This is a genomic window from Microbacterium martis (genome assembly GCF_047246685.1).
Classification (GTDB): Bacteria; Actinomycetota; Actinomycetes; order Actinomycetales; family Microbacteriaceae; genus Microbacterium.
In genome coordinates this window covers 278,970-335,295 of the sequence record NZ_JBFOKT010000001.1, presented here as the reverse complement: position 1 = coordinate 335,295, position 56,326 = coordinate 278,970, and the positions used below count along the sequence as shown (strand labels likewise).

Annotated in this window: 55 protein-coding genes and 2 tRNA genes (2 of these 57 only partly in view); 17 read left to right on the top strand and 40 right to left on the bottom strand. The window is 69.3% G+C overall.

Features of this window, described 5'->3' with window-relative positions:
• Positions 1-309 carry the 3' end of a hypothetical protein gene (locus AB3M90_RS01635; RefSeq protein WP_412949548.1) on the top strand. It extends 1,071 nt beyond the left edge of the window, so 309 of the gene's 1,380 nt are visible here — the last part of the coding sequence; its start codon lies off the left edge, out of view; its stop codon occupies positions 307-309.
• On the opposite strand, the gene AB3M90_RS01630 is transcribed toward AB3M90_RS01635, so the two are convergent.
• Positions 279-1,532 carry a lipopolysaccharide biosynthesis protein gene (locus tag AB3M90_RS01630; RefSeq protein ID WP_412949546.1) on the bottom strand — a complete coding sequence of 418 codons (1,254 nt, stop codon included), beginning with the start codon at positions 1,530-1,532 and terminating at the stop codon, positions 279-281. The two genes, AB3M90_RS01635 and AB3M90_RS01630, sit on opposite strands and share 31 nt — an antisense overlap.
• 118 nt (positions 1,533-1,650) lie before the next feature.
• On the opposite strand from AB3M90_RS01630, the gene AB3M90_RS01625 reads away from it, so the two are divergent.
• The 4 genes from AB3M90_RS01625 to AB3M90_RS01610 are packed head-to-tail and all read left to right on the top strand — an operon-like array spanning position 1,651 to position 5,313.
• The gene (locus tag AB3M90_RS01625; protein WP_412949545.1) at positions 1,651-2,775 is read left to right on the top strand and encodes an N-acetyl sugar amidotransferase; all 1,125 of its coding nucleotides are present in this window, start codon (positions 1,651-1,653) and stop codon (positions 2,773-2,775) included.
• The gene (locus AB3M90_RS01620) at positions 2,772-3,953 is read left to right on the top strand and encodes a glycosyltransferase (RefSeq protein WP_412949544.1); all 1,182 of its coding nucleotides are present in this window, start codon (positions 2,772-2,774) and stop codon (positions 3,951-3,953) included. The genes AB3M90_RS01625 and AB3M90_RS01620 overlap by 4 nt, the downstream gene beginning before the upstream one ends.
• Complete coding sequence (gene hisH, locus AB3M90_RS01615) at positions 3,950-4,555, top strand: imidazole glycerol phosphate synthase subunit HisH (RefSeq protein ID WP_412949543.1); 606 nt, start codon at positions 3,950-3,952, stop codon at positions 4,553-4,555. Before AB3M90_RS01620 ends, hisH begins: the two co-directional genes overlap by 4 nt.
• Entirely contained in the window at positions 4,552-5,313 is a 762-nt protein-coding gene (locus tag AB3M90_RS01610) for a HisA/HisF-related TIM barrel protein (RefSeq protein ID WP_412949542.1), read from the top strand. Before hisH ends, AB3M90_RS01610 begins: the two co-directional genes overlap by 4 nt.
• On the opposite strand, the gene AB3M90_RS01605 is transcribed toward AB3M90_RS01610, so the two are convergent.
• The 6 genes from AB3M90_RS01605 to AB3M90_RS01580 form a co-directional block, all read right to left on the bottom strand.
• Positions 5,299-6,540: a glycosyltransferase family 4 protein gene (locus tag AB3M90_RS01605; protein ID WP_412949541.1), complete on the bottom strand. Its 1,242-nt coding sequence runs from the start codon at positions 6,538-6,540 to the stop codon at positions 5,299-5,301. The genes AB3M90_RS01610 and AB3M90_RS01605 overlap by 15 nt on opposite strands.
• Positions 6,537-7,178, bottom strand: coding sequence for a NeuD/PglB/VioB family sugar acetyltransferase (locus tag AB3M90_RS01600; protein ID WP_412949540.1), 642 nt, complete (start codon positions 7,176-7,178; stop codon positions 6,537-6,539). The genes AB3M90_RS01605 and AB3M90_RS01600 overlap by 4 nt, the downstream gene beginning before the upstream one ends.
• Positions 7,171-7,794 (bottom strand): sugar transferase, encoded by a 624-nt coding sequence (locus AB3M90_RS01595; protein ID WP_412949539.1) that lies wholly within the window; start codon positions 7,792-7,794, stop codon positions 7,171-7,173. Before AB3M90_RS01595 ends, AB3M90_RS01600 begins: the two co-directional genes overlap by 8 nt.
• Positions 7,791-8,930, bottom strand: a complete 1,140-nt coding sequence (locus tag AB3M90_RS01590) for a DegT/DnrJ/EryC1/StrS family aminotransferase (RefSeq protein ID WP_412949538.1) — start codon at positions 8,928-8,930, stop codon at positions 7,791-7,793. Before AB3M90_RS01590 ends, AB3M90_RS01595 begins: the two co-directional genes overlap by 4 nt.
• Complete coding sequence (locus AB3M90_RS01585) at positions 8,927-10,768, bottom strand: polysaccharide biosynthesis protein (RefSeq protein ID WP_412949537.1); 1,842 nt, start codon at positions 10,766-10,768, stop codon at positions 8,927-8,929. Before AB3M90_RS01585 ends, AB3M90_RS01590 begins: the two co-directional genes overlap by 4 nt.
• A 129-nt stretch (positions 10,769-10,897) precedes the next feature.
• Positions 10,898-11,383 (bottom strand): GtrA family protein, encoded by a 486-nt coding sequence (locus AB3M90_RS01580; RefSeq protein ID WP_412949535.1) that lies wholly within the window; start codon positions 11,381-11,383, stop codon positions 10,898-10,900.
• A 63-nt stretch (positions 11,384-11,446) separates the two neighbouring features.
• Here AB3M90_RS01580 and AB3M90_RS01575 point away from each other — a divergent pair, with 63 nt between their 5' ends.
• The gene (locus AB3M90_RS01575) at positions 11,447-12,232 is read left to right on the top strand and encodes a glycosyltransferase family 2 protein (protein ID WP_412949534.1); all 786 of its coding nucleotides are present in this window, start codon (positions 11,447-11,449) and stop codon (positions 12,230-12,232) included.
• Positions 12,229-13,683, top strand: a complete 1,455-nt coding sequence (locus AB3M90_RS01570; protein ID WP_412949532.1) for a hypothetical protein — start codon at positions 12,229-12,231, stop codon at positions 13,681-13,683. The genes AB3M90_RS01575 and AB3M90_RS01570 overlap by 4 nt, the downstream gene beginning before the upstream one ends.
• 39 nt (positions 13,684-13,722) lie before the next feature.
• On the opposite strand, the gene glmM is transcribed toward AB3M90_RS01570, so the two are convergent.
• The 7 genes from glmM to AB3M90_RS01535 all read right to left on the bottom strand — a co-directional run bounded on the left by glmM (position 13,723) and on the right by AB3M90_RS01535 (position 20,319).
• Positions 13,723-15,081, bottom strand: coding sequence for a phosphoglucosamine mutase (gene glmM / locus AB3M90_RS01565; protein WP_412949531.1), 1,359 nt, complete (start codon positions 15,079-15,081; stop codon positions 13,723-13,725).
• 14 nt (positions 15,082-15,095) lie between these two features.
• Positions 15,096-15,581: a 30S ribosomal protein S9 gene (rpsI, locus tag AB3M90_RS01560; RefSeq protein ID WP_136031687.1), complete on the bottom strand. Its 486-nt coding sequence runs from the start codon at positions 15,579-15,581 to the stop codon at positions 15,096-15,098.
• 27 nt (positions 15,582-15,608) lie between these two features.
• Complete coding sequence (gene rplM / locus AB3M90_RS01555) at positions 15,609-16,055, bottom strand: 50S ribosomal protein L13 (protein ID WP_412949530.1); 447 nt, start codon at positions 16,053-16,055, stop codon at positions 15,609-15,611.
• A gap of 197 nt (positions 16,056-16,252) precedes the next feature.
• Positions 16,253-16,921 (bottom strand): dihydrofolate reductase family protein, encoded by a 669-nt coding sequence (locus AB3M90_RS01550; protein WP_412949528.1) that lies wholly within the window; start codon positions 16,919-16,921, stop codon positions 16,253-16,255.
• Between the two features lie 116 nt (positions 16,922-17,037).
• Positions 17,038-17,706, bottom strand: coding sequence for an endonuclease/exonuclease/phosphatase family protein (locus AB3M90_RS01545; protein WP_412949527.1), 669 nt, complete (start codon positions 17,704-17,706; stop codon positions 17,038-17,040).
• 56 nt (positions 17,707-17,762) lie between these two features.
• Entirely contained in the window at positions 17,763-18,608 is an 846-nt protein-coding gene (gene truA, locus AB3M90_RS01540; protein ID WP_412949526.1) for a tRNA pseudouridine(38-40) synthase TruA, read from the bottom strand.
• 169 nt (positions 18,609-18,777) lie between these two features.
• Positions 18,778-20,319, bottom strand: coding sequence for an APC family permease (locus AB3M90_RS01535; RefSeq protein WP_412949525.1), 1,542 nt, complete (start codon positions 20,317-20,319; stop codon positions 18,778-18,780).
• Between the two features lie 236 nt (positions 20,320-20,555).
• On the opposite strand from AB3M90_RS01535, the gene AB3M90_RS01530 reads away from it, so the two are divergent.
• A complete protein-coding gene (locus tag AB3M90_RS01530; protein ID WP_412949524.1) occupies positions 20,556-21,407 on the top strand; it encodes an amidohydrolase family protein in 852 nt (283 codons plus the stop codon).
• Positions 21,404-21,790, top strand: coding sequence for a RidA family protein (locus AB3M90_RS01525; RefSeq protein WP_412949523.1), 387 nt, complete (start codon positions 21,404-21,406; stop codon positions 21,788-21,790). Before AB3M90_RS01530 ends, AB3M90_RS01525 begins: the two co-directional genes overlap by 4 nt.
• A 43-nt stretch (positions 21,791-21,833) precedes the next feature.
• Here the strand turns inward: AB3M90_RS01525 and AB3M90_RS01520 are convergent, their stop codons facing one another.
• The 6 genes from AB3M90_RS01520 to AB3M90_RS01495 form a co-directional block, all read right to left on the bottom strand.
• Entirely contained in the window at positions 21,834-23,645 is a 1,812-nt protein-coding gene (locus AB3M90_RS01520; RefSeq protein ID WP_412949522.1) for a hypothetical protein, read from the bottom strand.
• A gap of 62 nt (positions 23,646-23,707) precedes the next feature.
• Complete coding sequence (locus AB3M90_RS01515; protein WP_412949521.1) at positions 23,708-24,706, bottom strand: alpha/beta hydrolase fold domain-containing protein; 999 nt, start codon at positions 24,704-24,706, stop codon at positions 23,708-23,710.
• Positions 24,703-25,500, bottom strand: a complete 798-nt coding sequence (locus AB3M90_RS01510) for a creatininase family protein (RefSeq protein WP_412949520.1) — start codon at positions 25,498-25,500, stop codon at positions 24,703-24,705. Before AB3M90_RS01510 ends, AB3M90_RS01515 begins: the two co-directional genes overlap by 4 nt.
• Positions 25,497-26,225 (bottom strand): NAD-dependent epimerase/dehydratase family protein, encoded by a 729-nt coding sequence (locus tag AB3M90_RS01505; protein ID WP_412949519.1) that lies wholly within the window; start codon positions 26,223-26,225, stop codon positions 25,497-25,499. The genes AB3M90_RS01510 and AB3M90_RS01505 overlap by 4 nt, the downstream gene beginning before the upstream one ends.
• A gap of 40 nt (positions 26,226-26,265) precedes the next feature.
• Positions 26,266-27,528 (bottom strand): mandelate racemase/muconate lactonizing enzyme family protein, encoded by a 1,263-nt coding sequence (locus AB3M90_RS01500; protein WP_412949518.1) that lies wholly within the window; start codon positions 27,526-27,528, stop codon positions 26,266-26,268.
• Between the two features lie 93 nt (positions 27,529-27,621).
• Positions 27,622-28,647, bottom strand: a complete 1,026-nt coding sequence (locus AB3M90_RS01495) for a LacI family DNA-binding transcriptional regulator (RefSeq protein ID WP_412949517.1) — start codon at positions 28,645-28,647, stop codon at positions 27,622-27,624.
• Between the two features lie 187 nt (positions 28,648-28,834).
• On the opposite strand from AB3M90_RS01495, the gene AB3M90_RS01490 reads away from it, so the two are divergent.
• A complete protein-coding gene (locus AB3M90_RS01490) occupies positions 28,835-32,575 on the top strand; it encodes a heparinase II/III domain-containing protein (RefSeq protein ID WP_412949515.1) in 3,741 nt (1,246 codons plus the stop codon).
• 72 nt (positions 32,576-32,647) lie between these two features.
• Here AB3M90_RS01490 and AB3M90_RS01485 read toward each other — a convergent pair whose 3' ends face one another.
• From AB3M90_RS01485 to AB3M90_RS01435, 11 genes are all read right to left on the bottom strand, one after another.
• Positions 32,648-33,910 carry a DegT/DnrJ/EryC1/StrS family aminotransferase gene (locus AB3M90_RS01485; RefSeq protein ID WP_412949514.1) on the bottom strand — a complete coding sequence of 421 codons (1,263 nt, stop codon included), beginning with the start codon at positions 33,908-33,910 and terminating at the stop codon, positions 32,648-32,650.
• Positions 33,897-34,691: an ATP-binding cassette domain-containing protein gene (locus AB3M90_RS01480; RefSeq protein ID WP_412949513.1), complete on the bottom strand. Its 795-nt coding sequence runs from the start codon at positions 34,689-34,691 to the stop codon at positions 33,897-33,899. Before AB3M90_RS01480 ends, AB3M90_RS01485 begins: the two co-directional genes overlap by 14 nt.
• The gene (locus AB3M90_RS01475; RefSeq protein ID WP_412949512.1) at positions 34,684-35,601 is read right to left on the bottom strand and encodes an ABC transporter ATP-binding protein; all 918 of its coding nucleotides are present in this window, start codon (positions 35,599-35,601) and stop codon (positions 34,684-34,686) included. The genes AB3M90_RS01480 and AB3M90_RS01475 overlap by 8 nt, the downstream gene beginning before the upstream one ends.
• Complete coding sequence (locus AB3M90_RS01470) at positions 35,598-36,491, bottom strand: ABC transporter permease (RefSeq protein WP_412949511.1); 894 nt, start codon at positions 36,489-36,491, stop codon at positions 35,598-35,600. The genes AB3M90_RS01475 and AB3M90_RS01470 overlap by 4 nt, the downstream gene beginning before the upstream one ends.
• Positions 36,488-37,462, bottom strand: coding sequence for an ABC transporter permease (locus AB3M90_RS01465; protein ID WP_412949510.1), 975 nt, complete (start codon positions 37,460-37,462; stop codon positions 36,488-36,490). Before AB3M90_RS01465 ends, AB3M90_RS01470 begins: the two co-directional genes overlap by 4 nt.
• A gap of 21 nt (positions 37,463-37,483) precedes the next feature.
• Positions 37,484-39,214: a peptide ABC transporter substrate-binding protein gene (locus tag AB3M90_RS01460; RefSeq protein ID WP_412949509.1), complete on the bottom strand. Its 1,731-nt coding sequence runs from the start codon at positions 39,212-39,214 to the stop codon at positions 37,484-37,486.
• Positions 39,215-39,367: 153 nt separating this feature from the next.
• Positions 39,368-40,336, bottom strand: a complete 969-nt coding sequence (locus tag AB3M90_RS01455) for a Gfo/Idh/MocA family protein (RefSeq protein WP_412949508.1) — start codon at positions 40,334-40,336, stop codon at positions 39,368-39,370.
• A complete protein-coding gene (locus AB3M90_RS01450; protein ID WP_412949507.1) occupies positions 40,333-41,331 on the bottom strand; it encodes an alpha-ketoacid dehydrogenase subunit beta in 999 nt (332 codons plus the stop codon). Before AB3M90_RS01450 ends, AB3M90_RS01455 begins: the two co-directional genes overlap by 4 nt.
• Positions 41,318-42,256, bottom strand: a complete 939-nt coding sequence (locus tag AB3M90_RS01445) for a thiamine pyrophosphate-dependent dehydrogenase E1 component subunit alpha (protein ID WP_412949506.1) — start codon at positions 42,254-42,256, stop codon at positions 41,318-41,320. Before AB3M90_RS01445 ends, AB3M90_RS01450 begins: the two co-directional genes overlap by 14 nt.
• Positions 42,253-43,452, bottom strand: coding sequence for a M20 metallopeptidase family protein (locus AB3M90_RS01440; protein ID WP_412949505.1), 1,200 nt, complete (start codon positions 43,450-43,452; stop codon positions 42,253-42,255). The genes AB3M90_RS01445 and AB3M90_RS01440 overlap by 4 nt, the downstream gene beginning before the upstream one ends.
• Complete coding sequence (locus tag AB3M90_RS01435) at positions 43,449-44,330, bottom strand: sugar phosphate isomerase/epimerase family protein (protein ID WP_412949504.1); 882 nt, start codon at positions 44,328-44,330, stop codon at positions 43,449-43,451. The genes AB3M90_RS01440 and AB3M90_RS01435 overlap by 4 nt, the downstream gene beginning before the upstream one ends.
• 106 nt (positions 44,331-44,436) lie before the next feature.
• Between AB3M90_RS01435 and AB3M90_RS01430 the strand changes: the two genes are divergently transcribed.
• Positions 44,437-45,192, top strand: coding sequence for an SDR family NAD(P)-dependent oxidoreductase (locus AB3M90_RS01430; RefSeq protein ID WP_412949503.1), 756 nt, complete (start codon positions 44,437-44,439; stop codon positions 45,190-45,192).
• Between the two features lie 17 nt (positions 45,193-45,209).
• On the opposite strand, the gene AB3M90_RS01425 is transcribed toward AB3M90_RS01430, so the two are convergent.
• On the bottom strand, positions 45,210-45,542 hold the full coding sequence (locus tag AB3M90_RS01425; RefSeq protein ID WP_412949502.1) for an L-rhamnose mutarotase: 333 nt from the start codon (positions 45,540-45,542) through the stop codon (positions 45,210-45,212).
• 86 nt (positions 45,543-45,628) lie between these two features.
• Between AB3M90_RS01425 and AB3M90_RS01420 the strand changes: the two genes are divergently transcribed.
• The 5 genes from AB3M90_RS01420 (at position 45,629) to AB3M90_RS01400 (ending at position 50,223) form a co-directional block, all read left to right on the top strand.
• Positions 45,629-46,717, top strand: coding sequence for a hypothetical protein (locus AB3M90_RS01420; RefSeq protein ID WP_412949501.1), 1,089 nt, complete (start codon positions 45,629-45,631; stop codon positions 46,715-46,717).
• Positions 46,714-47,484, top strand: a complete 771-nt coding sequence (locus tag AB3M90_RS01415; protein ID WP_412949500.1) for a sugar phosphate isomerase/epimerase family protein — start codon at positions 46,714-46,716, stop codon at positions 47,482-47,484. The genes AB3M90_RS01420 and AB3M90_RS01415 overlap by 4 nt, the downstream gene beginning before the upstream one ends.
• A 45-nt stretch (positions 47,485-47,529) precedes the next feature.
• The gene (locus AB3M90_RS01410; RefSeq protein ID WP_412949499.1) at positions 47,530-48,156 is read left to right on the top strand and encodes a TetR family transcriptional regulator; all 627 of its coding nucleotides are present in this window, start codon (positions 47,530-47,532) and stop codon (positions 48,154-48,156) included.
• Entirely contained in the window at positions 48,156-49,826 is a 1,671-nt protein-coding gene (locus tag AB3M90_RS01405) for an MDR family MFS transporter (RefSeq protein ID WP_412949498.1), read from the top strand. The genes AB3M90_RS01410 and AB3M90_RS01405 overlap by 1 nt, the downstream gene beginning before the upstream one ends.
• A 97-nt stretch (positions 49,827-49,923) precedes the next feature.
• A complete protein-coding gene (locus tag AB3M90_RS01400; RefSeq protein ID WP_412949497.1) occupies positions 49,924-50,223 on the top strand; it encodes a hypothetical protein in 300 nt (99 codons plus the stop codon).
• Positions 50,224-50,261: 38 nt separating this feature from the next.
• Here AB3M90_RS01400 and AB3M90_RS01395 read toward each other — a convergent pair whose 3' ends face one another.
• Together AB3M90_RS01395 and AB3M90_RS01390 are read right to left on the bottom strand one after the other, a co-directional pair.
• On the bottom strand, positions 50,262-50,975 hold the full coding sequence (locus AB3M90_RS01395; RefSeq protein ID WP_412949496.1) for a TIGR00266 family protein: 714 nt from the start codon (positions 50,973-50,975) through the stop codon (positions 50,262-50,264).
• Positions 50,976-51,020: 45 nt separating this feature from the next.
• The gene (locus AB3M90_RS01390) at positions 51,021-52,064 is read right to left on the bottom strand and encodes a zinc-binding alcohol dehydrogenase family protein (protein ID WP_412949495.1); all 1,044 of its coding nucleotides are present in this window, start codon (positions 52,062-52,064) and stop codon (positions 51,021-51,023) included.
• 71 nt (positions 52,065-52,135) lie between these two features.
• On the opposite strand from AB3M90_RS01390, the gene AB3M90_RS01385 reads away from it, so the two are divergent.
• A complete protein-coding gene (locus AB3M90_RS01385; RefSeq protein ID WP_412949494.1) occupies positions 52,136-52,501 on the top strand; it encodes a winged helix-turn-helix transcriptional regulator in 366 nt (121 codons plus the stop codon).
• A gap of 204 nt (positions 52,502-52,705) precedes the next feature.
• On the opposite strand, the gene AB3M90_RS01380 is transcribed toward AB3M90_RS01385, so the two are convergent.
• The 6 genes from AB3M90_RS01380 to AB3M90_RS01355 all read right to left on the bottom strand — a co-directional run.
• Positions 52,706-53,302, bottom strand: coding sequence for a DUF998 domain-containing protein (locus tag AB3M90_RS01380; protein ID WP_412949493.1), 597 nt, complete (start codon positions 53,300-53,302; stop codon positions 52,706-52,708).
• 256 nt (positions 53,303-53,558) lie between these two features.
• Entirely contained in the window at positions 53,559-53,978 is a 420-nt protein-coding gene (locus AB3M90_RS01375; RefSeq protein ID WP_412949492.1) for a DUF6228 family protein, read from the bottom strand.
• A 125-nt stretch (positions 53,979-54,103) separates the two neighbouring features.
• Positions 54,104-54,177 (bottom strand) — tRNA-Met (locus AB3M90_RS01370).
• Positions 54,178-54,211: 34 nt separating this feature from the next.
• Positions 54,212-54,283 (bottom strand) — tRNA-Thr (locus AB3M90_RS01365).
• Between the two features lie 68 nt (positions 54,284-54,351).
• Positions 54,352-55,605 carry a peptidoglycan DD-metalloendopeptidase family protein gene (locus AB3M90_RS01360; RefSeq protein ID WP_412949491.1) on the bottom strand — a complete coding sequence of 418 codons (1,254 nt, stop codon included), beginning with the start codon at positions 55,603-55,605 and terminating at the stop codon, positions 54,352-54,354.
• A gap of 146 nt (positions 55,606-55,751) precedes the next feature.
• Positions 55,752-56,326 carry the 3' portion of an inositol monophosphatase family protein gene (locus AB3M90_RS01355; RefSeq protein WP_412949489.1) on the bottom strand. It continues 223 nt past the right edge of the window, so only the last 575 of its 798 coding nucleotides appear in the window; its start codon lies beyond the right edge, outside the window; it ends in the stop codon at positions 55,752-55,754.

Sequence of the window (56,326 nt, the reverse complement as noted above, 5' to 3'; positions counted from 1 at the left end):
GACGGATTCGCGAACTTCGGCTGGCTCGGGGTCGCCGGAGCGGGCGCCGTGCTCCTCGTGTACCTGCGTCTGGTCGACCGCGCCTCCGTCGGCCTGCCGATCCTGATGAGCGCCATCGTGCTGATCATCCCCGCCGTCGCCCTGTCGAACGCCTCCGTGCTGACGTCCATGCTGAGTCACGGCCTCGTCGTCGCCTTCGGTCTCCTCGCCCTCACTCCGCGCCCACACGTCGGGGCGCTCGGCATCGACCTGGCGTATCTGCGGTCTCCGCGCCGGCGTCAGTCCCCCGTGTTCAGAGTGCGCTCCTGAGCGGCGACCAGCCGGAGCCCGTACCACCAGAGCAGCACGTAGCCCAGCGTCTGCGCGATGCTGATCGCCCAGGTCGCCTCGATCAGCGAGAACTGCAGCACGGCGACGCCGGCCCACGCGAGGAGGAGCAGTGCCACCCGGATGGCGTCGATCAGGGCGGTCGCGCGCGACTGGTAGATCGTGTAGACCTGGCTCAGCGGCGATCCGATCAGGGCGGCCGCCGCGGCGAGCGCCATCGCCTGCGCGATGGGGACGGTGCGCGACCAGCCGTCGCCGAGGAAGAACGGCAGCAGCGGCGCCAGGGCGACGATCGCGACACCCACCACCACCGCGGTGATCCCCAGTCGCACCGTCGCCTGCCGGTAGATGCGCTGCGCCCCCGTGCGCCGTTCGCGCAGGAGCTGCGCCAGCTCGGCGCCCACCACCTGGGCGACCGAGGCGCCGAGCAGGGTGGCGGGCACGGTGATCAGACGCTGGGCCATGCCGAACTCGCCGGTCGCCACCTCGCCGAAGGCGGCGGCGACGAGGAGGAGGGGGAGATTCGTGCCGATCGAGTTGATGAGAGCGGCGCCGGTCAGCGCGGTGGGGAGGCGGATGTATTCGCGCACCGTCGCCCGGTAGCCACCGGTCGTCGGTGCGGAGAGCAGGGGGCGGCTCACCCGGAGCAGCGGCACGAATCCGACCAGGCGTCCGATGAGGAAGCCCGCCGTCAGCCCGATCTGGCTCACCCCGAGGAGTCCGAGGCCGAGCTGCGCGCCCGCCGTTCCGCCCGACTGGAAGAGCGCTCGGCTGGCCACCACGCCGTAGGAGCGACGTCGCAGCGCGGCCTGCGTCAGCACGGTGAAGACCGAGGTCGCGAACACGAGCGCCGCGCCCCAGAGGGGGGCGAACGGGACGAGCGACCAGCCCTGCCCCAGCGCGGTGCTCGAGAGCAGCCAGATGACCAGCGCGGCCCCGGCGGACGACGCGGCGGAGCTCGCCAGAGCGAGTCTCACGAGGCGACGCGCCTGGTCCTCGTCTTCGGGGAGCATGACCCCGACGTCGAACTTCAGGGCGGCGACCGGACCGAGCACAGAGGTCGCCGCGACCAGGGCGCTGAACGCGCCGAACGCCGACGGACCGTAGATCCTGGCGAGGAAGGGAGTCGCGACCACGAGGATGAGCTGACCGAAGGCGGCTCCGCTCACGAGGGCGATCAGACCCCGTCCCACACGGCCGCGCATATGTCCCCTTCCCGGCCGTTCGCCCGCTCAGGGGGTCTTGTGGCGCACCTCCGATAGCATAGGGCTACCTCCCCGCACACCGGTCGAGCGCCCAGATCTGAAGTCGGAGTTCTCCCGCATGGCATCACCCTCCGGCTGCAGCCGCTGCGTCATGACGTTCGAGGTCGATCCCGACCTCGAGCTGATCGACGGCGTCTGCAATCACTGTCGCCGCTACGACGCCCTCCTCGGATCGCGGATCGTGCCCGTCGAGGAGCGTCCGGCGCGTCTCGCCTCGCTCGTCGCCTCGATCAAGGCGGCCGGTGAGGGCAAGCAGTACGACTGCCTCATCGGCGTGAGCGGCGGCGTCGACAGCTCGTACGTCGCGATGAAGGTGCGCGAGCTCGGACTCCGGCCGCTGGCGGTGCACGTCGACAACGGCTGGAACTCGTCGCTCGCGGCGCGCAACATCGAGAGCGTCCTGCGCACCCTCGACATCGACCTGTCCACGACGGTGCTCCGCCTCGACGAGTTCTACGACCTCCAGCGCGCGTTCCTGCGCGCGTCGACGCCCGACGCCGACATCCCGGCCGACCACGCGATCCAGGCCACGCTGTGGAAGGAGGCCCGGCGCCACGGCATCCGCTACATCATCTCGGGGATGAACTTCGCGACGGAATCGATCAGCGTCCCCTCCTGGTCGTACGGCCACTCCGACTGGCGCTACATCTCCGACATCCACCGGCGCCACGGTTCGGTCCCCCTGCGAACGTATCCGCACTTCGGCTTCGCCGAGCTCGGCTGGACGACCGTCGCCAAGCGCGTGCGCATCGTCTCGATCCTCAACTACCTCGAGTACGACAAGACCGCGGCCGTCGCCGAGCTCCAGGAGAAGCTCGGGTGGACTCCGTACGAGGGCAAGCACTACGAGTCGATCTACACCCGGTGGGTGCAGGGCTACTACCTGCCGACGAAGTTCCGCATCGACAAGCGACGCGGTCATCTGTCCGACCTGATCAACTCGGGCCAGATCACCCGCGACGAGGCGCTCGTCGCGCTGGAGTCCGACGACTACCCCGCGAGTCTGCGCAGGATCGACAGCCAGCTCCTCCGCAAGAAGCTGAAGCTGAGCGAGGAGGAGCTCGCCGCGATCATGGCCGAGCCGCGGCGCTCGTTCCGCGACTATCGCAGCTCCTACGGCTTCGTGCAGCTGCTGCGACGCACCGTGAACGCCCTCCGGAAGGCGGGACTGTACCCGCGATGACCACCGCCCAGGGCCTCAATCTCCACATCTACCCGGCTCCGATCGTGTCGGAGAGCCGCATCTTCCGGCAGACGCTGGCCGTCGCCCGCGCCGGGCTCTACCGTGCGATCGAGATCTGCGGCACCCCGGCCCCCGGACTCGCGACGGAGGAGCCGCTCTCCGACGGCCGCCTCATCCGGCGCGTCGGCGCGGTGGCAAAGGCAGGCGGCTCGGTGCTGAGCCGGATCCGCTATCAGATCGCCTGGTCGGCACAGGTGTACCGGCAGTACGCGTCGTCGGACCTGCACACGGTGAACGCCCACTCCGTCGCCGTGCTCCCGGTCGCCGCCCTGCTGGCCCGCCGCACCGGAGCCCGGCTGATCTACGACACGCACGAGCTCGAGACCAAGACCTCGACGTCGCACGGGCTGCAGGGGCGCGTCTTCGCTCTGGTGGAGCGGATGCTGATCCGCCGCAGCGACGTCGTGTTCGTCGTGAACGACCTGATCAGGGAGTGGTACGAGACCGCGTACCCGGGGGTGCGCGCGGTCAGCGTGGTGAACTCGCCGAGCCTGACGTCGCGCGGTGCGGCGAACGACCTGCATGCCACCTTCGGGATCCCGACCGGGAGCAGGCTCTTCGTGCACGTGGGCAACATCGTCCGTGCTCGCCACATCCCGGACATCCTCGCCGCCTTCGCGCAGCGCCCCGACGATCACGTGGTGTTCCTCGGCGACGGCGAACTCGGCGGGCTCGTCGACGAGGCCGCCGCGACGCACCCGAACATCCACCATCACCACCGCATCGACAGCGACTCGGTCGTGCCGACGCTGGCGACGGCCGACGTCGGCATCTGCCTGATCGAGCCGTCGTGCCTCTCGTACGCCCTCGCGCTGCCGAACAAGGCGATCGAGTACACCGCGGCCGGAGTCCCCTTCATCCACAACCAGCTCCCCGCGGTGCGTCGTCTGCTCGCCGGCGGCCTGGCGGAACTGACGATCGACGCCGTCGACGCCGAATTCGCCGGCGTGCTCGACGGGTTGACCGACGACACGATCGCGGCCGCCCGGGAGCAGCTCGGTCATGTCGAGCTGCCCTCCTGGGACGAGGAGTCGGCGAGGATGATCGACGAGTATCGACGACTCGCGGCATCTCCCGCGAACAGGCGCCCCCGCGCGCGGAGAGGAGACCGGCCGTGACCGTCGGCATCATCGACTACGGCGTGGGCAACATCGGCTCGCTGCTGAACATGTTCTACCGGCTCGAGGTCGAGGCGTCGGTCATCACCGACCCCGCCGCGGTCGTCGAGCACGATCACGTGCTCCTCCCCGGCGTCGGCGCCTTCGACGTGGCCATGCGCGAACTGCACCGCACGGGCTTCGACCGAGCAGTCGTCGACCACGCCGAAGCGGGCGGACAGCTCCTCGGCATCTGCCTCGGCATGCAGCTGCTGCTCGACTCGAGCGAAGAGGGCGAGCTGCCCGGGCTCGGGCTCGTCTCGGGCACGAGCAGGAAGTTCGATGCGTCCGGAGGACTCCGCGTGCCGCACATGGGCTGGTCGCAGGTGAACGTCGAGCAGGACCACCCGGTGCTCGCCGACCTCTCCGACCGGCACCGGTTCTACTTCGTGCACAGCTATCGGGTCGTGTGCGATGACCCGGGCGACGTGCTCGCGAGCACCGTCTACGGCGACCGCTACACGTCGATGATCGCGAAGGGCTCGGTGGTGGGGGCGCAGTTCCATCCCGAGAAGAGCCACCGGTTCGGCATGCAGCTGCTGCAGAACTGGGTGAGACTGTGAGGCCCCGCATCATCCCCGTGCTGCAGTTGCATCGCGGATGGCTGACGAAGACGCGCGGGTTTCGCGGCAACCCCTATCTGGGCGATCCGGTGAACGCGGTGCGGATCTTCAACGAGCTCGAGGTCGACGAGCTCGTGATCTGCGACATCTCGGCGAGCCGGGGCGAGACGCCCCTCGATCCCGGGCTCATCGAATCGATCGCCTCCGAGGCGTTCATGCCGGTGGCCTACGGCGGCGGCATCTCCACGTTGCGCGAGGCCTCGCTCCTGGTCCGTTCGGGCATCGAGAAGGTCATCCTCAACACCGCCGTCGCCCGCGCACCGGAGCTGGTGCGGGAGATCGCGTCGGAGATCGGCACGCAGAGCGTCGTCGCCAGCGTCGACGTGAGCCGGGCGTCGGGCACCCCGCGCTCCTACGTGGGCAACGGCCTGATCGACAGCGGCCTCTCCCCCGTGGAGTTCGCTCAGGAGGCCTGTCGCCTCGGCGTCGGCGAGCTCATCGTCAGCTCCATCGACCGCGACGGGACCTCGACGGGGTACGACCTCGAGGTCGTGGCCGAGGTCGCCGCCGCGGTCGACGTTCCCGTCATCGCGCAGGGCGGCGCCGCATCCCTCGACGACTTCCGCTCGGCCATCGACAGCGGCGCGGCGGCGGCGAGTGCGGGCAGCCGGTTCGTGTACTTCGGACGCCACGACGCGGTGCTGATCACCTATCCGGATGCCGCGGCGCTCGATCGCCTGTGGTCAGGGACGGTCTGAGGCATCGGGGCGCACGCCGGCGAGCACGGCGTCGAGAGTGCTCGCCAGTCGTCGCGCGAGGACCCCGTAGTCGTACTGCTCCTCGACGAGAGCGCGTCCGTTCGCGCCCCAGCGCCGACGCTCCTCCAGGTCACTGTCGCGCATCCGGCGCAGGGCGGCGGTGAACGCCGCGGTGTCGGCTGCCGGCACGGTCAGGCCCGCCTCCGACTCCGCGACCGGGTTGTTGGGCGCGCTGCTCGCGATCACCACGGGGCGGCCGGCGGCCAGGTAGTCGAACAGCTTGTTCATGCTGATCCCGTGCCGATAGACCGCGAGATCGAGCACGTTGATCACGAGGGCGTCCGCGAGGGCCGCGGCCTCGGGGACCGCGGTCTTCGGAATCGTCCCGCGGAACTCCACCGCGTCGCGGATGCCGAGCTCGCCCGCGAGCGCCTGCACCTGCGGCAGTGACCGTCCGCCGCCGTACACGGTCAGTCGCGCGCCGTCGGCGACCGGCGCGAAGGCGCGCACGATCTCGTCGACCCCGTTCGCGAGGCCGACCGATCCGAAGTACATGAACGTGAAGGGCCCGTCGGGCTCGGCCGCGGGCAGATGCGAGAACGCGGCGGCGTCGCATCCGTTCGAGATCCAGACGATCTTGTCGGCGGGGACGCCCTGCTCCTGCTCGAGGTACTCCGCCGCGAACGGCAGCAGCGTGATGATCGCGGAGGCTCGGCGGCACAGCTCGCCCTCGACCGCGCGGAGGATGCGCGCGGGAAGGGAGCGGGGCGTCATCCTGCCCATGTCGATGAGGGTCTGCGGCCACAGGTCGCGGATCTCGAAGACGAACGGCACGCGGCGACGACGGGCCAGCACCGACGCCGCCCAGGCGGCGAGCGGGTGCACGGTGCTGCCGACGATCACGTCGGGAGCCGGCAGGCCCCGCGTTCCGGACGGGAGCAGCAGGCGGACGGTGAAGGTGAGGAGATTCAGGATGCGGGAGATGCCGTTGCCGCTGTAGTCCGAGGCGCGGAGGAATCGGAAGCGCACGCCGCCCACCGTGCGGTCGGCCCGCTTCGCCGACGAGGGGATGCGCTGCCGGCCGGAGGGATGCTCGGTGCTGGCGGCGATGAGGGACGCGGTCCACCCCTCCTGCGCCAGATGCGCGGCAAGACTGAAGTGACGCGATCCGCTCGGAGACTCGGTCGGATCCGTCGCGTAGTGGTTGACGAGCCAGACGGACCTCATCGCGCGGGCACACCCTTCACCACGACGCCGGGCTCCACGTCTCGCGTCACGCATGCCGCGGCCCCGACGGTCGCGCCTCGCCCCACACGCAGGCCCTGCAGCACGACCGCTGCGGCGCCCACGAGGCTGCCCTCACCGACCTCGACCGCTCCCGAGATCACCGCGCCGGGATTGACCGAGACGAACGACCCGAAAGTCGCGTCGTGACCGATGATCGCGCCGGGGTTCACGTGCACGTGGGCCCCAAGCGTGACGTTGGTCGAGATCTGCGCGCCGCTGCAGACGACGACTCCGTGGGAGAGGCGCGCCTGAGACCCGACGACCGCGCGCGGGTGCACGAGGGCGTCGGCCGTGCGACCGTCGTCGAGCCGGGCGACGACGCGCGCACGCGTCGCAGGCGACCCGATGGCGACCACGTGCCGCGCGGCGGCGAACCGCTCGCGGTTGTCGTCGATCGCCCCGAGGTGCGCGTATCCCCGGGCAGCGAGTCGAGCAAGGTCGGCATCGCTCGGCGCGTCGTCGACCACCCCCGTCACGGTCCAGATCGGGCTGGGCGAGACGGCGTTGATCGCCTCGATCACGTCGAGCGTCTCGCGGCCGAACCCACCGGCACCGACGACGATGAGAGCCTCAGGCATCCGGGTCTCCGAACTTCCGCATGGTGACGTGCCCCTCGGCCGAGATGCCTTCCCGTCGCACCACCGACCTGACGGTCGCGACCAACACCCGGAGGTCGAGGGTGGCGCTCCGCTCATCGACGTAGCGCACGTCGAGGCGGAACCGCTCCTCCCATCCGAGCGCGTTGCGACCGCTCGCCTGCGCGAGACCGGTGATGCCCGGACGCACCTCGTGCCGACGCGCCTGCTCCGGCGTGTAGCGCTCGAGGTACTCGACGAGCAGGGGGCGCGGACCCACGAAGCTCATGTCGCCGCGGAAGACGTTCCACAGCGAGGGGAGCTCGTCGAGGCTCGAGGCGCGCAGGATCCTTCCGAAGCGGGTCAGCCGATCGGCATCCGTCACCCGGCCGCGGGCCTCGTCGACAGCGCGCATCGAGCGGAACTTGTAGAGCGTGAAGACGCGCCCGCCGAGGCCGGGCCGCGGCTGAGCGAAGATCACCGGTCGACCCAGATCCACGGCGACGAGAACGGCGGTGACGGCGATCACGGGCGAGAGGGCGACGAGCGCGACGGCCGCGCCCGCGGCGTCGAGGAGCCGCTTCGCCAGGTCGTACGGCCGGGGTGCTGCGCGCCTCACGCTGAGCGCTCGCGCAGGAACTCGGTGATGCGGGCGGCGACGCGATCGCGCTGAGCCTCGGTCAGGGCCGATCCGCTCGGCAGCGTCAGGCCCCGGGAGAACAGCTGCGCCGACGTCCCGGTGATCTCGCCTCGGGCTCCCGCGAACACCGGCTGCAGATGCATCGGCTTCCACAGCGGCCGGCTCTCGATGTCGTCCTGTGCGAGGAACCCCGCCAGCTCCGAGGGCGCCCACCCGGTCACGGCCTCGTCGACGACGATCGAGGTGAGCCAGACGTTGTCGTGCTCGTCTCCCGCGGCGCCGAAGACCTCGACGCCCTCGACCGGGCCGAACAGGGCCTTGTAGCGGTCGCGCATCCGCCGCCGGCTCGCGATCATGTCGTCCAGTCGCGAGAGCTGCGCCCGTCCGAGCGCGGCGAGCAGGTTGCTGAGGCGATAGTTGTAGCCCACGTCGGTGTGCTCGTAGTGGACGACGGGCTGCCGCGCCTGAGTCGCGAGATACCGCACGTGCTGCGCGAGCTCCGCGTCGTCGGTCAGCAGCATCCCTCCGCCCGACGTGGTCATGATCTTGTTGCCGTTGAACGACACGATCGATGCCCGCCCGAAGCTGCCCGCGGCGCGGCCGTCGTGGGTCGCGCCGAGCGACTCGGCGGCGTCGGCGAGAACGGGCACCTCGAACTCCGCGGCCACGGCCAGGATGCCGGTGTAGTCGACGGTCTTGCCGAGAAGGTCGACGGGGACGATCGCGGAGACCGTCTCTCCCGACGCGCGGAGGCGCTCGAGCGCCCGGCGGAGCAGGACCGGGTCCATGTTGCCGGTCGTGACGTCGGCGTCGACGAAGTACGGCTCGGCGCCCGTGTACATGACGGCGTTGGTCGTGGCGGCGAACGTCATGGTCGACGTCACGACGACCGTTCCCGGGCCGACGCCGAGGCCCAGCAGCCCCAGGTGCAGCGCCGCCGTGCCCGAACTCAGCGCGACGCCGTGCGCGACGCCCACGCGCGAGGCGATCTCACGCTCGAAGGCGTCGACGTCGGGGCCCAGGGGCGCGATCCATCCCGATCGCATCGCCGCCACGACGGCGGCTTCTTCGAGCTCGCCGACGTCCGGTGACGACATGTGGATGCGATCGCTCACGTGGTCTCCAGGTCGATGTCCAGCGGCTCGATGATCGCCGTGTCGTTGTTGCGCGGCTCCGCGAACAGCCGCGCCTTCCAGCCGGCCTTGTCGAGACGCTCCGGCGGGATCGGCTCGGCGCGCGTGTGCGAGACCTTCGGGTGGAACGGCCGCTCGAGTCTCTCGCGGTCGCCCACGAGCTCCTCGTGCAGCTTCTCGCCGTTGCGGAGGCCGGTGAAGACGATCTCGATCGTCTTGCCCGACATCGCGATCATGCGCTTGGCGACGTCGAGGATCGACACCGGCTCGCCCATGTCGAGGATGAGGACCTCGCCGGCGCGTCCGACCGCTCCGGCCTGGATCACGAGCTGGCACGCCTCGGGGATCGTCATGAAGTAGCGGGTGACATCGGGATGCGTGACGGTCAGGGGCCCGCCCGACTCGATGAGCGCCTGGAACGTCGGCAGCATCGATCCGCGGCTGCCGATGACGTTGCCGAACCGCACCGAGAGGTAGCGCATGCCCGACGTCTCGCCCGCCCAGGCGGTGATCTTCTCGGCCACGCGCTTGGAGTGCCCGAGCACGCTGGTCGGATTGGCGGCCTTGTCGGTGGAGATGTTGATGAAGGTGCTGACACCGGCGAGCCGTGCGGCCTGCACCACGTTGAGGGTGCCGAGGACGTTCGTCTTCCACGCTTCGTCGGGATACTGCTCCAGCATGGGGAGGTGCTTCAGCGCCGCGGCGTGGAAGACGACCTCGGGCCGCCGCTCGCGGAAGATCTGAGCCAGCGTGTCGGGCTCGCGGATGTCGGCGAGCACGACGTCGTTCGTGTGCAGCAGTCCGTGCCCGGAGGTGCCGATCTGGGCGAGCTGCAGGCCCGTCTCGTCGCGATCGAGCATGATGAGCTCTTTCGGACCGAACTTCGACAGCTGCCGGCACAGCTCGGAGCCGATCGAGCCGCCTGCGCCCGTCACGAGCACGCGGCGCCCGGTGATGTACCCGGCGATCAGCTCGACGTTCGTGTCGACCGGATTGCGTCCGATGAGGTCTTCGATGCTGATGTCGCGCAGATCGGAGGGCGATTCCTCGCCCGACTTGATGTTGATGATGCTCGGGGTCACCGACACGCTCATGCCGGCGGCCTCCGCGCGGTCGGTGAGTGCGCGCAGCTGAGCGCCGTCGGCGCTGCCGATCGCGACGACGAGAACGGTGGCGCCGGTGCGGCGGGCGGCGTCGACGATGTCGGTGGTGCGACCCACGACCGGGACGCCGCGCAGCCGCAGGTTCTTCTTCGCCGGGTCGTCGTCGAGCAGACCCACCGGGCGGATCGGCGAGCTGGGATCGGTGAGGATGCTGCGCACGACGTTGTCGCCGAGGTAGCCCGCACCGGCGATCAGCGCCGGCTCGGCCTCCTCGCCCGGCTTGCGCGTGCGGTCGGTCAACAGACGTGCCAGGTACCGGACGCCGAACATGGTGAGCAGCACGAACGGGAAGGCGAGGAAGATGGTTCCGCGCGGGATGCCCACCGCGTTGCCGAAGAGCATCGTGAAGATCGAGAGGAACAACGACTCGCTCGTCACCAGCAGGGCGAGGGTGCGCACCTCCTCGAACGACCCGTAGCTGTGCCGACCGCGGTAGATGGCGAACTGGAGGCCGAGGACGATCTGGATGGCTCCCGCGATCGCGGCGAGCACCAGCGTGGCGAGCCACATCTGCGCGGTCATCGCGAGTTCGAACCGGAGCGCGACGGCGGCGACCACGCCGATCCCCCATGCCAGCGCATCGACACCCGCTGCGACGACGCGGCGTCGCTGCTGCGCGACGGACACGCTGGCGATCGGCTCCCCCACCGTTGTCACGACGTCATCTCCTCCGGCCGCACGACTCTGCACGGCGCTCTTTCCTGGTTGTCCGGCCGTTTACAGCCTCTTCATATGCTGGCATACACTTCTCCGGGTCGGCTCACGCCCGCGGCGCACGCCTGGGAGTCACGGCCGCGGCACGTCGACGCCGATCGCCGCCTCGGCCACCGCCGGCTTCGGCGACGTGCGGAACACGACCCAGTGGTACAAGGCGAAGCGCACCACCACGACCGTGGCGATGCTGACGAGGTTGACGATGTTCACCGCGATCGCCCCCGGCGGCCGCCCGAGCAGCAGGTGGACGGCCTCCACGCCCGCCCAGACGAGCGCGGCGCCGAGCGCCGTGCAGGCGACGTTGGCCGCCAGGAAGAGCACCAGCTCGCTCCATCTGCTGCGTCGGTCGCGGTGGCGGAACGTCCATTCCCGGTTGCCGAAGTACGCGTTGACGAGCGCCACCGCCGAGGCGACCAGCTTCGCGACGACGACGTTCCATCCCAGCCCGTAGACGAGGAGGTTGAACACGGCGATCTCGATGAGCGTGCTCAGCCCGCCGACGATGAGGAAGCGACTCCCCACGCGCGCGACGCGCCGGATTCGGGAGGGTTGATTCACTCGACTAGGCTACTCGGTGCGCGCCTGCGAACCTGCGCGTCGACTCAGCGCCCAAGGACCTCCGTGCACTTCACCCACGTCGCCATCGTCATGCCCGCCTTCAACGAGGTCGAGGGCATCCGTGGCTTCGTCGACGAGGTCCGCGAGAACGTGCGTCCGCTGGCCGACCGGGTCACGTTCCATGTCGCCGACGACCGATCGACCGATGCGACCGCCCAGGTGTTCGACGACGTCGACGACGTGACGGTCGAGGTGCAGCCGGTGAACCGCGGGCACGGGCCCACGGCACTCGCCGCCTACCGCGCCGGCCTCGCGGCCGAGCCCGAGGTGATCGTGCACGTCGACGGTGACGGCCAGTTCCTCGGTGCCGACTTCACGCGCCTGCTGACCGCGTTCGGTGCGACCGGTGCCGATGTCGTGCACGGCGTGCGCGACGGCCGGACCGACCCGTGGTACCGCAAGGCGCTCACGGCATCCGTCGGCACGCTGATCGCCGTCGCCGCCGGCCGGCGCGTCCCCGACGTGAACACCCCGTTGCGGGCCTACCGCCCCGACGCGCTGCGCCTGCTCGTCGACGCCACCCCCACCGCCGCCACCGTGCCACACGTGCACTTCTCCCTCGCCGAGGCGCGGGCGGGCTTCGCGGTGCGGTACCTCCGCGTCGCCAGCATCCCGCGCCGCGGCGAATCGACCACCGGCACCATGTGGGGGCGCGGCAACGGCCTCAGCCTCCCCCCGAAGCGGCTGCGCTCGTTCGCACGGACCGCTCTGGCCGAGGTGTGGACGCTGTCGTTGCGTCCCGCGGCCCCGCTGCGCGGCATCCGTCGGCCGGAGCGCGTCGCGCGATGACCCGCGGGCGCACGATCCTGTTCTGGGCGCTCGCCGCCGCCCTCCTCGTCGGACACGTGATCGTCGCCTGGCACAGCCTGGTCGTGTGGCGCTTCTGGGAGGACGAGGCGTTCAACCTCACCGTGCCCCGCAACCTGCTCGCCGGACTCGGCTACTCCAGCGACGGCGCGCTCTCCGGCTCGACCATCACTCCGTTCGACCCGCGGATCTCGACCGGACCCGTCGTGCTGCTGCCGGTCGCCCTGCTGCTGGCGACCGGAATCGACCCCGTGCTCGCCGCACGCCTGATCCCCCTCGCCTACTGGGCGCTGCTCCTCGCGGGTCTCGCCCTGATCGGGCGCCGGATCGGCGGCCGCTGGGCGGCGCTGCTGGCCGTCACCGTGCCCCTGGCGTTCACCGCCGGCGCGGGCGTCTCGCCCATCCAGGGACCGGCCGACCTCCTCGGCGAGATCCCCGCAGGGGCGCTGCTCGTGTGGGCGCTCGTCGTGCTCCCCCGCCGTGCGTGGCTCGCGGGGCTCCTGGTCGGTCTCGCGATCCAGGCGAAGCTCATCGCACTGCTCGCACTGCCCGCCTTCGCGGTCGCACTGTGGGTGCTCTCCGACGGCACCGGATGGCATCGTCTGCGCGACCTGCTGCGCCGCGCGTGGCTCCCCCTTCTGGGCGTCGCGGCGCCGACGCTGCTCGTCGAGCTGGCTGCGCTCGTGTCGCTCGGCACGTCGGGCTTCATCGATCACCTCCGCGATCTCGTGCGCTTCGTGCGCAGCGGAGGACAGGGCGACGCCGACACGACCGTGCTGCAGAAGATCGGCACGCTGGCCGACTCCTGGTCGGTGCCCGCGGTGCTCGCCCTGCTCGCCGCCGTCATCGCGGTCGGTCTGGCCGTCGCCGGGGTGGTGCTCCGGTGGCGCACGGCGAGCGAGTCGGAGCGCCTCGTGATCGCCTACGCGCTGGCCGCCCTCGTCGGCGCGCTCGCCTTCGTCGGCTGGTGGGCGACCGCGTCGCGTCTGCCGCTCTGGGTGCGGCATCCGGCACCGGGCGTCTTCGCGTTCTTCCCGATCATCGCTGCCGTCGCCGTCTGGGCGATGATGCGGATGCCGGCGCGCCCGGCCGCGCGCGTCGCCGGGGCCGCCGCCGCGGGGGCGATGGCGCTCGTCGTCGCCGCCGGAGCCGCAGGGCACGTGGCCGCATCGTTCGGGCCGCGCGAGCTGCTGACCCTCGACCAGCAGCGCGCCGGTGTCGCCCCCTTGGCCGAATGGGTGGCCGAGAACGACGTCGAATGGCTCGCGGCCGACCCCTGGGGTGCCGCGGTCGCGCCGATCGTGCTGACCGGCGCGCACGTGGGCCTCGTCGACGCCGAGGCCATGCGCGAGCATCCGCGGCTGACGGGCCTCGCGTGCAGCACCGAGACCCTGGCCGACAGCGGCTACTTCCGCATCTGCGCCGCCCCCTGAGGCGTCAGCGGGCCGACACTGTCGTGCGGGCGGCTGCGGTCAGAGGGCGAGGCGCTCCTGCACGACGCCCGCCAGACGATCGGCGTAGGCGCGCACCGACTCGGCGTCGGCGGCCTCGACCATGACGCGCACCAGCGGTTCGGTGCCCGATTTGCGCAGCAGCACGCGGCCGGTGTCGCCGAGCTCCGCTTCGACCTCACGCACCGCCTGCTGCACGCCTTCGTCGTCGGCGACGCGATCCTTGTCGACGTCGCGCACGTTGACCAGCACCTGCGGGTAGACCGTCATCACCGAGGCGAGCTCGGCGATGGTCTTCTTCTGACGCGCCATCTCGGCCACCAGGTGCAGGCCGGTGAGGAGGCCGTCTCCGGTGGTCGCGTACTCGCTCATGATGACGTGGCCCGACTGCTCGCCACCAAGCGCGTAGCCGCCCTCGTTCATGTCCTCGAGCACGTAGCGGTCGCCGACCGCGGTCTGGCGCACGGTGATGCCGTGCTCGCGCATCGCGACATGCAGGCCGAGGTTGCTCATCACCGTCGCCACGAGGGTGTCGTCGGTGAGGTGGCCGCGCTCCTTCATCGAGATCGCGAGGATCGCCATGATCTGGTCGCCGTCGATCACGTTGCCCTGCGCGTCGACCGCGAGGCAACGGTCGGCATCGCCGTCGTGCGCGATGCCGATGTCGGCGCCCAGGCGCACGACCGCCTCGGCGAGGTTCTCGAGGTGCGTCGAGCCGACGCCGTCGTTGATGTTCCAGCCGTCGGGGTCGGCGCCGATGACGGTCACCTCGGCCCCGGCGTCGCGGAACGTCTCCGGGGAGACGCCGGATGCCGCGCCGTGCGCGCAGTCGAGCACGACGTGGATGCCCTCGAGCCGGTTCGGCAGCGAGGCCAGCAGGTGCACGACGTAGCGGTCCTCAGCATCCGAGAACCGGTCGATGCGGCCGACGCCGGCGCCGGTGGGGCGCAGCATCTCGCCGGCCATCGCGGCCTCGATGCGCTGTTCGACGACGTCGGGCAGCTTGCGTCCGCCCCGGGCGAAGATCTTGATGCCGTTGTCGGGAGCGGCGTTGTGCGACGCCGAGATCATCACGCCGAAGTCGGCGTCACGGTCGGCGACGAGGAACGCGAGCGCGGGCGTCGGGATGACGCCGGCCTCGAGCACATCGACACCGGAGGACGCCAGGCCTGCGGAGACGGCGGCCGTGAGGAAGTGTCCCGAGACCCGGGGGTCGCGGGCGACAACTGCGGTGAGTCGCTTGCCTTCGGCTTTGCGAGCCTCCGCAGTACGGCCCTGGCCCAGGACGACGGCAGTCGCCTGGGCCAGGGTGAGCGCGAGGTCGGCGGTGAGGATGCCGTTGGCGAGTCCTCGTACACCGTCCGTGCCAAAGATCGGCATCGGCGCAGTGAGCCTTAGCGCTTCGAGTACTGAGGCGCCTTGCGGGCCTTCTTGAGTCCGGCCTTCTTGCGCTCCTTGACGCGGGCGTCGCGCGAGAGGAAGCCGGCCTTCTTCAGGGTCGGACGGTTGTTCTCGGCATCGATCCCGTTCAGTGCACGGGCGATGCCGAGACGCAGCGCGCCGGCCTGGCCCGAGTCGCCGCCGCCCGAGATCCGGGCGATGACGTCGTACGCACCCGCGAGGTTCAGGGCGGTGAAGGGGTCGTTGATCAGCTGCTGGTGCAGCTTGTTCGGGAAGTAATCCTCGAGCGTGCGGCCGTTCACCGTGATGGTGCCCGAGCCGGGGACGAGGCGCACGCGGGCGATGGCCTGCTTGCGACGGCCCACGGCGGCGCCCGGCACGCTCAGCACGGGACGGGGAGCCGCCTCGACTGCTTCGGTCTCGGGAGTCGAGGTCGAGAAGTTCTGAAGGTTTTCGGTGGTGTCCTGGATGTCAGCCACGAGTATGTCCTTAAGTCTGTACGGCGCTTACTGGGCGACCTGGTCGAGGGTGTACGGCTGGGGCTGCTGTGCGGCGTGCGGGTGCTCTCCACCCACGTACACCTTGAGCTTCGACAGCTGCTGGCGGCCGAGGCTGTTCTTCGGGAGCATGCCACGGATGGCCTTCTCGACAGCACGGACCGGGTTCTTCTCGAGGAGCTCGGCGTAGTTGACGGCCTTGAGCCCGCCCGGGTAGCCCGAGTGGCGGTAGGCGATCTTCTTCTGGAGCTTCTGACCGGTGAGCGCGACCTTGTCGGCGTTCACGATGATGACGAAGTCGCCCGAGTCGATGTGATTGGCGAACGTCGGCTTGTGCTTGCCACGCAGGAGCGTCGCGGCGTGGGAGGCCAGGCGTCCGAGAACGACGTCGGTGGCGTCGATGACGACCCAGTCGCGCTGGACTTCGCCAGCCTTGGGGGTGTAAGTGCGCGTCACGATAGTGCTGCTTTCTTGTGTCGAACGGAGAGGTTCGTGAATCCCACTCCGGGGTGGTTCGTCGTCTCGGGCTCATCGAGCCGGGAACACGCCAGTGGAGGGCTCACGTTCGGATGTGCGTCTCCCCCGCAGTGAGAGGAAGGGCACCAAAGAAACAGCATACGCCACCTGGTGCCCTTCCCCAAATCGTTCCCGCGTCAGCCGTCGACCCCCTCGATCCGCTGACCGCCGTCGACGAGGTACGCGCCCGCATCGACCGCTCCGACCGACGACGCACGCAGCGCCAGCGAGACCGTGCCGTTCGGCAGGACCATGCACTCGTCGGATACCGCGGTGTAGCCCGCCGGGGCAGCGTCCTCGGGGAACAACCTCTTGCCGGCTCCCACGACGACCGGGAACTGCAGCAGACGCACCACGTCGACGAGCCCGGCGTCGTGCAGGGTGCGCGCGAGCCGCCAGCTGCCGTGAATCTGCAGCTCGCCGTCGGACGAGCCCTGTTGCTTGAGGGCTCTGACCTGCTCGACGACGTCACCGCGGAGCACGGTGGTCGGCCCCCAGGCGGCATCCTCATCGGACAGGGTGTCGCTCGCGACGTACTTGGGCCATGTGTTGAGCGCGGTCGCCACGAGGTCGTCGGGATCGGTCACCTGCGACCAGTAGGTCCGCATCATCTCGAAGGTCCGGCGACCGAGCAGGATGGCCTCGGCGCGGCGGAACCACCCGTTCACGACCTCGTCGGAGGCATCCGTGACCAACGGCACCAGCCACCCGCCTCGATCGAAGCCGTCGGTGGTGTCCTCGTCCGGTGCGCCCGGACCCTGCATGACCCCGTCGAGGCTGATGAATGTGTTGACGCTGAGAAGCACGACTCCTCCAGAGATCCAACGGCCGCGGACTGTCCGCGGCGATGCGACGCTACGCCGACCATGGTCGATCGGGCATGTGCCGGAAGTCATCTCCGTCGCGTCGACGGCGCCCCGAATCAGTTCGGGGTGACCGTCACGAGGATCGGACGGTGATCACTCGAGCCCTGAGGGAGGGTGGTGATGCGATCGATGTCGAACCCGGTCGAGGTGGCGAAGTCGTAGTGCCCCCGGAACACTCGGTACCGCGTGTAGGTGTGGTCGTCGCTCAGTGTCAGCGCGTAGCCGTGATCGCGCACGGCCTGACCGAGGTTCTCTTTGAAGACGGGGTAGTTGTAATCGCCCACCATCAGCTGAGGCAGCCCGTCGCCGAGCGTCGCAAGCTCGGTGAGCGCGGCGCGGATCTGGTGCCGGCGCAGCGAGTTCAGCGCGGTGAGAGGCGCGGCGTGGAACGAGGCGACGATGAAGTCGCGGCCGGAGTCGATGTCGTGCAGCCGCGCCCCGAGCACCCGCTCGTGCGCCGGCTTGGCGATGCGGTCGTGCAGGGACTTCTTCAGTCCGAGCACCCGGATGCCCTGCAGCCGGAACGTGCTCTCGCGATAGAACAGGGCGATCCCGAGCCGGTTCCCCTGCGTGGCATCCGCCAGCGCCAACCCGCCGATCGTGGTCGGCAGGTCGGCGACCCTGCACTCCTGCAGGCACAGGATGTCGGGGTCGTGCTCGCCGACGAGGGCCGCGAGCTCGCCGGCCGCGCGGTGCTTCTGGAGGTTGTACGAGATGACCTTCATGACCTCCCCCACGCTACTCGCGATCGCTGTGGACCAGCTCCGTTCGCGGCATTCCGTCAGTCGACGACGCCCCGCCGCGCCCGGGTCTGCTCCGCGCGCGACGACAGCAGCTCATCGGCCGGATATCCCACCTCGGTGAGCGTGAGGCCGCGGGCGGCGAGCACCTTGAACTCGCTCGTGCGGGCGAGGGCGTCGCGCAGCACGACGAGATCGTCGACGTCGAGGCGCCCCTCGCCCACCGCGGCGCAGGCGCCGACCAGGGCGCGCACCATGCTGTGGCAGAAGGCGTCGGCTTTCACCTCGGCCACGAGCACGCCGTCGGGATCGCGGGACCAGCGGTAGTCGAGGAGCGTGCGGATGGTGGTCGCCTCCTCGCGCGGCTTGCAGTAGGCGGCGAAGTCGTGAAGGCCGATGAGAGTGCGCGCTGCAGCATCCATCGCCTGCTCGTCGAGAATCCCGCGGATGCTGGTCGTGTCGATGCGCCGGAGGGGATCGTACCCGGCCTGCGCGTCGGCGAGGCGGTAGCGGTACCGCCGCCACACGGCCGAGAACCGGGCGTCGAAGCCGTCCGGGGCGATCGACGAGCGTGTCACCGTGACATCGGAGTAGGCACCGAGCACGCCACGGACGCGTCCCGCCAGGCCGTCGGCCGGATCGTCCGCTGTGCGCCCGCGCCGAGCCGACGCCCGCTCCCACTGCTGATCGTCGAGGTCGACGTGTGCGACCTGTCCGCTGGCGTGGACGCCGGCATCCGTCCGTCCCGCGACGACGAACTGCACGTCGGAGCCGACGATCCGGGCGAGAGCGGCTTCGAGCGTGCCCTGGACGGTACGGAGGGTCGGCTGCTTCGCCCAGCCCCGGAAGTGGGTGCCGTCGTAGGCGATGTCGAGCCGGATGCGCACGGGCCCAGCCTACGCCCGCGCCCCGTCCGGCCCCCGCCCGCGCCCGCCCCCGCCCGCGCCCTCCCGCGCCCGCGGCTGAAGGGAGGAACACGCCGGTGAGTGCGCGTTCGCACCGGCGTGTTCCTCCCTTCAGCGACGCCGCGACGGGCGCGCGCGCGATGGCCGTGGGTCAGATGCCGCCGTCGATCGAGCGGATGGTGACGCTCGGCTCGTCGGGGACCATCACCTGGGTCTCGCGGTTCAGGCTCTCGCCACGGAAGAATCGCTTTGACCGCGGGAACAGGTACCAGACGAACATCAGCACGAGGCCGAACGCGAGCGAGCCGATGCCGATCACGAAGGTGCCGCCGATCCCGAACAGCACCGTGTAGCCGTAGTCGACGTCCCACATGTCGATGGCCGACTGCACGAACGCGCCGGTGAGCATCAGGCCGCCCAGCAGCGGGAAGATCCCCTTGAAGAAGAGGTCTCGCGCCGAGCGGGTGAGGTCCTTGCGGAAATACCACACGCAGGCGAAGCCCGTGATGGCGTAGTAGAACGCGATCGCCAGACCGAGCGACAGGATCGAGTCCTGCAGGATGTTGTCGCTGATCAGCGTCATGCCGACGTAGTAGGCGACGGCCACGACACCCATCACGATGGTCGAGAACGACGGCGTCTTGTATACGGGATGCACGTCTTTGAACTTCGCCGGCAGCGCCCGGTACACGCCCATCGCCAGAGTGCCGCGAGCGGTCGGGAGGATGGTGGTCTGGGTCGACGAGACGGCGGAGATGATCACCGAGACCACGAGCACCCAGCCGAAGGGGCCGAGCAGGCCGTCTTTGATCGCGAGGAAGAAGTCGTCGGCGTTCGCCTCGTTGCCGAGGCCCGTGCCGGAGTCGCCGAGACCGGCGTACATCATGGCGGCGATCGTGACGGCCACGTACGTGAAGAGCAGGATGACGGTGGTGAGCAGCGCGGCACGACCGGGGATGCGCTTCGGGTCCTTCGTCTCCTCGTTCAGGGCGAGACAGGTGTCCCAGCCCCAGTAGATGAACAGCGCCAGGAGGATCGCCTCGGTGAAGCCCGACCAGTCGGTGAAGGCGAAGGGGTTGAGCCATTCGATGTCGAACGGCGTCGGGTTCGGGGCGGCTCCCGTGAAGAACTGCCAGAGAGCGGTGACGACGAAGATCGCGAGGGCGAGGTACTGGATGCCGAGCAGAATGTTCTGGATGCGTTCGCCGATCTCGACACCGCGCCAGCTGACCCACGTCATCGCGGCGATGAAGATCACGGCCACCACCACGACCCGCCAGTCGTTGTTCTCGAGATCCTGTCCGACGAGCGACCAAAAGTACACAGAGGCGATCTGGGCGAGATTCGCGAGAACCACCATGCCGGCCACCGCGACGCCCCAGCCGCCCATCCACCCCACCCACGGGCCGAACGCCTTCGTTCCCCAGGTGAAGGTGGTGCCGCAGTCGGGCACCGCGTTGTTGAGCTCGCGGTAGGCGAAGGCGATCAGGAGCATCGGCACGAAGGCGATGATGAAGGCGATCGGCGCCTGCGCGCCGACGGCGAGCACCACGAAGCCGAGCGTGGCGACCAGGGAGTACACCGGCGCGGTCGAGGCCAGACCGATGACGGTCGAGCCCCAGAGGCCGAGCGTGCCGGCTGCCAGTCCTTTCCCGTCGGGTCGTTCGAGATGGATGGGCGTCGTTGCTGCCATGCTCAGAACAGTAGAGCTCCTGCGCTTCTCGCGTCAATCGTTTTCTTCTCGCGACGGATTCCGTGGACTCTACCGGCATCGGCAACGGAATCCGCACGACCCTTCGCCGACCTGTCCATCGCAGACCTCCGTAAACTTGCGCGACCGACGGCGGGACGGCGGCTCGATCTTGCAAGGCTGCACGAGTTCGACAATACTACGTAGTACTTTGCCTCGATGGAACGGAGAGAGCATCGATGGTCGCCGCCGGCACGGGCGTTCGAGCGGACGCGCACATCCACCTGTTCACCGGCCTCCGGCACGAGCTCGACGACCACCGATCGGACCTTGCTCGATACTCCTCCGCGCGGGCTGCCGCCGGGATCCGCAACGCCCTCGTCGTGGCCTACGAGGGCGAGGCTCGCTTCCGAGGGAACTCGGATGCCATCGCCGATGCCGCCCAGGCGCACCCCTGGATCCATCCTCTGGCGTGGATTCCCGACGGCTCGGCATCCGACGCTGCCGCCTCGCGTCGCCGGGATGAGTTCGCCGGGCTCAGTCTCTACCTCACCGACGAGCGTTCCCGACGCATGTCGGAAGCCGCCACGCTGCGGCGCCCTCTTCGCGGTCGCATCCTGAGCGTCAACGCCGAGCCGCGCGCGCTCCGCGACGCCGCTCCGCTGCTGCTCCGGGTCGACGAGGGTCCGGTGCTCATCTCTCACCTCGGCCTGCCCGGCCCCGGCGCCGTCGACGTCGACACCGCCGCATCCACCCTCGAGCCCCTTCTCGCGCTCGCTGCCGCGCCCCACGTCTTCGTGAAGCTGTCGGGGCTCTACGCCATCGAGCGCTCCTTTCCGCATTCTTCGGCCGAGGCGGCATTCCGCGTCGTCCTCGACGCCTTCGGTCCTGACCGGATCGTCTGGGGGTCGGACTTCCCGCCCGTGCTCGATGCGATCCCCGAGCAGCATCTGTTCGACGTTCCGCCCTGGGCTGCGTCCCTACTGCGACCCACCGAACTCGACTCCGTGCTCGGAGGCACCCTCACGCGCCTGCTCGTCGAAAGCGGTCGCCGCCCGTCCACCGATGACACCACCCAGGAGCCGACATGACCGTCACACCCGTCCCGCTGCACACGCACCGCGCCCCCGCCCCGGTCGGCCATTACGCGCAAGGACTGCGCATCGGTGGGCTGCTCGCCCTCTCCGGTCAGGTGGGTATCGACGCGACCACCGGTTCCCTCGCCGACGGCGTGGCCGCACAGACCGCGCAGACCCTCCGCAACCTCGAAGCCGTTCTCCGCAGTGCGGGACTCGACCTCACCGCGGTGGTGAAGACGACCTGCTTCCTGGTGGATCTGTCGTCGTTCGCCGAGTTCGATCGCGCATACGGCGAGGTCTTCGGCGACCATCGCCCGGCTCGCAGCACCATCGCCGTGGGCCTCGCCCGCGACTATCTCGTCGAGATCGAGGCCCTCGCAGTCGTGCCGGACTGACCGCGACCCGAGGGGGCCGCGCTCCCCCGGGTCGCGTCTCCGCTCAGCTCACCCGAGTCGCCTCGTCGTGGACCGACGAGTCGCCGACGGCCGCGACATCGAGACGGAACTCCGTGATGCCCGCGTGGACACGCAGTCCGATCTCGGTGAAGGCGCGCCCGTGGCGCAGTACGGAGCGTCGCGCGACCTCATCGCCGTCCGCCTCCACGGTGACGGCGGCATCTCCGGCGACCAGGACCGCCAGGTCGGAGATGTCTTCCGCAGAGCTCACGCGCAAGACCCAACCGTCATCCTGCTCATCGAGTTCGATCGCCACCCCTCGCCGGGCCCTCTCCCATCGTTCGATGCGATCCGCGAGCCACCACTGCATGCCCCGCGCCCGTGCCGCCTCGGCGACTGCGACGACCGAATCGCGCGTCTCCTCGTCGCGTTCGATATTGCCGCCGTGGAACAGGAAGTGCGCGACGCCGTGCACGGCGACCGCCTGATCGAGGATCGGCTCGGCGATCGTGCGGTGAGCGAACCAGGCGAGATCCTGACTGTGCAACGGCATCTCGATCACGCGCCCGAGCTCCTGCCCTCCCTCGTGATCGATCAGCGGACGCCAGAGGTGGGCGGTGCCGAACGTGAAGCCCGCGTCACCCTGCTTGCTGGGACCACGGGTCTGGTCGAGACCGATCCCGAGTCGGTCGCACCACTCGTAGAACTCGGTCCAGCCCTCCCAGCGGGTGTAGTGGTTCTTGTTCGAGGTGATGGTCGCGCCGGTGAGATTGCGGACCCAGGCGAGCTGGGTCGCCATGTTCTCGAAGCCCCACTCGTCCACGTCGGTGTCGTGCATGGCGTTGTAGTGCAGTGCCTGCTCGTGCCCTGCCGCGGTGATGGCCTCCACCACCTCCGGCGAGTAGCCCCCGGGATGGCACTGACACCAGGCCACGCGAACGTCGGCGGCATCGAAGGCGGCGAGCGCGGCGCGTGCGTTGGAGTCGCGATTCAGGTCGGAGTCGCACGACATGTGCGCGACGGCATCGAGACCGGCAGGCCAATAGTCGACCCGCACGAAGGGAAGGGCGAGCTCCGCATACGCGTCGGCGAGCGAGCGACCGACGAGGGCTCGCCAGAGGTCTGCGTGCGGCACGGTGAAGATCGGGGCGGCGACGCGGGGCGAGCGTCCGCCTTCGTAGACGGCGCCTGCCGGAGGTACCGAACCGTCGGGCAGCCGGCGATCGCTGTAAGGAAGGGCGAGGCCCTCGTCGGCCCGCAGGATGTCATCGGCGCGCGGGACGGATCCATCGGGTGCGGCGGGGCCCTTCCCCTCGACCGGCCATCCCTGCTGGATGCGGACGATGCTCTGCCACGGGTCGGCACCCCAGATCTCGACCCTGCCCTCCCCGCAGGGCACCAGCACGGCGGCAGCGCCACCGTCCGCCCACTCGGCGAGCGTGTGCGCCGTCGTCGCTGTGACGTCGAGCCGCCGCCCGCCGTGTGCGTACACGCCGGGATGACTGATGGGAAGACCGGGCACGGATTCGGCCGGCCGGACGTACCCCTCGTCGACCAGGATGCCGTCGGCGACGCCCAGCGCGTCGCCGAGGTCGCCGGCGCCGCCGTAGGTGATGACGGCCCCACCGGAGCGGATCCACGCGACGACGGCGTCGCGCTCGGCCTCCGCGAGGACCGGTGCTGAGAGGAAGACCAGCGGGGCGCGACGGCCGGCGACATCATCGATCAGGCCTTCCGTCACGTCGACCGCGATTCCTGCGTGGGCGTAGACCTCGCGCGCGTACACGGTCCAGTCGATCCCGCCATCAGGAAGTGCGCTGCCGGTGCAGATCGCCAGAGCTACAGAGGAAGACATGCTTCGCCTTTCAGTACTACGTAGTTTCATTGCAGATTACAATCCGAAGCGCACGGTCGCAATCACGCGCTCGGCGCCTCAGCCGTGCGCGCGAACAGACGCGCGATCCAGCCCTCGCGGGCTGTGCGGACCGTGGCTGACAGCCGTGACTCGGGTGCGCTCGGCGCGAAGCCGTGGAAGCCTCCGTTCCACACGTGGAGCTCGGCTTCGCCGCCCGCCCGCCACAGACGGCTCGCGAAGGCGACGACCTCGTCGCGGAAGACCTCGGCCGATCCGACATCGAGGTACACCGGAGGCAGTCCGCCGAGATCGCCGACCCGTGCGGGCACCAGCTCGTCACGCGCGGCATCCGACATCCGCCCCAGATACGCCTCCCACCCCATCGCATTCGATCCCCGATTCCAGGGATGCCGGCCCGCGTACTGCTTCGCGGAGGCCGTCTCGTTGCGGTCGTCGAGCATCGGCGCCTCCAGCATCAGACCGGCGGTCGCGGGAAGCCCCCGGTCTCGGGCCGCGACGGCGACGCTGGCCGCCAGCCCTCCCCCGGCGCTCACTCCTCGGAGGAGCATCCGACCCGGCCCCACGCCGAAGGACTCGGCGTTCTCCAAGCACCAGGCGAGCGCCGCGAGTGCGTCATCACGGGCCGCAGGCGCCGGATGCTCGGGGGCCAGGCGATACGACGTGGAGAAGACCACGGCGTCGAGCTCCGCTGCCATCGGCAGCAGCTCGTCGAGCCCGGACAGCGCTGTGCCGGCGATGAGACCTCCGCCGTGGATCGTGAAGATGCCCGGCCGGCCGGCACCTCCGGCGCCGTAGACGTCGACAGACGTCACGACGCCGTCGTGCTCGACCTCCTGCCGCTGGTGGGGTGTGCGGTGGCGGGCTGCGATGTCGGCGGCCTCATCCGACGGGGGATCACTTCGGCGCAGCCAGGGGATGTCGTCACGGGTGAGATCGCGGAGCAGGTCTGCCGGCATCGCCGCATAGACCCGCTCGAGCTCAGGGTCGAACGGCACGACGGGCAGACGGTCGTTATCGGTGCGGGTGTGGTCGTGATTCACAGGTCCTCCTCATGCGAGACGATCGAGCGGGACGCGGCCGTGTCGACGGCGGCGTTGAATGCGGTCAGCGCGTCGGCCACCGCACGGGCGATCACGGCGAGCGCTCGCTCGCCATCAGCGGCGGAGCCGGCGGCGGGGTCGTCGGAGAAGCCGCGCGACTCCGCCCACCCTGCGGCGGATTCGACATGGAAGTCCGGGTGGTAGTGCGTTCGCGGAGCGGGCGACCAGGAGCGTCGAGGCGCGTCGACGCTCGCTCCCAGCGCGCGCATGACCGATGTCTCGAACGCCCCAGCGTGCCCGGGCACCTCACCCTTCTGCTGGAAACCGGCGCGATCGAGGTCCGCCCACGCGATCGACCAGTACGAGCCTGCGCCCACCACGGCCCCCGAGGCCGTGCCCGCCTCCCGCGCGGCGACGATCACCAGGTCTTCGTTCCCGCCATGGCCGTTGAGGATGAACACGCCGCGGAAACCCGCCGCGAGCAGACTCGCGCACGCCTCGCCGAGCAGACTCAGCACCGTGGACGCGGTCAGGGAGATCGTGGCTCCGAAGGGGAGGTGATGAGGCGAGTATCCGAATGGAAGCGTCGGTGCGACGATCACGTCGACGACGCCGTCGAGCAGCTCCGCAGCCCGCTCGGCCACATGGGCCACCACGAGGTGATCGGTCCCAGTCGGAAGATGGGGGCCGTGCTGCTCGGTCGCCCCGATCGGAAGCACGGCGATCGCGCCGGGGGCTCGCCGCCCGATCTCAGTGCGGTCCAGAGTCGCGAGTGCGTGGGAGCGGCCGGTCACGAGGCGGCCCGCCGCTCGTTCCGCGGGCGCGGGTTCCAGCCCAGCAGATCGCGCGCCTCGCGGCGCTCCGCCGGCCGCGCGTCGATATCGCCCGTGATCGAGAAGGCGCGGAAGTGCTCCAGATCGACCACCAGAGCACGTTCGAACGCCATCGCGACGTCGCTGGCGGCCGTGAGCCACGGGCGCGTGGTGTGGTCGCGCTCCCAGACGTCGTCAGGCACGGGTTCGCTCAGCCGGAGGGAGACGACGTCGAGGCCCCATGCCGACGAGCGTGCGCGACAGAGGTCCTCGCCGAGCCGCTTCGTCAGGCCGTAGGTGTCGCACGCGTCGGGTACCGGCGGGTCGAAACCCGTCGGCAGCGCCGGGAAGGAGCGGAAGACCGACATCGTGCTCGCGTGGACGAAGCGTCGCACGCCCGCCGACGCCGCCGCGCGCAGGGCGGAGTCGAGCCCCCACAGATTCAACTCGAAGTGCGACCGCCGCCAGCCCGGCTCGTGGTCGCCCCAGTCGCTCTTGCGTCCCATCGCGAAATAGACCACCGCGTCCTGCTCGGCCGAGGCCTCGAGCAGCTCATCCTCATCGACGGCGTCCACGCGGATCCGCCGGATCGACGATGCCGAGTCGCCGGGGCGGATGTCGGCGACGGTCACGTCGTGTCGCTGCGCGAGATGCGGCACCACGAGACGCGCGACGTCGCCGCTCCCGCCCAGGACGAGGATCCTCATGGCCGCCCCATCCGGATCCGGGGCATCCTCGACGCGCACCTCATTCCCACACCGGGGATGCCGCGGCCCGGCGGTAGAGGCGATCGAACTCGTCGGAGCCGTCGTCGACGCGCACGGAGAGGTTCGCACCGCGCTGCTGCGGCGGCATGTTCCACCGCTCCCGCGCCTCGTCCCACGGTTGACTGATCTCGGCGTAGTGCCGCACGTGACCGCTCGGCAGCGAGAAGCTCACGAGCTTGCGCGGGTACTCCGCCCGATACGGGGCGTCGATGCGATAGCGCTCGACGGCATCGCGGTCCAGCTCCACGCCCAGTCCCGGCCCGTCGGGCACATGAAGATACCCGCCGCGGATCTCATGGGGTTCGACGATCAGATCGTCGTCGTACATGTTCAGGCAGGTCACGGCCGGCCAGCGGGCATGCGTCATGACGGCGCCCAACTGCGCCGACAGCGCGGTGGTGAGCCCCGTGCCGACCGCCTGCAGCCAGAAGCTCTTGTTGAAGCCCGCGCACATCGACGCGTAGTGGAGCATCCCGGAGACGCCGCGCGACGCGACGACGAAGCCGTCGACGGCATCCTGCCGGATGTGGTGCGGGAACGTCCACGGCAGGAGGTGCTCGGCGAGCGGCCGCTCGATCTTCTCCCGCAGGAGGCGCATGCCCTCGATGTCGTCGAAGTGGATCGGCGACTCGTACATGCCGACCCGCTCGTACCGGTCGAGCTGGCGCAGCACCTCGACCGCATCCCCCTGGGTCTGCAGCATGCCGTTCCAGTCCAGGTCGATGCGATAGTGGGCGGGCGTCACCGCGCTCACGGCCTCGACCTGCTCGAAGATGTCGAACCACGGTCTCGCCTTGAACTTGTGCGTGACGTATCCCTCACGCAGCGCGTCCTCGGCCTCCGCGGCGAGGATCTCGGGCGGCGACTTCGTGTTCCACCACGAGATCGGCGCCCACTCGCGCACCTGCGGCATCGCCAGCAGAGCTCGCAACGGCACACCCATTCCCTTGGCGGCCGCGTCGTAGAGGGCCATCTGCAGCCCCGCGCCGAGGGAGTCGTCCGCCATCCGCTCCGCCGGAGGACGACCCAGGACGCTCGCGGTCGCCTCCTCGGGGACGCGCGCCCAGGTGTAGTGCAGGAGTGTCTCGCCGATGCCGATGATCTCGGGATCGTTCGTCATCACCTCGACGACTTCGACGATGCCCCACTGCCCGTTGAGGAGCTCGCTCCACGGACGGCTGCGCTCCCGGAACGGCACGCGGATGACCGTGCGCTTGACGTCGGTGACCTTCAGTGTCGCCATGACTTCCTCTCCGATCCGCTGCGATGCGGCTCGGAACCAAAGTACTACGTAATACTAGAAAACCTCAAGAGCCGGAAGCGACTGTGCCCGTCGTCAGCGGACGGACGACTCCCGGACCTCGAGGCTGAGGGGCAGCATCTGATCGCGCGCGGGGGCAGCCCTGCCGTTCAGGCCGTCGACGACGATGTCGACGGCGCGGATCCCGTAGGTCTCGCCGGGCACGCGAACCGTGCTGAGCTGGGGGACGAGGAACTCGTCGATGCGGTATCCGTTGCATCCGATCAGGGCGATATCGCCCGGGATGTCCATCGACAGATCCTTCGCCGCCCGGATCGCTCCGATCGCCATGTCGTCGTTGAAGGCGAAGAGTGCCGTCGGGCGCTCTGCGAGAGGAAGCTGCAGCAGTCTGGTGGCTGCGCGATACCCGCCCTCGTAGTTGGGTACCGCCTCGGCGACCAGCGCATCCGAGACCACCGCCCCGCGTTCGGCCACGGCCTTGACGTATCCCTCGTATCGCTCGCCCTTCTCGTCGCGGTGCCCGGGAGGGGCGAGGAAGCCCACTCGCGAATGCCCCTGGTCGATCAGGTGCGAGGTGGCCATGAAACCGGCCGACACCAGATCGATGCGCACCGATGGGATGAGCGGATGCGGAGAGGGCAGGCCGACGATGACCATCGGCACCCCCTGCTTGGCGAGCTTCACGGCCTGCTTGCGCGAAGCGTCTTCGATGGTGCAGAACACGAGCGCGTCGACGACCCCGCGCGCGGCGAGGTCGAGCGCCGACGCCTCGACATCCGCCGATCCGCCGGGGAGCGACAGGAGCTGGTAGCCGCGTTCCGCCGCCGTGCGCCGCCCCGCCATGACGAGATCGATCGCGTGCTGGCTGTAGAAGTTCAGCACCATCCCGATCATCATGCTGCGACTCTGCCGAAGGCTCCGGGCGGCGTGGTTGGGGCGGTAATCGAGCTCGGCAGCCGCCTTCAGCACGCGATCCCTGGTCTTCTCCGTGATCCGCGCCCCGGCCTTGCCGCCGCGGAAGACCAGCGAGACGGTGGTCTGAGAGACGCCGGCTCTCGCCGCGACATCGACGCTCGTCGCGCCACGCACATTCTCGGACACACGACCTCCACTTCTTCGGCCGACGCGGGACGTTGAGGGTCGATCTGCCTCTTGCGCTCCGGCACCACTAATCCTACAGTGCAGTACTACGTAGTCAGTACTACGTAGTTTTGCTTAGGCGCGCCGTATCACCGGTGATGTGCGATGTCCGGTTCCCCACGGCGGAAACACGGAAGGCGAACGACTCTTGACCCCTACGACCCACTCCCCCTCTGCATTCGGCGATGGCGCCGGTGCTCTTCAGACGCTCGGCGGCGTCGAACTCGACCGGCGTCGGTTCCTCCAGCTCAGCGCGATGACCGCCGGCGCAGCGACCCTGCTGAGCCTGACGGGCCCGGCGCCCTCGGCCAGGGCCGACACGCCGATCGCTATCCCCAACGCGGGCTTCGAGACCGTCACGGCCGGCAAGCCCGCCCAGTGGACCTCCACCGGCAACGGCGCCATCGCCTCGGTCTCGACGCCGGTCCACGGTGGATCCTGGTCGGTGTCGGTGGACAGTCCGAACGCCACGACCACCGGAAGCATCCGAAGCGCGTACGTGGCCGCTTCGCCCGACACGGTGTATCGCGCGGCGGTGCAGGCGTGGAGCGTCGCCGGGACGTCTCGGCTGTACATCGAGTTCTGGAACTCGACCAAGGCGACGCGTCTCGGCATCACCCAAGGCCTCAGCGCCGCCATCGGAACGTGGGAGGAGATCATCACCGCGATGAAGTCTCCCGCGGGCACCGCCTTCATCACGATCCTGCTCGACCACGACCGCACCGCACCCGGCCTGAGCTACTTCGACGACGTGGTCCTGACCCAGCTCTCGGGGCTCATGCCGATCCCCAACGCCGGCTTCGAGGTCGCCTACGGCACCGCCATCGGCAATTGGAACGTGGTCTCCGGCGGAGAGATCGCCACCAGCACCGCCGTCGCGCACGGCGGCACCCGAAGCGGCCGGCTCACCAGCAACAACGCCGCCGTCACGGCCAACACCATGCTGCGCAGCGCCTATATCCCCATCGAGCCCGACACCAACTACGAGGCCTCGATGTGGGTGTACAACGCGCCGGGCACCGGAATGGTCTACCTCGAGTTCTACACCGCGACGAAGTCGCGCATCCTCGCGCTGCGCGCTGCGGCGTACGAGGTCCGGGAGTGGCAGCAGGTGGTGGTCCGCGGCAAGTCGCCCGCGAACGCGGCCTTCGCCACGATCAGCCCTTACGTGGGATACCCGAGCCCCGGCACCGTCTACTTCGACGACGCGGCGCTCACCGAGATCAGTGACGAGACACCGCGCACGTTCTCGCTCGTGACGCCGGGCTATCCTCGTCTCAATTTCACCGCCGCCGAGATCCCCGCGTTGCAGGCGAGGGCGGCGAGCACCGCAGCGACCCCGCTCGGACCGACGGGCGCGCAGCTCTGGGGCAACGTGATCACCGCCGCCGACGCGTTCCTCACCGAGACCACGTTCCACACAGGACTCGCGATCCCGCTCGATCAGTCCGACTGGCCGACCGGCAGCGCCAGCCCGTACTGGACCGCGATCTCGCGGCTGGTGCAGGAGCGCATGGAGACGCTCGCGGTCGCCTACGCGGTGACCGGCGACACCGCATACCGCGACCGGCTGTGGACGGCGTTCGTCGAACCGCTCTGCGGCTTCTCGTCGTTCCAGGACGTGCTCTACCCGGGTGGCTATTCGACGCTGTCGACCTGTCACCTCACGTTCGGCATGTGCCTCGCGTTCGACACGATCCAGGGGACGCTCACGAGCACGCAGCGCGCCCAGGTGCTCACGGCGATCGAGGACCTCGGTGCCGAGCCCATCTTCAAGGATGCGATCAACAACGACGACGGCAACGGCATGGGGCTGCGCGCGGCAGGACTCGCGACCAGTGGCTGCATCCTGCTGGGGCAGTCGACCCGGGCGAACGCGTACCTGACGCGCGCGACCGACCTCATGGAGACCTGGCTCGATTTGCGGATGACCTCGGGTCAGATGGAGGGCCACCTGTACCTGGGCTACGTGACCGAGGTCATGTACCGGGCAGCCGACCAGGTCCGGCGGACGACCGGCGAGACGTACGCCTTCGATCACGAGTTCACCACCGACGTCATCATCCCCTACGCCATGTACTTCCTCGCTCCCGGCGGTGCCGGCATGGCACCTGTGGGCGACACGATGCCGTACACGATGTACCAGATCACGATGGGGATGCTGAACGCCGACACCTCAAACGCGTACCACGGGTACGCCGGCTGGTACCTCGGCGAATCTCAGCCGGATGCGACGACCCTCGATCGGTTCCTGACCAGCAAGCCGGGCGGAGCGGTCGCATCCCCCGACGACCTCCCACCGTCGTGGGTGAGCGAGGACTGGGGCTGGGCAGCGCTTCGGTCGGGATGGGACGAGGAGGACGCTCTGCTCGCCTTCATCAGCAGCCCGTCCAACCTCGAGCACACCCATTTCGACGCCAACCACTTCGTCATCGCGACGAACAAGACCTGGATCGTCTTCGATCCCGGCTACCAGGTCCTGTCCTCCGGCCCGCTCAACTCCTTCTCGAGCGGTTTCGTGCACAACACCCTGCACGTCGACGGAGGTCCGCAACGCCAGAAGGGCGGGGGGAAGCTCACGAAGAAGCTGCTGTCGCCCGCTGTCGACGTCGTCATCGGCGATGCGACGAAGGCGTACGACCTGTCGCTCTCGGTCGCCACGCGCGAGGTCTTCTACATCCGCCCCCACTACTGGGTGATGCGCGATGTGGCGGCCTCGTCGACGAGTCGCACGTTCGAGTGGAGCCTCTTCCCGGGCCCCGGGTCGACGTACGGCGTCGACGGCACCATCGTCTCCCCCGGCACGTACACGGGAAAGACATTCAACGTGCAGCGGGGCCGAGCCACCCTGAACGCCACTTTCGCGGGCAACCGCAGCATCCAGATCGCGAACTACCCCGGGGCCGAGGAATTCCCCGAGGTGGCCGAGGTGGCGGTGGGCACGGCGACCAGCATCCAGTCGGTCGCCGTCGTGCGCGCCACGCCCTTCGACCGCCCCGGAACGTTCGACGCCGAATCGCTGCTGCCGGCGCAGGCGTCGTCCGGCAAGAGAGTGGGAGTGCGCTACATCACCGGCGTACCGGCGGTCGAGTACGCGAGCACCACCGTCGGCGACTACATCACGCTCCGGTTCTCCGTGCCGACCGCGGGGAGCTACGTCCTCGCGGCGCACATGCTCTGCCAGCCGGGGGCCGGACAGGTGCAGTTCGCGGTCGACGGCGTGAACGTCGGATCGACCTTCGACGCGTTCGCATCCCGCCTGCTGCTGAAGAAGGCCCCGATCGGAACGGTGAGCCTCTCGGCGGGCACGCACGACCTGAAGATCACCGTCAGCGGCAAGAACGCCTCGTCGGGCGGATGGCAGATCGGCGTCGAGGCGGTTCAGGCGCTCAACGCATCGGCACCGGCGGTGAGCCCGTTCAACCCGGTGTGGCCTGTGACGCAGATCACGGGAACCGGTGCGACGGGCATCGAGGTCGCCCGCGATGTCCCCTCCGCGATCACCGACCGACTGCTGTGGCGTACGACGACGGGCTCCGTATCGGGATCGGGCGTCACCTTCACCAGCGACTCCGCCGTGGTGAGCACCACGGCGGCCTCGCTCGTCGAGCGGTACGCGCTCATCAACGGCACGGCGCTCGCCTTCGGGTCGCAGACGCTCGTGTCCGCCAGCGGGGCGTGCACGATCTCGGCGCAGCTGGGCACGGGCAGCACGGCGGGCGTCGACGGCGGGTTCGCGTCGACAGCGGCGCGAACGGTCTCCGTCCACAGCCGCGTCGGTACGCCCGTCAAGGTCGACGGCGCCACGGTGAGCGCGACGTGGAACGCGACGACCAAGCTCGTGCAGTTCAGCATCCCTGCGGGCGAGCATTCCTTCACGATCGGCTGAGTCCGCACGACAGCACGATGGCCGCCTCTTCCGAGAGGCGGCCATCGTGCTGTGCGAGCGGGGGCGCGCAGGTCAGGCGTATGCGTCGTGGACCTTGCGGACGGCGGCGATCGTGTCATCGACATCCTGCTCGGTGAGGTTCTCGTTCGCGGGAACCACCACCAGGTCGCTGCCGACCAGTCGTTCCGCCACGGGGCAGTCGCCCCAGTGGTAGCGGGCGGACCCATCGGGCCGTCGCAGGGGGAACCCCGTGCTGCCGTAGACGCGCTCCTCCATGAGCGGCGGCATCGCGTACAGGGGCACGCCGAGATACCCCCCTGCCGGAACACCTTCGGCCGTCATCGCATCGGTGAAGGTGCGGTAGTCGATGCCAAGGCGCTGGGTGTCGAGGAACAGCGGGAAGAACCAGAACGTGTGGCTGCCCGGGGTGGCGTTCGAGGCGAGGCGTAGCCCCTCCAGGTCGTCCAGACCCGCCAGGAGCCGGCGACCGATGGAGCGCCGGTCCTCGATCACCTGCGGCAGCTTCTGCAGCTGACACCGGGCGACGGCGCCGGTCAGCTCGTTCATCCGATAGTTCATGCCGAAGAGCGCGCTCGAGCGCACACCGGTCTCGCGCGGCCACCCTTTGTCGGCGAACAGGCGCATCCGCTCGGCGATGGCCGGGTCGTCGGTCACCGTGAGTCCACCGTCTCCCGCCGAGATGTGCTTCGCCTGCTGAAGGCTGAAGCACCCGATGTCGCCGCGGGTGCCCGCGAGACCCTCGCCGCCGGGAGGCACGGTCAGGTACGCCTGTGCGCAGTCCTCGATCACGGTGATCCCGCGCGGACGGCAGTAGGCGACGATCGCGTCGACGTCGGCCGCGCCTCCGAACATGTGCACGACGATGACCGCCCGAGTGCGCGGAGTGATCACGCGCACCACCGATTCGAGGGTCATGCACGCCGTGAGCGGATCGACGTCGGCGAAGACCGGCACCGCGTTCGTCGCGACGATAGCGGCAGCCGTGCCCCAGTCGGTGATCGCCGGGAGGACCATCTCATCGCCCGGATCCGGGTCGACGGCCGCCGTCGCGAGATGGAGCGCCGAGGTGCCCGAGGTGCTGGCGACGGCGAACCGTGAGCCGATCAGGTGCGCGAACTCCTCCTCGAGCGCCGACACCTCGGTGCCGCCGACGCGCCACAGCCGACCCGAGTCGATCACGCGGGCGAGCGCTCGCTTCTCCTCGGCGCCGAACCGGCGCCCCGTGGCCGCGGTCCAGTCGGGCATCGGTGCCGACCGGACCGGCCGTCCGCCGTCGATCGCCAACCTGCTGAGAGCGGCATCAGGCAGAGGCACGCGCGGACTCCTTCCGAACGGGCAGCACGGCCGCCAGCAGTTCGCGGGTGTACGGGTGGCGAGGCCGGGCGAACAGCTCTTCCGCGGGCCCGATCTCGACGATGCGACCGTTGTGGATCACGGCGACATCGTCGGCGACCCGCTCGACCACCGCGAGATTGTGAGAGATGAAGAGACACGTCAGCCCAAGATCGTCCTGGAGCTCCTGGAACAGCTCGAGGATCTGCGCCTGGATCGACACGTCGAGCGACGAGGTCGGCTCGTCGCACACGAGGAACTCGGGTGACAGCGCCAGTGCCCTCGCGATCGCGACGCGCTGCTGCTGTCCGCCGGAGAGCTGGCGCGGATACAGGTCCGCGTGGGCCGAGGTCAACCCGACGCGTTCGAGAAGGCGGATGCCTTCGGCGCGTCGACTCGACTTCGTGCCGGAACGAGCGATCCGCAGGGGTTCGGTGACGTTACCGACGACGGAGTAGTGCGGCAGGAGCGATCCATATGGGTTCTGGAACACCATCTGCATGTTCCGGCGCACAGCGGTGCGGTGCGCCCCGCGAAGATGGGCGATGTCCTCCCCCGCGAATCGGACCAGCCCCTCCGTCGGCTCCTGCAGACCCATGACGAGGCGCGCGATCGACGACTTCCCGCTGCCGCTCTCGCCGACCAATCCCAGCGTGCTCCCCCGTTCGATCGTGAACGAGACCCCGTCGACCGCCCGGACGACACCGGCGCGGCCTCGGAAGTCCTTGACGAGGTCTACGGCCTCGATGAGCGGCTCAGCCATGCGTGCCCACCTCCTGAGCGAGTCGGTCGATCTGGTCGGGCGCGATCACGGGCCGTGAAGCGTCTTCGACGGGAGGACCGTCGTCGACCGGCGTCGTCTTCGTCGCCCGGCGCCGGCGTCCTTCTCCCAGTTCGATGTTCGCGTCGAGCAGACGCCGGGAGTACGGATGCTGCGGACCGGCGATGAACGTCTCCATGTCGCCGCGCTCGACGGCCTCTCCGTTGAGCATGACGACGACGTCGTCGCAGAAGAAGCGGGCGACACCCATGTCGTGGGTGATCATGATGGTCGTCGTGCCGGCGTTCTTGAGCTCGCTGAACAGTTCGAGCACCTGACGCTGCACGGTGACGTCGAGCGCTGTCGTCGGCTCGTCGGCGATCAGCAGGCGGGGCCGGGTGACCGTGGCCATGGCGATCATCGCCCTCTGCCTCATTCCTCCCGACAGCTGGAACGGGAAGAGGCGGATGCGCTTCTCCGGCTCGGAGATCCCGACGTCGCCGAGCGCTCTAACGGCACGCTTCTGTGCTTCGCCGCGCTTGCAGATGCCGTGCCACACCAGGTGCTCGGTGAGCTGCGTCTCGAGCGTCAGCGTGGGGTTGAGGGCTTCGGAGGAGTTCTGGAACACCATCGCGATCTCCGCCCCGCGGATGCGCCTCAGGCGCGCCGCCGGGAGCTTCAGCAGATCGTTGCCCCGATACAGGGCCGAACCCGACGTCACCCGGGCGGTCGAGGGCAGAAGCCCCAGGAGCGCACGGGTGGAGATGCTCTTGCCGCTCCCGCTCTCCCCGACGATCGCGAGCGCCTGTCCCTCGTGCAGCTCGTACGAGAGGCCGCGCACGGCGTGCAGCGGCTCCGGCGACCCCGGGAAGGTGACGGACAGATCCTTCACGGCGAGCAGAGGTTCGTTCATGCGAAGTCCTTCGTGTCGAACGCGTCGCGGATGCCGTCGCCGAGCCACGTGAACGCGAACAGCGTGAGGGCGAACAGCGTCGCGGGCCAGAGGAGCAGGTGCGGAGCCGCGCCCATGTAGTGCAGCCCGGAGGTGATCATGTTCCCCCACGAGGGAGTCGGGGGCTGCACGCCCAACCCGATCAGGGCCAGTCCGGCCTCGGCGATGATCGCTGCGGGGATGCCGAAGCTCAGGGTCACCAGAAGGGGCCCGAGCGCATTGGGAAGGATGTACTTGACGGCGATCGTCAGGCCGCTCGCGCCCATGGCCCGCGCGCCCTCGACGTACTCCCGCGCCTTCAACGACAGCACCTGGGCACGCACCAGTCGCGCCTGCGTCACCCACGACGCGATCCCGATGGCGATGATCACGGCGATGACGCTCCGGCCGAGCACCGTCACCATGATCACGGAGAACAGGTAGGCGGGGAACGCGTACATGACGTCGGTGAAGCCCATGAGGGCCTGTTCGGCGCGACCGCCGATGTAGCCGGCCGCGAGACCGATGAGGATGGCGAGGACGAGAGCCGTGAGCTCGGCGCCGAAGGCGACGAGGAACGCCGTACGGAGGCTGAAGATCATGCGGGAGAGGACGTCGCGTCCGAGTTCGTCGGTGCCCAGGAGGTGTCCGGGGGTGAACGACGGAGCGAGTTGCGTGGTGTAGTCGATCTCGTCGTACCCATACGGAGCGATGACCGGCGCGGCGATCGCGACGACGATGAGCGCCACGCAGAAGACGAGGCTGCCGACGGCGAGACGATGACGTCGGAAGCGCTGCAGCGCGTAGGTCCACTGGCTGGTCGCCTTGACGGGGACCGTCGACCCGGGGACGCGAAGTTCGGTGATGCTCATCGTGCTCTCCTCGCCTCGACGGCCAGTTTGGACCGGGGGTCGAGCACGCCGTAGGCGAGATCGACCGCGATGTTGGCGAGCACGAGGATCAGCGCGAAGAACAGCGCACTCGCCATGAGCAGCGGCATGTCCCGGTTCGCCGCTGCTCCGGCGAAGTACTGCCCGAGACCGGGGATGCCGAAGATCTGCTCGACGAACACCGTGCCGGTCATGAGCGCTGCCAGGAGCGGACCGACGACGGTGACCAGAGGGATCAGGGAGTTCCGCAGCACGTGCCGGAGGATGACGATCCGCTCGGGACCGCCCTTGGCGCGAGCGGTGAGCACGTACTCCTCGCCGAGCGTCTCGACCACGCTCGATCGCACGTAGCGCGCGAGGACGGCCGCCGGGCCGATCGCCAGGGCGATGACCGGCAGGACGGCGTTCTCCGGCCCCGTCCATCCGCCGGAGGGCAGGATCTTGAAGAACACCGAGAACACGAGCACGAGGAAGACGGCGACGAGGTAGTTCGGAACGCTGAAACCGAGCGTGACGATGAACATCACCGTGTGGTCCCACACCGAGTTCCGCCGGAGGGCCGCGAGGGTGCCGACGGGGATCGCGATGAGGAGGGCGATCGCGACCGCGAGCACCGCGAGGGCGAACGAGATCGGGAACGCCTTGGCGATGATCTCCTGCACGGTGAGGCTGGGGTATTGATACGACGGCCCCATGTCCCAGGTCAGAACGCCCTTCATGAAGAGGAGGTACTGCATCCATACCGGAGTCCCCTCCCCGTATCGCGCGTCGAGCTCGACGGCGACGGCATCCTGACCAGCGGTGCCGATGCCGGTGGCACCGCTGGTCAGGCGCTGGATGTCGGCGAAGTTCCCAGGCGCGAGCTGCAGCAGGGTGAACGTGATCAACGACACCGCGAGCAGGACGAGGACGAGTCGGAGGAGCCGGCTGCCGACGAACTGAGCAACACGCATGGTCTTCTTCGCTTCCGTGGATTACTTGTAGGCGATCGTCTTGAAGTAGTACCACTGCGACGCACGCGGGTGGACGCCCGTGAGGTCGGCGTTCGCAGCGTAGTACCCGTTGATGTAGACGAGCGAGTAGGCGAGGAAGGTCTTGTCGCGCACCTCGGCGGCCTCGTTGAAGAGCGACACCTGCTCGTCCTCGTTCGTCGCCATCCGCGCTTCGTCGGCCAGCTCGGCGAACTCCTTCGCCTCGTCCGACGCGTTCTCCTTGAGGATCGCGGCGAGCTTGGCGCTCTTGTCTCCCGCGGCCAGCGCCGTATCGGCCTGCACGTCCAGGTACTCCTGGTATGCGCCGGCGGGCATGCTGAACGTCTGGATCACCGTGGGGTTCCACAGCGTGAGAACGGTCTGCGACCAGGTGGGCTGACCGCCGAAGGCCCCGGCGTAGAAGCCGACGTAGTCGGCGGGCTGCACCTCGAAGCGCTTGGTGGCCATGACGCCCGCCTCCTGCGGGTCGACGACGACCGTGATGCCCAGGTTCTTCTTCCAGGCATCCACGACACCGTCGAGCATCGGCAGCGCGGGATCGGCGCCGTTCGCGAGGATCTTCAGCTCGGGGAAGCCCTGCCCGTCCGGATAGCCGGCATCCGCGAGGAGCTTCTTGGCCCGCTTGACGTCCTCCACGATGCCGAGGTCCTCGGAACGGCCAGGCACGGTGTCGAACACCAGCGAGTCGGCCGGCGTGGTTCCCGGCTGGATGGTGGCGAGGTTCTTGCGGTCCAGCGCGAGCGAGAGGGCCTCACGGATGCGCACGTCTTCCATGAGGGGGTTCTGGCTGCGCAGGATGCCCAGGTACTGGTAGTAGTTCGACTCGACCGCGAGCAGCCGCTTCGACAGTTCCGGGTCCTGCTCGAAGCGCCGGATGTCGCCGGCCTGCGAGACGGCCGTGATGTCCACCTCGCCGTTCTCGAAGGCGGCGGTACCGGCGGCGAAGCCCTGCACGAGCTTGACGTTGATCTCGTCGAGCGCCACGTTGCCGGCATCCCAGTACTCGGCGTTCTTGACGAGCTTCATGCTCGCGTTGACCTGCCAGGCGGTGATCGTGAAGGGTCCGTTGGAGACGAAGTTCTCCGGGTCCTGCCAATCCTCCGGATGCTCCTCCAGCGATGCCTGCTGCAGGGGGAGCATCGAGGGGTGCGTGAGGCCGAACAGGAAGCCGGGCGTCGGGGAGTTGAGGGTGAACTCGATCGTGTGCTCGTCCTCGACCTTGATGCCGACCTCCGACCAATCGGTGATCGTTCCGGCGAGGAACTCCTGCGCGTTGACGATGTTCTGCGACGGCTGGTAGGAGTTGGCACCGGTCGTGACGCCGGTGTCCGCCGTCGCCGGCGAGAGCAGACGCTCGTACGTCCAGGCGAAGTCCTGCGCGGTGACGGGAGTGCCGTCCGACCACTTCGCGGTGTCCCGCAGGTGGAAGGTGTACACGGTGCCGTCCTCGTTGACGTCCCACGACTCGGCGACGGCCGGCTGCACGTCGTCACCCGCGTCGTTCTGGACCACGAGGCCCTCGAAGATGCCGGCTGCGTCGAACCACATGCCCTGGGTCACGATCTGGGGATCGAGGTTCGGGAAGTTGCTCCACTCGATGGTGATGCTCGTCTTGCGGGCGGGTGCGTCGTCATCCGGCTGACCGGCGAAGCAGCCGGTCATCACGGAGACGACGACCGCGGCCCCCAGACTCGCGGCGAGGATTCGCCTCATTCGGGATTGCTTGACCACGAAAGCTCCTTTGCTGATGCGGTGTGCCGACCGGCGGCCGCTCGTCCGCCGGGTGGCGTCGTGACGCGGCGGGGCCGGATCGGCTGGTGAAGGGAAGGATGTCAGAGTTGGTACTACGTAGTAAAAGATAGCAGGTCAGAGAATCGGGTGCAATGGTCGGCTCTCGACGAGACGCACCGGTCGACCTCCTTCCGTCAGAGAGCGACGGATCGCCGCGGCGATCTCCAGCCCGTGAACGGCGTCCGCGACGCTGATCACCGAAGAGGCCGCTCGCGCCAGAGCGCAGCGGACGAATTCCTCCCATTCGGCCTCGAGCGCGGAACGCAGCCCCGACCCGTCGCGCACCTCCACGCGGTCGATGGCTCGATCGCCGTAGGCCGTGAGGCGGTCCTCCCCCGCCCCCGGCTCCAGCGCCCAGCTGGCACGAACGTGGTGCAGCCGCCCCGAGTCGCTGCGCAGCTGTGCGACGACGGTCGGATCGGCGGAATCGTTCCGCGTACCGGAGGCCGTGACCTCCACGATGTCCTCACCGCCGAGCCACAGCACGAGGTCGAGGTCGTGCACCATGGTCATCGAGACAGGGTCCGCCGAGGGATAGGAACGACGGTGGTCCCTTCCACGGTGCCGTTCGGCCGAGATGCTGACGAGATCGCCGAGCTCACCCGCGGCGAGACGGCGCGCGAGCGCGACGTACGGGGCCGAGAAGCGCAGCACGTGCGCGGGCATCACGACGGCGGATGCCGAGAGCGCACGAAGACGTTCCAGCCCTGCTGCGTCGTCTGCCACCGGCTTCTCCACGAGCACCGCCGCACCCATTTCGGCCGCCGCCTCGGCCAGGACGACGTGCGACGGACTGGAGGATGCGATGCACACGGCTTCGGGTCGGAGCCGACGCACCATGTCCGCCGCATCGTCCGACCACGCCGTCACACCGGTCTCGGCGGCGACAGCGCGCGCCACAGCACGACGACTGTCCGCGACGCCGACCACGCGGAGGAGGGGGTGGGCGAGTGCGACCTCCAGGTGCCGGCGCCCGAACCGGCCGAGACCGATGACGACGACGTCGATCGTCTCCGATTCCCGCGCGGGAGCGGCGGCGTTCACGGGCGGACGGAAGTCAGGCGCCGCACGGCATCCGCGATCCGACCCGAGTCGGGAAGCACCGCGTCCTGCAGCGATGGAGCGGCCGGCATCGGCAGATCCGGAGTGCCGAGACGAACCACGGGCGCGTGCAGCGCGTCGAAGCATTCCGCGGCGGCGCGCGCGGCGATCTCCCCGCCGAAGCCGCCGGTGACGTTGGCCTCGTGCGCGATCAGGAGGCGCCCGGTGCGGCGCACCGACTGCGCGACCGTGTCGAAGTCCAGCGGCGAGAGCCATCGCAGGTCGATCACCTCCGCCGATACCCCCTCGTCTTCGAGGCGCTCGGCGGCCGCAACCGCCTCGTGCACCATGCGCGACCACGACACGATCGTGACGTCGCGACCCGGTCGTACGATCCGGGCCTTTCCCATCTCCTCGATCGGAGCTCCGAGGCGGACCGCCCCTTTCATCGGGTAGAGCATGCGTGCCTCCAGGACGACGACCGGATCGTCGGCGACGACCGCCGAGCGGATCATGCCGTAGGCGTCGTCGGCCGTCGACGGCACGGCGATCCGGATCCCCGGGGTATGGGCGAGATACGCCTCGATGGAGTGCGAGTGCTGAGCACACGCCCCCGGTGACGACCCCTGCTGCATCCGGATCACGAGCGGAGCAGTCCAACGCCCTTCGCTGGTGTAGCGCGTGTTCGCGATCTGGTTGACCAGCTGATCCATCGCGACGAAGAGGAAGTCGGCATACATGATCTCCACGATCGGTCGCAGTCCGGTCATGGCGGCGCCGAGGGCCATACCGAGGAAGCCGGTCTCCGAGATCGGCGTGTCGAAGATCCGGTTCGAGCCGAAGTCGGCGTGCAGCTTCTTCGTCGCGCCGAACGGACCCCCCGGGATCGCCACGTCCTCGCCGAAGATGACGGTGTCGTCGCGCTCCTCGAGCGCCCATCGCAGAGCATGATTGACCGCTTGCACGGTGCTGAGCTCTCGCGTGTCAGGCGTGGACATGGCGGGTGACCTCCTCGGGGTCGGGCAGGGCGATGGAGCGTGCGTGGGCGATGTGGCCGGCGATCTCGTCGTCGACCTCGCGATAGAGCGCATCGAGACGGTCTCCGTCGCCCGCGGCATCCCGCTCGCGACGGATTCTCGCCAGCGGCTCGTCGACGAGGGCACGGGCCAGCTCCTCACGGTCGCGATAGTGCTGCACGTCGCCCGAGTAATGCCCTTGCAGCCGGACCGTGCGCGCTTCGATCAATGTCGGGCCGGCACCGGACCGGGCGCGCTCGACGGCCGCACCCGCGGCGTCGGCGACCGCATCCGCATCATTGCCGTCGATCGTCACGGCGGGGATCCCGTAGCCGTCGCCGCGCACGGCGAGACGGGACACACGCACCATGTCGTCGATCGGCGTCATCTCCGAGTAGACGTTGTTCTCGACCACGACGACGAGCGGCAGGTCGAGCACCGCAGCGAGATTCAGCGTTTCGTGCACCGCACCCTGGTTCGTCGCGCCGTCACCGATCGATACGACCGCGACGGCGCCGGTCGCGAGCCGTGCCGCCGAGAGCGCCGCGCCCGCCGCGATGGGGACGCCCGCTCCGACGATCGAGTTCTCACCGAGGAAGGCGCGCGAACGGTCGCTGAAGTACGGGGAACCTGCTCTGCCGCCCGACAGCGCCGAGCCTCGCCCCATGAGCTCGGCGAAGATCTGCGCAGGGTCGACTCCGCGCGCGAGCGCCCAGCCGTGCCCGCGGTAGGTCGCCGCGACCGGATCGTCGGCGCGCAGCACGCGGGCCACTCCGACCGGGATGGCCTCCTGGCCGTTGCACAGGTGTATCGATCCGGGGATCTCACCCGCCGTCTTGAGCGCAGCGAGCGCCTCCTCGAATCGTCTGATGAACACCATCAGACGTATCTCGTCCCACGTGGTCATTTCCCATCTCCCTTCGGAGTCTCCGGATCGGTGCGCTCGGCGAGCACCGAGGTCGCGAGTGCGGCCAGCGCCTCCACGGCCACCCCGACGCACTCTTCGTCGACGGTGAAGTCCGCGGCATGCAGCGGCGCGGCCGGAACACCGCGAGTGGCCACGCCGAGCTTGAAGTAGAGCGAGGGGCCGAGGGCGGTGAGCAGCGCGAAGTCATCCGTGGTCATCGGCGCATCCTCCATCCGGACAACCTCCGCGACACTCGGCAGCACTCGTCGCCCGAGAGCGACCATGCGCGGATCGTTCTCGACCGCCGGCATCGCGTTGGCCCAGTGCACGTCGACACCGATGTCGAACTGGCGCGCGACGCCGTCGCATACGTCGGCGACGACCTCGCGCATCCGGCGGCGCACGGCGGCATCGGTCGTGCGGATCGTTCCCGTGGCCGAGGCGGAGGCGGCCAGCGCGCTCTGACTCGACCCGCCGACGATGGTCCCGACGTTGATCGCAACGATATCGCCGGCGTCGCGTCGCCGGCCGACCGCGAGGTGCACACCGGTGACGATGGCAGCGATGGCGACCACCGCGTCGCGCCCCTCGGCCGGACTCGCCGCATGAGCCGACCGTCCTCTGACCACGACCTGGAACGCGTCCTTGGCCGCCATCGCGATCCGATCGTCGATCCCGATGACTCCGGCCTCGAGCGACGGCCAGCAGTGCAGACCGACGACAGCGTCGTAGGACGGCGCGAGGACACCCGCTTCGAGCACCGCCTCGGCGCCGGACCGCTTGCCGTAGGGGACCTCTTCAGCGGGCTGGAAAAGCGCCGAGACGGTGCCCCGCTCGGGAGGGTTCTGCGCGAACCTGATGAGAGCTCCGGCGACAGCTGCCATGTGGACGTCGTGACCGCAGGCGTGCGAGACTCCCTGCGTCGCCGACCGGATCTCGTGCTCGGCGGCCTCGTCGACCGGATATGCGTCCAGATCGGCACGCAGCAGCACGTGCGGCCCCGGCCGCTCGCCCTCGACCGTCGCCAGGATGCCGGTGGTCGCGACGCCGGTGATCGGTTCGAGGCCCGCGTCCCTCAGCACGGCCGCGAGCGCATCGGCGGTGCGGAACTCCTCGAATCTCAGTTCTGCCGTGCGGTGCAGCGTTCGCCGCAGCGACCTGATGCCGATCAGGAACGATGCATCGTCGGCGCTCACGTCAGCACCGCCCCCGTGGCGTGCGCCTGCTCCACGACGAACGCGATCGCCTCGTCACGGCGGTCCGCCGGCAGGTGCTCGACGATCAGCGCGGTCGGCCCCGGAAGGCGTGCAGCCTGAGCGAAGAATGCGGTGAAATCGAGCAGTCCCTCCCCCGGCGCTGCCTCGTCGATGCGGCACACGAGTTCGTCGGCGACCACGACGTCCTTGACGTGACAGGAAGGCCCGTAGCGCGGCCCGACCACGTCCAGCATCCGCTCCATGGCGAGGGCGTTGCCATACACCTCGCCCACCGAGCCGAGCAGGTTGACGGGATCGAAGTTGGCGACGATCGCGGGCGAATCGACAGCGTCGAGCACGGCCCGGATGGTCACGGGATCTCCCATCGTGGTGAGTTGATGGCATTCGATGGAGTACATGACGCCCGCGTCCTCGGCCATCGGGGCGATGAGGCGCAGCTCGTCGATCAGCCGGTCCACCGTCTCGGGGTGATGGTTGCGCGGGTCCGGTGCATAGAACGATCGACCCGGAGCCTCGGCCGTCGTCCCGCAACCGGAGGCGATCATCCCGACCGCCAGTTCGCGTCCGAGCTCGAGCGCGTCCCTGACTTGATGCCGGGTCACGGCACGACGCCGCGCGTCGGGATGCACGAGGTTCGCGTTGAGTCCCGCATACTGCGCGATCGCGATCCCGGCATCCGCCAGGCGCCCGCGCAGCGACGACGCCCTCCGCGCGACCTCGTTCGGCGGGGCGAAGAACCCGGTGGCGATGCAGCGGATGCCGAGTGCGCTCCACTCCCGCAGGAGTTCCTCGTCGATCGCACGGTCGTCTCTCGGTATTCCGGCGTTCGCCAGGCCGAGCATCATCGTCTGCGTCACGAAGGGGCCTCCGGGTCGGTGCGTCCCCAGGGTGGAACGCGAACGAGGTAAATGGAACTACGTAGTACTATGCATGTCAAGTCCCACGTGCAGGAGGAGTTCGACGATGACATCACCAGCCCCCACGACGCTCGGCCTGACCGGCCGCAGCATCGTCGTCACCGGCGCGGCGAGCGGTATCGGAGCGGCGACCGCCGCATTCCTCGCCGCCGCGGGAGCAAGACTCACCCTCGTCGACCTCGATCCCGAACGGTTGCAGGGCGTGGCTTCGGGGTTCGAGAGCTCGTCCGCGCCCCTGGTCGTCGGCGCCGACATCGGCGACGAGGGCTCGGTCGCGCGGGTGTTCGCGTCTGCCGTTGAGACCTGGGGCGCGGTGGACGGTGTCGTACATGCCGCGGGGATCATGCGCGATCAGCGTCTCGACATCCGTGAGCTGCCCCTCGCGTCGTGGTCGGCGCTGCTGAAGGTCAACCTCACGGGCTCGTTCCTCGTCGGCCGCGAAGCCGCCCGCACGCTGGGCGAGGGCGGCGTCCTGGTGCTCGTCGGATCAGGGGGCGGATTCACCGGCCCCAGTGGATCCATCTCCTACGGTGCGAGCAAGGGAGGCGTGCAGGGCCTCGCGCTCACCTTGGCCGAGCAGCTGCGACCCCGCGGCATCCGGGTGCACAATTTCTGCCCGGGCATCGTCGACACGCCACTCGTGGCCGCGTCTCTCGCCGCCGGCGTCCGCAATGGCGGATCCGCTGAGGACGCGGCGCGCATGCGCCTCTCGGCGACCGACCCGACCGACGTCGGCGCGGCGATCGCCCTGCTGCTATCACCCCACGCCGGCGCTCTCACCGGCGCAGTGTTCAGCCGATGAGCGACCGCCGGCGCGAGTCAGCCGTCGCCGATGCGGAAGACCCGGGGAGCCCACAACGGCTCGCCGGCCGCGTCGGCGACCTCTTCGAAGAGGTGCGCGAGGCTCGCACCCCAGATCGCCTGCAGAGGGGACCGCTGGCACGCCGCCTCCGCCTCACGAAAGCCTGCGCGCGTCCGGAAGGTCGTGATCACGAGCTCGCCGCGCCGGAAGATCGAGTAGTCGTAGAAGCCCGCGTCGCTCATCATCTCGACGATTCCTGGGAGGATGTCGCGGTGCCGCCGATCGTACTCCGCCCCGGCGCCGGGCCGCAGCCGGTACACCAGGCAGAGCTGCTCGTCCGCTGCCGCCATGCCGATCCCCTCCCTCTGAGACGTCCGCGGCCCTTTGTACCACGACGAGTCGTGTTCCTCCGGGCACGAGGAACCGGAGCGACGTCTTGATCTCCGACGCACCCGACTACGCCGCTCTCGGAGTCCGGCGAGTCATCAACGCGTCCGCGATGCAGACCAGCCTGGGCGGCTCGCTGATGCCGGCCCCCGTCCTCGCCGCGATGACCGAGGCCGCACGATCCTTCATCGATCTTGACGAATTGCACGACAGGGTGGGCGAGAGCATCGCATCGCTGACCCGCAACGAGGCGGCCTGCGTCGTGAACGGAGCAGCCGCCGGAGTCATGATCGCAACAGCCGCCTGTCTCTCCGGCGGCCGCGGGGACCGCACCTCCGCGCCCCGCGACGTCGTGGTGATCGACGATCAGCGCAACGGCTACCTCCTCGGCGTCGAGGCCGCCGGAGCGCAGATCGTCGGTGTGCGCAGCGAGACCGACCTGCGTGCGACGATCGGCGACCGCACGGCCTGCCTGCTGCTGTTCGCCGGCGAGCCATGGGAGTCGGTCGCGCCGTCGCTGCCCGGACTGATCCGGGCAGCTCGGGACGCCGGCGTGCCGGTCGTGGTCGACGCCGCCGATCAGATACCGCCCTTCGCGTCGACCTGGCGATACACGCGAGAGCTGGGCGCGACGGCTGTCGTGTTCAGCGGCGGGAAGGGGCTGCGCGGTCCCCAGTCCACCGGTCTCGTGCTGGGCGACAGCGCGCTCGTCGCGGAGTGTCGCAGGCTCTCGCCCCCGCGGTTCGGCATCGGGCGCACCAGCAAGGTGGGCAAGGAGGAGATGCTGGGCATCTTGGCGGCCGTGGCTTTGGCGGCCGATCGCGACGAAGACGCCGAGCGGCAGCGTCTGGAGGAGAGAGCACGACGGATCGCCGAGGGGCTCCGGGGAATCGCCGACGTCGTCGTGATCGAGAGCGACCGCTCGCACAGCGGACAGCCGGTGCCTCGCGTCATCGTGACGACGTCATCGCGACGGATGCGTGACCTCGCGGTGGCCGCCCTCTGGGAGCAGGATCCCCGGATCGCCGTCCTCGACGAGGGAGATCGCCGGATCTCCGTGAGTCCGCAGCAGATCGACGACGGCGACCTCGACCACGTCATCCGGCAGCTGCGCAGCTCTCTGGAGGACGCGCGATGACCGCGACGATCCGCGCTGGTCTGTGCTCGGTGTCGCTCCGCATGCTCGACGCGGAGCATGTCGCCGAGCTCGCGGCACGCGCTGGTCTCCACACCATCGAATGGGGCGGCGACGTGCACGTGCCGCCCGGCGATCTCGAGCGCGCGGCGAAGGTGGCTCGGCTCACAGCGGCGACGGGTCTGCGCTCGTGCTCCTACGGGTCCTACTTCCGGGCGGGAGGGGATGAGCCGTTCACGCCGGCCCTCGACACGGCGTCCGTCCTGGGGGTCGACCGCGTGCGGGTCTGGGCGGGGTGGGTGAGCTCGGCCGCGGCGACGGGGCCCGAGTGGACGACGGTCGTGTCGCGACTGCGCGACGCGGTCGACGAAGCGGGCGAGCGCGGCATCCGACTCGCCCTGGAGTTTCACGCGAACACTCTTTCCGACACCGCGGAGGCGACTCTTCGGCTGCTGAGCCACGTCGACCGCGCCGCGCTCTCGAGCTACTGGCAGCCGCCCGTCGGCGCGTCGGGCCGACGGGCGATCGAGGGGTACCGGGCACTCGCAGGCCGCGTCAGTGCGCTGCACGTGTTCTCCTGGTGGCCCGCGCAGGAACGGCTGGCGCTCGACGCCAGGAGCGGCCTGTGGCAGCCGCTGCTCGCGGAAGCCGCATCGTCGGCACGGCCGCCGGAGGACGCGCTCCTCGAGTTCCTGCCCGGCGATGACCCTTCGCTGCTCGCCCGCGAGGCGGCGACGCTGCGCCGCTATCTGGGGCGACCGCGCACCTGAGCACTCACAGTGCACTCCAAGCTTCAGAGTGCAACATTGCACTTCATGGGGCAAGGTGCACTTTCCGTCCGCGAGAAGCGCAAGCGTGAGACATCCCGCGCGCTCATACGAGCCGCCCGCCGTCTCACCGCCGAACGGGGTTTCACCGGTTTCACCGTCGAAGAGCTGTGCGTCGAGGTGGGCCTCTCCCGGCGCACCTTCTTCAACTACTTCGAGAGCAAGGAGAACGCGGTCTTCGGCTTCGCCGTGATCGATTCGCGGCAGGAAGAACTCGAGGCGGCGTTCCTCGCCGACGACGGCGAGGTGCTCGACGACTTCATCCGACTCACCGTCGAACGGTTCGGGCTGTTCGATCCGCTCGAAGACGCGGCCGAGCTCTTCGCCCTCGTCGAGCAGGAGCCGCGACTGCTGAAGGCGGCCTTCGAACAGCTGGCGAAGAACGAGCGCCGCGACATCGATCTGATCGTGCGCCGCACGACCGGCGTCGCCGACGCCGAGCTCCGCGCCGAGGTCACCGTGCATGCGGTCGGCGCCCTCGTGCGCCTCGCGATGGAGCAGCTCCTGCACCACCACTCCCCCGCGAGCTTCGAGGACCTGCTCGTGCGTCGCCTCGACCTCGCCCGCACCGTCTTCTCCCCCTCGCCGAGATCCCTGTCACAGAAAGCCGACTGATGTCCGTCACCACCACGAAGGATGCGCCCTTCCTGCTCACGAAGCGCCGCATCTGGATCATCTTCAGCGCCCTCATCGCCGGCATGCTGCTGTCGAGCCTCGACCAGACGATCGTCTCCACCGCGATGCCCACCATCGTCGGGCAGCTCGGCGGCGTCGACCACCAGGTGTGGATCACCACCGCCTACCTCCTGGCCACCACCATCGTGATGCCGATCTACGGCAAGTTCGGCGACGTCCTCGGACGGCGGAACCTGTTCCTCGTCGCGATCGCCCTCTTCACCCTCGCATCCGTCGGCTGCGCGTTCGCCACGGACTTCTGGATGTTCGTCACCTTCCGCGCCCTGCAGGGGCTCGGCGGCGGGGGACTGATGATCCTCTCGCAGGCGATCATCGCCGACATCGTGCCCGCCAACGAGCGCGGCAAGTACATGGGCCCGCTCGGCGCCGTCTTCGGCCTGTCCGCCGTCGCCGGCCCCCTGCTGGGCGGCTTCTTCGTCGATCACATGACGTGGCAGTGGGCGTTCTACATCAACATCCCGGTCGGGATCGCAGCCTTCATCATCGCGCTCGTCGCGCTGAAGCTGCCGAGCAAGAAGGCCGAGAAGCCGATCGACGTCTTCGGCGTGATCTTCCTCTCCATCGCCACGACATGCCTCATCTTCTTCACCGACTTCGGGGGCGACGCGGAGTTCGGCTGGGACTCCCTGGCCACCTGGGCCTGGGGTGCGGGACTGATCGTCGCCGCGACCGCCTTCGTCATCACCGAATCGCGGGCTCAGGACCCGATCATCCCGCTGAGCCTGTTCCGCAACCCGATCTTCGTCAACGCCACGGCGATCGGCCTCGTGCTCGGCATCGGCATGTTCGCGGCGATCGGCTTCGTGCCGACGTTCCTGCAGATGTCGTCCGGCACCTCTGCCGCGGCATCCGGTCTGCTGATGATCCCGATGATGGTGGGCCTCATCGGAACCTCGATCTTCTCGGGCATCGCCATCTCGAAGACCGGGCGGTACAAGATCTACCCGGTGCTGGGAACGATCATCACCGGGCTCGCGATGGTGGCCATGACGACGCTCGCGGCCTCGACGCCCATCTGGCTCATCTGCGTCTTCCTGTTCTTCTTCGGCGCGGGGCTCGGCCTCATCATGCAGGTCGTCGTCCTCGTCGTCCAGAATGCGGTCCCCGCGGGAGAGATCGGCACGGCGACGAGCACGAACAACTACTTCCGCGAGGTCGGGGCGTCGCTCGGCACCGCGGTGTTCGGCACGCTCTTCACGACCCGCCTGACCGAGAACCTCACCGGCGTCTTCGCCGGCGCCGGCGCCTCTCCGGATGCCGCGTCGGATGCCGCGTCGACGATCGACCCGGCCACCCTGAGCACGCTTCCCGACGAGGTGCGCGAGGGGATCGTCACCGCTTACGCCGACGCCCTGGCACCGGTGTTCTGGTACCTCGTGCCGTTCATCGTGCTCGCCCTGGTGCTCTCGCTCTTCCTCAAGCAGATCCCGCTCTCCGATCAGGCCGGGCTCGTCGCGCGCGGCGAGGCGATCGGCGGCGAGGAGGCGGAGCGCCGTGAGGCCGAGCTGCGCGCAGCGGGCCGTTCGGCCGGTCGCGTCGATTCGGAACCCGTCGGCGATCCCGGCATGACGCCCGCGTCGAAGGACTGAGGCAGCCGGCGGTCGGGACCCCGGGCGCGCAGCGCTGTCAAGGGGGTCCTGCCCCCGGCGCATCGGAGGCATCCTTCAGATGGGGACAGTCAGGAGAATGATGGAGCCCGAGGCAGCCCAGCGGTTCGTGCTGACGCAGGTCAGCCCGGACGCGTGGGCGATCCACGACATGCACTACCCGGAGGGCGACCACCGCCGACTCGTCTGCCGCATCTACGAGCACACGCCGATCGAGGTCGAGGTGCTGTGGATGCGCGACGTCCCGCTCGCACCGCGGTACACCTCTGTGCACGAGGTGCTCGAGTCGGTGACGCACTTCCAGGGGGCGAAGCGGGCGACGCGTCCGATTCCGATCCCGCATCGGCCTCCCGCGACCATCCGCCGCGACCGGCGCTGACGCTCGCCGCTCTGACCGGAACCCCGCCGGGAAGGCGATCAGGAGTTGCTCGACCCCGACGAACGGTCGGGCAGGTACGGTTCGATCGCGGCGGCGAGCTTGGCCGGGGTCATCGACTGCAGCCAGATGCGGCCGGGACCGTGGATCTCGGCGAGGAAGAGCGAATCCCCGAAGAACTTGTTCTTGATGCCCTTGATCGACGTGAACTGCAGGTCCATCCGCGCATCGAACATCGCGAGATGGCCGGGATGGATCAGCAGCGACTGGCCTGCGGCGAGCGTGTACTCGGTGATCTCGCCGGCGAGCTGCACCCACGCGGTGCCCGATCCGGTCAGCTTCTGGAACACCACCCCCGCGCCACCGAAGATGCCGGCGCCGAGCTTCTTCTGAAGCCCGACCGAGACCTCGACGTCGGCGGTGCTCGCCGTATACGAGCCGGCCTGCACCATGAACCGGTCGGCGGCGTCGATGTCGATCTGTCGGATGGTGCCCGGCAGCTGGGCGGCGAACGCGACGAGACCGCCCTGGGCGGGTGCGGTGTACTCCGTGAGGAACAGCTGCGCGCCGCCCAGCACGCGCTTGAGGCCGCTCATGAAGCCGCCCTGCCCTCCGGTCCCGTGCACCGTGGAGGTGTCGAGGGCGAAGCCGGGCGACATCCATGCCACGTCTCCGCCCTCCGCGACGATCCGCTCGCCCGCCTCGAGGGTGAGCTCGAGCACGGGCATGGTCGTTCCTGAGATCGATGCCTTCATGCGTCCGAACTTAGACGCCGGGTCGGTCTGCCGCCAGACCCGCGATCACGACCCGGCGGACGTCTTCTCCGGCCACCCCGTCACGACGACCTTGCCGATCGTCCGCGACGCCTCGACGATCTCGTGCGCGCGACGAAGGGTGGCGGCATCCAGCGGCGTGAGGTGCGTGGTCATCGTCGTGCGGATCACGTTCTCGTCGACCAGTGCCGACAAGCGCTCCAGCAGGTCGTGCTGATAGTGATCGGCGGGATCGGTGACCGGGCGCGTGAACATGAGCTCCCAGTGCCACGTCACGCTCTTGCCCTTCAGGGCGTCGATGCTTCCTCCGGTCTCATCGATCGAGACGACCTCGCCGCGGGGCCGGATGACGTCGGCGATCGCGCCGACGTTCCCGGGCGTGAACGAGGTGAAGACGTAGTCGACGCCGCCCGGCGCGAGGGCCGACACCTCGCTGGCGAAGTCCCGTCCGACCACGTGATCGGCCCCCATCCGCCTGACCCATTCCGCCGACTCCTCGCGCGAGGCGACGGCGATGACGGTCAGCTTCGTGAGGGCCTTGGCGAGCTGGATGAGCAGCGAGCCCACACCGCCTGCCGCGCCGATGACGAGCAGCGTGCCCTCGCTGTCGGCGTCGAGGCGGAGCTTGTCGAACAGCGCCTCCCACGCCGTGATGGCCGTCAACGGCAGCGCGGCGGCATCGGCGTCGGACAGCGAACGGGGGGCGTGACCGACGATGTTCTCGTTCACGAGGTGGTAGCGCGCGTTGGTGCCGGGTCGATCGATCTGTCCGGCGTAGAACACGCGGTCGCCCACCGCGAAGCGGGTCGTCTTCTCGCCGCGCGCCACCACGGTGCCGACGGCGTCGTAGCCGAGGATCCGCGGATCGCCCGAGGTGGGCGATCCCGCCCGCACCTTGACGTCGACGGGGTTGATCGAGACGCCGTGCACCTCGACCAGCAGATCGCGGCCCGTGGGCGAAGGCACCGGAAGCGATAGGTCGGAGAGCGACGAGGGGTCGGAGACGGGTCGGCGGCCGCGTGCGCCGATCGCGGGCATGAGGTCAGGAAGCGAGGTGATGTCATGTGCCATGTCGGTCACGCTATCCGAACCTCCGCAGTTACCCGCAAGCGCCCCAAGTATCCGATGGGTACTATAGACGGATGCCGACCGCGATCACCTGCAGCACCGACGCGCCCCACGACGTCTACGACGCCCAGTGCCCGTGCCGGGGAGTCCTCGACCTCTTGGCCGACAAATGGAGCGCACTCGTCATCGGCGCGCTCAGCGAAGGACCCCAGCGCTTCGGGATGCTGAAGGCCCGTCTGCAGGGGATCAGCCCGAAGGTGCTCACCGCCACGCTGCGACGGCTGGAGGCGCGCGACCTGCTGGAGCGGACCGTCTACGCCGAGGTTCCGGTGCGCGTGGAGTACTCGCTCACCGAGCTCGGCGTCGACGCCGAAAAGCCCCTGCGCGCGCTGCGCGGATGGGTCGAGGCGAACATCGAGCGTTTTCCGCCAGCCGACTGACGCCGGTCGTCAGCGCGCGAGAGCGTCATCGCGGTGACGACCATCCACGCCAGCGTGCCGACGTCCATCGGCACCCAGCTGATCACAGCAGATGCAGGTCGAGATCACGGATGCAGGTCGATTCGGCGGGTTTCGACCTGCAGATGTGATTCCGACCGACGGATTGACCGACCAAGACCGGATGCCACAACCGGATGCCGGTCGTCAGCGCGCGAGGAGCGTCACCGCGGTGACGACCATCCACGCCAGCATGCCGACGTAGATCAGTCGTTCGAAGAGGCCGAACAGCCGCCCCAGCGGCGACAGCAGCGGAGCGGCGAGGGTGAGCGCGCTCGCGGCGGTCATGAACCAGCCGAGAGCCGTGCACGCGACTGCGGCTCCTTCGAGACCGCCCGTGGCTCCGAACGCGATACCGGTCATGAAGCCGCCGACCGACGCGGCGGCGAAGGCACCGAACGCCAGGAGATTGTGCGCACGGCCGGTGCCTGAGCGAGGGGCGCCGTCGCCGTCCATCGGCACCCAGCTGATCAGGGCACGCGCGGCGGCCAGCACGAGAAGCGCGACGACCGCGGGCACGGCCGATTCGACGTCAGCGACGACCAGACCGAGCGCGAGAGCAGCTGCGCCGAGAGCCGTCCCCAGCGTCTGCGCGCGATAGAGCCCGCGATACCGCGAGATGCCATAGGCGCTGACAGGGTCGCTGAGCGGTGAGAGCCCGGTGGGGAGGGCGTGGAGCCGGAGCAGGCTCCCGAGCGTCATCAGTACGCCGAGCAATGCGATCGCCATCAGCAGAATGAGCATGTCGTCTCCCCCGTCATCCTCGCCAGAATATCGGTGAGCGGTTCCGCGAGCCGACGACGCCGCATCGACGCTCCGGCAACGTGCCGTTCGGGCCACGAGCGGCTAGCGGGATGCTGTTCGTTTTGTTCAGGCGCAAACTTTCGCCAGGGGATAATCCGAGCGAGAAGTGGGCACACCAGCGCAACCCACATCTCAGAATCCGCCCGCAGATCCAGACATGTATGCAGGTGCGCAGGCCATGTCAGGCGCCTGAACCTCAAGCTCCCGATCCGCGCGCGAACACTGCGACGTCCCGGGAAATCTGAGACAGCTGCTCACCCAGGTCGATGGTGAGGTCGCCCTCGACAACCCAGCCGTCATTTGCTCGGTCGAATCTCTCCCGGCGAACGGTCACGTGCAATTTGAGGCGCCCGTCGGTGTGCTCGGCGTCGAGGACGAGGTCGCCCTCCATCGACTGCCACGTCTTCGAGCCGCTCCAACCCCGCCAGTGCGCTTCGAGGTCAGCGAAGAATGCGGCGAGATCGCCGAACCCGTCCGACCAGTGCTGCTCGATCGTGGTCGCGGCAGTCATCCCCTCGAGGGCGAGTCGAACGGTCGCCCGAGTCGGCGTTCCGCTGTCGGGTGCGCCCATGATCTCAAGGAACTCGCTGTTGGTTCCCACTCGGGCAACTGTCATCGGACAATCATGGCGGATTCGTGCGGTCTGCATGTCGGCTGCCGCCGTTCTCTTGAGGGAGTGAGAGCGCGGCAAACACGGGCCGCAGACGACAAAACCCCCGGAATACCGGGGGTCTCATTCTGTAGCAGGAGCGGGGCTTGAACCCGCGACCTCACGATTATGAGTCGTGCGCTCTCACCAACTGAGCTACCCTGCCGCACGGCATCCGCACTGCAGATGCGAATACTGCGAGCCCCGAGTCAGGATTGAACTGACGACCCCTTCCTTACCATGGAAGTGCTCTGCCACTGAGCTATCGGGGCGTGCTGCCCCTCTCGGGGCAACCACACGAGAATACCATCACTGTGGCGTCCTCATGAAATCACGGTGGTCAGTACGAGTACCGACCGGCGTTCGCGCGGAGCCAGGGCAGCGGGTCGATCGTCGAACCGTTGACGATGAGCTCGAAATGCATGTGCGCTCCGTAGGAACGGCCCGTGTTGCCGGTCTTGCCGACGATGTCGCCGACCTTCACCGTCTGCCCCTGCGTCACCTGCAGCGAGCCGTACTGCATGTGCGAGTAGTGGCTCGTGATGACGCTGCCGTCGATGACGTGGTCGATGTAGACGGTGACGCCGTAGGCCCCGCCCTGCTCGGTCGCGATGCGCACCGTGCCGTCGGCGATGGCCTGAACGGGCGCCCCGTTGCCGGGCACGAAGTCGATACCCTCGTGCAGACGGCCGCTGCGCATGCCGTAGCCGTAGCTCATGCCGACGCCCACAACGAAGGGCCACTGGATGGCCGCGTCGGGGTCGTTGGCGAAGACCTCGCCGGAATAGTTGATGCCCTGCTCGGCCGCGACCTCGACGAGCGACATGGTGCTGAAGTCGTCGGCGCGGGCCAGTGAGCCGTTCTGCACTCCCGAGGGCGCGACGAAGGCCTGGATCTCGTCGTCGGCGGCTCGCGTGCCGCCGTCGGCGGATGCCGCGACCAGCGACGTGGAGGCGACAGCGTGTCCGCCCACCGCGGCGACGGCCTCGGCGGGGAGCGTCATCGAGACGGCGAGGAGCCCGGCGATCCCCATCACCCCGACGGTCGCGCCGGCGGTGACGATCTTGCGGATGCGACGGGGTCGCGGCGCCGCGACGTGCGACGCGGCCGCGTCGGTCGAGGACGCGTCGTCGGCAGGGCCCGCGAAGGCGGTGCGGGCCTCGTCGGCCTGCGACGTCGCGGATGACGACGGGAGCGGTCCGGCGGTGCGGAAGGCGCGGGAGGCTCGCTCGAAGGCGTCGGCGTCGTCTGCGACCGGCTCGGATTCCGCGGCGGGCATCTCGTCGGATGCCGGAACGGACGGGGCATCGACAGCCTCGGCGGCGGTGTCGGCGGGGGTCGCGGTGTCCGCGGGGGCGGCGGTGCCCGCGGCGGCGGGCGCGTACGCGGGGGCGGCGGGAGCGTCTGCCGGGACGAGGGGCGCGTCCACGATGGGGGCATCGACGTGCGCGCGCTCACGGGCGGCACGGCGGGAGAGGGGTGCGACGGCGGCGAGGGCGAGAACGGACTCCACTGCCAGGGCGGTCTCCGTCGTTCCCGCCGCGGGGGCCTCGGAAGGCGCAGTGCGGAGTCGGCTGGTCCGGCGCGTGGGCACAGGGGCAGCCTGGGGATTCTCGAAGGGCAAAAACGTATCTCTCGGTCGTGCGTCGAGCGGGGGGCGCTGTCTCAGGCTCTCACCTTCGGGCGGTGAAAGTAACGAACTCATAAACCCTATCCGCATCCTCCTGGGAAAGCCATGAATCACTCCCGTATCTGGTCGAGGAGGGCGAGCAGCCTTGCGTGCACGTCGGGACCGGCGGCGATCAGCAGGGGCCGGGCCGAGCCGACGTCGTGGCGCGTGACCACACCGCCCGCCTCATGCACGAGCAGTGCTCCGGCGGCGAGGTCCCACGGCTGCAGACCGCGCTCGAAGTAGCCGTCGAGCCGCCCTGCGGCGACGTAGGCGAGGTCGAGCGCGGCAGACCCCGATCGTCGCAGGTCTCGCGCCATCGACATCGCACGGCGGACCGCGGCGAGGTCGCCCTCATGCGTCGCAGGGTCGTATCCGAAGCCGGTGGCGAGCAGCGCGCCGGCCGGAGTGTCGGAGGTCGCGCTCAACCGCGTCTCGCCCACCCAGGCTCCGTGGCCTCGCGCCGCGGTGAAGATCTCTCCGAGCGCCGGGGCGTGCACCGCGCCCGCCAGCGCCTCCCACGACTCAGGAACGGGTTCGCCGCGGACGGCCGCGATGCTGACGTTGTACGCCGGCATGCCGTAGGCGTAGTTCACGGTGCCGTCGATCGGATCGACGACCCAGGTGATGCCGCTGGTGCCCGACC

Excerpts from the sequence above, each read along its gene's own strand:
- AB3M90_RS01630 (WP_412949546.1), bottom strand. The coding sequence starts at position 1,532 with ATGCGCGGCCGTGTGGGACGGGGTCTGATCGCCCTCGTGAGCGGAGCC.
- AB3M90_RS01625 (WP_412949545.1), top strand. The coding sequence starts at position 1,651 with ATGGCATCACCCTCCGGCTGCAGCCGCTGCGTCATGACGTTCGAGGTC.
- AB3M90_RS01620 (WP_412949544.1), top strand. The coding sequence starts at position 2,772 with ATGACCACCGCCCAGGGCCTCAATCTCCACATCTACCCGGCTCCGATC.
- AB3M90_RS01605 (WP_412949541.1), bottom strand. The coding sequence starts at position 6,540 with ATGAGGTCCGTCTGGCTCGTCAACCACTACGCGACGGATCCGACCGAG.
- AB3M90_RS01600 (WP_412949540.1), bottom strand. The coding sequence starts at position 7,178 with ATGCCTGAGGCTCTCATCGTCGTCGGTGCCGGTGGGTTCGGCCGCGAG.
- AB3M90_RS01570 (WP_412949532.1), top strand. The coding sequence starts at position 12,229 with ATGACCCGCGGGCGCACGATCCTGTTCTGGGCGCTCGCCGCCGCCCTC.
- glmM (WP_412949531.1), bottom strand. The coding sequence starts at position 15,081 with ATGCCGATCTTTGGCACGGACGGTGTACGAGGACTCGCCAACGGCATC.
- AB3M90_RS01545 (WP_412949527.1), bottom strand. The coding sequence starts at position 17,706 with ATGAAGGTCATCTCGTACAACCTCCAGAAGCACCGCGCGGCCGGCGAG.
- AB3M90_RS01535 (WP_412949525.1), bottom strand. The coding sequence starts at position 20,319 with ATGGCAGCAACGACGCCCATCCATCTCGAACGACCCGACGGGAAAGGA.
- AB3M90_RS01530 (WP_412949524.1), top strand. The coding sequence starts at position 20,556 with ATGGTCGCCGCCGGCACGGGCGTTCGAGCGGACGCGCACATCCACCTG.
- AB3M90_RS01525 (WP_412949523.1), top strand. The coding sequence starts at position 21,404 with ATGACCGTCACACCCGTCCCGCTGCACACGCACCGCGCCCCCGCCCCG.
- AB3M90_RS01520 (WP_412949522.1), bottom strand. The coding sequence starts at position 23,645 with ATGTCTTCCTCTGTAGCTCTGGCGATCTGCACCGGCAGCGCACTTCCT.
- AB3M90_RS01505 (WP_412949519.1), bottom strand. The coding sequence starts at position 26,225 with ATGAGGATCCTCGTCCTGGGCGGGAGCGGCGACGTCGCGCGTCTCGTG.
- AB3M90_RS01500 (WP_412949518.1), bottom strand. The coding sequence starts at position 27,528 with ATGGCGACACTGAAGGTCACCGACGTCAAGCGCACGGTCATCCGCGTG.
- AB3M90_RS01480 (WP_412949513.1), bottom strand. The coding sequence starts at position 34,691 with ATGGCTGAGCCGCTCATCGAGGCCGTAGACCTCGTCAAGGACTTCCGA.
- AB3M90_RS01475 (WP_412949512.1), bottom strand. The coding sequence starts at position 35,601 with ATGAACGAACCTCTGCTCGCCGTGAAGGATCTGTCCGTCACCTTCCCG.
- AB3M90_RS01470 (WP_412949511.1), bottom strand. The coding sequence starts at position 36,491 with ATGAGCATCACCGAACTTCGCGTCCCCGGGTCGACGGTCCCCGTCAAG.
- AB3M90_RS01465 (WP_412949510.1), bottom strand. The coding sequence starts at position 37,462 with ATGCGTGTTGCTCAGTTCGTCGGCAGCCGGCTCCTCCGACTCGTCCTC.
- AB3M90_RS01460 (WP_412949509.1), bottom strand. The coding sequence starts at position 39,214 with ATGAGGCGAATCCTCGCCGCGAGTCTGGGGGCCGCGGTCGTCGTCTCC.
- AB3M90_RS01450 (WP_412949507.1), bottom strand. The coding sequence starts at position 41,331 with ATGTCCACGCCTGACACGCGAGAGCTCAGCACCGTGCAAGCGGTCAAT.
- AB3M90_RS01445 (WP_412949506.1), bottom strand. The coding sequence starts at position 42,256 with ATGACCACGTGGGACGAGATACGTCTGATGGTGTTCATCAGACGATTC.
- AB3M90_RS01430 (WP_412949503.1), top strand. The coding sequence starts at position 44,437 with ATGACATCACCAGCCCCCACGACGCTCGGCCTGACCGGCCGCAGCATC.
- AB3M90_RS01425 (WP_412949502.1), bottom strand. The coding sequence starts at position 45,542 with ATGGCGGCAGCGGACGAGCAGCTCTGCCTGGTGTACCGGCTGCGGCCC.
- AB3M90_RS01415 (WP_412949500.1), top strand. The coding sequence starts at position 46,714 with ATGACCGCGACGATCCGCGCTGGTCTGTGCTCGGTGTCGCTCCGCATG.
- AB3M90_RS01410 (WP_412949499.1), top strand. The coding sequence starts at position 47,530 with ATGGGGCAAGGTGCACTTTCCGTCCGCGAGAAGCGCAAGCGTGAGACA.
- AB3M90_RS01405 (WP_412949498.1), top strand. The coding sequence starts at position 48,156 with ATGTCCGTCACCACCACGAAGGATGCGCCCTTCCTGCTCACGAAGCGC.
- AB3M90_RS01400 (WP_412949497.1), top strand. The coding sequence starts at position 49,924 with ATGATGGAGCCCGAGGCAGCCCAGCGGTTCGTGCTGACGCAGGTCAGC.
- AB3M90_RS01395 (WP_412949496.1), bottom strand. The coding sequence starts at position 50,975 with ATGAAGGCATCGATCTCAGGAACGACCATGCCCGTGCTCGAGCTCACC.
- AB3M90_RS01390 (WP_412949495.1), bottom strand. The coding sequence starts at position 52,064 with ATGGCACATGACATCACCTCGCTTCCTGACCTCATGCCCGCGATCGGC.
- AB3M90_RS01385 (WP_412949494.1), top strand. The coding sequence starts at position 52,136 with ATGCCGACCGCGATCACCTGCAGCACCGACGCGCCCCACGACGTCTAC.
- AB3M90_RS01380 (WP_412949493.1), bottom strand. The coding sequence starts at position 53,302 with ATGCTCATTCTGCTGATGGCGATCGCATTGCTCGGCGTACTGATGACG.
- AB3M90_RS01375 (WP_412949492.1), bottom strand. The coding sequence starts at position 53,978 with ATGACAGTTGCCCGAGTGGGAACCAACAGCGAGTTCCTTGAGATCATG.